At 63.5% G+C, this 56,279-nt stretch carries 54 protein-coding genes, 1 tRNA gene, 1 other RNA gene and 1 riboswitch (2 of these 57 running past the window's edge); of the genes, 25 read left to right on the top strand and 31 right to left on the bottom strand.

Annotation, left to right across the window (positions count from 1 at the left end; all coding sequences use genetic code 11):
• Positions 1–1,070 carry the 5' portion of a TonB-dependent receptor domain-containing protein gene (locus LDZ23_RS02930; RefSeq protein ID WP_244807762.1) on the bottom strand. Its footprint begins 811 nt before the window's first position, so 1,070 of the gene's 1,881 nt are visible here — the first part of the coding sequence; its start codon is at positions 1,068–1,070; its stop codon lies off the left edge, out of view.
• 81 nt (positions 1,071–1,151) lie between these two features.
• Positions 1,152–1,449, bottom strand: a riboswitch (cobalamin riboswitch).
• A gap of 267 nt (positions 1,450–1,716) precedes the next feature.
• Here LDZ23_RS02930 and LDZ23_RS02925 point away from each other — a divergent pair.
• The 5 genes from LDZ23_RS02925 to LDZ23_RS02905 all read left to right on the top strand — a co-directional run bounded on the left by LDZ23_RS02925 (position 1,717) and on the right by LDZ23_RS02905 (position 4,019).
• Positions 1,717–2,085 (top strand): ATPase, encoded by a 369-nt coding sequence (locus tag LDZ23_RS02925; protein ID WP_244807761.1) that lies wholly within the window; start codon positions 1,717–1,719, stop codon positions 2,083–2,085.
• A complete protein-coding gene (locus tag LDZ23_RS02920; protein ID WP_008351102.1) occupies positions 2,082–2,396 on the top strand; it encodes a cell division protein ZapA in 315 nt (104 codons plus the stop codon). Before LDZ23_RS02925 ends, LDZ23_RS02920 begins: the two co-directional genes overlap by 4 nt.
• Before the next feature lie 105 nt (positions 2,397–2,501).
• Positions 2,502–2,683, top strand: a non-coding RNA gene (ssrS, locus tag LDZ23_RS02915) — 6S RNA.
• A 79-nt stretch (positions 2,684–2,762) separates the two neighbouring features.
• The gene (locus LDZ23_RS02910) at positions 2,763–3,221 is read left to right on the top strand and encodes an EVE domain-containing protein (protein ID WP_008351103.1); all 459 of its coding nucleotides are present in this window, start codon (positions 2,763–2,765) and stop codon (positions 3,219–3,221) included.
• A gap of 69 nt (positions 3,222–3,290) precedes the next feature.
• Positions 3,291–4,019: an SIMPL domain-containing protein gene (locus tag LDZ23_RS02905; RefSeq protein ID WP_008351105.1), complete on the top strand. Its 729-nt coding sequence runs from the start codon at positions 3,291–3,293 to the stop codon at positions 4,017–4,019.
• Between the two features lie 52 nt (positions 4,020–4,071).
• Here LDZ23_RS02905 and lgt read toward each other — a convergent pair whose 3' ends face one another.
• On the bottom strand, positions 4,072–4,974 hold the full coding sequence (lgt, locus tag LDZ23_RS02900; protein ID WP_008351107.1) for a prolipoprotein diacylglyceryl transferase: 903 nt from the start codon (positions 4,972–4,974) through the stop codon (positions 4,072–4,074).
• Positions 4,975–5,012: 38 nt separating this feature from the next.
• Positions 5,013–5,930: a LysR family transcriptional regulator gene (locus LDZ23_RS02895; protein ID WP_244807760.1), complete on the bottom strand. Its 918-nt coding sequence runs from the start codon at positions 5,928–5,930 to the stop codon at positions 5,013–5,015.
• A 107-nt stretch (positions 5,931–6,037) separates the two neighbouring features.
• Here LDZ23_RS02895 and ilvD point away from each other — a divergent pair, with 107 nt between their 5' ends.
• Entirely contained in the window at positions 6,038–7,711 is a 1,674-nt protein-coding gene (gene ilvD / locus LDZ23_RS02890) for a dihydroxy-acid dehydratase (RefSeq protein WP_008351111.1), read from the top strand.
• A 19-nt stretch (positions 7,712–7,730) separates the two neighbouring features.
• Here ilvD and LDZ23_RS02885 read toward each other — a convergent pair whose 3' ends face one another.
• From LDZ23_RS02885 to LDZ23_RS02870, 4 genes are all read right to left on the bottom strand, one after another.
• A complete protein-coding gene (locus tag LDZ23_RS02885) occupies positions 7,731–11,678 on the bottom strand; it encodes an autotransporter outer membrane beta-barrel domain-containing protein (RefSeq protein ID WP_244807759.1) in 3,948 nt (1,315 codons plus the stop codon).
• A 280-nt stretch (positions 11,679–11,958) separates the two neighbouring features.
• Positions 11,959–12,297 carry a DUF2486 family protein gene (locus tag LDZ23_RS02880; RefSeq protein ID WP_008351113.1) on the bottom strand — a complete coding sequence of 113 codons (339 nt, stop codon included), beginning with the start codon at positions 12,295–12,297 and terminating at the stop codon, positions 11,959–11,961.
• 59 nt (positions 12,298–12,356) lie between these two features.
• On the bottom strand, positions 12,357–12,773 hold the full coding sequence (locus LDZ23_RS02875; RefSeq protein ID WP_008351114.1) for a DNA polymerase III subunit chi: 417 nt from the start codon (positions 12,771–12,773) through the stop codon (positions 12,357–12,359).
• The gene (locus LDZ23_RS02870; RefSeq protein ID WP_034472942.1) at positions 12,770–14,302 is read right to left on the bottom strand and encodes a leucyl aminopeptidase; all 1,533 of its coding nucleotides are present in this window, start codon (positions 14,300–14,302) and stop codon (positions 12,770–12,772) included. Before LDZ23_RS02870 ends, LDZ23_RS02875 begins: the two co-directional genes overlap by 4 nt.
• A gap of 168 nt (positions 14,303–14,470) precedes the next feature.
• Between LDZ23_RS02870 and lptF the strand changes: the two genes are divergently transcribed.
• The 3 genes from lptF to LDZ23_RS02855 are packed head-to-tail and all read left to right on the top strand — an operon-like array spanning position 14,471 to position 17,123.
• Positions 14,471–15,568 (top strand): LPS export ABC transporter permease LptF, encoded by a 1,098-nt coding sequence (gene lptF / locus LDZ23_RS02865; RefSeq protein WP_008351116.1) that lies wholly within the window; start codon positions 14,471–14,473, stop codon positions 15,566–15,568.
• A 4-nt stretch (positions 15,569–15,572) separates the two neighbouring features.
• Positions 15,573–16,721: an LPS export ABC transporter permease LptG gene (gene lptG / locus LDZ23_RS02860; RefSeq protein WP_008351117.1), complete on the top strand. Its 1,149-nt coding sequence runs from the start codon at positions 15,573–15,575 to the stop codon at positions 16,719–16,721.
• A gap of 27 nt (positions 16,722–16,748) precedes the next feature.
• Positions 16,749–17,123, top strand: a complete 375-nt coding sequence (locus LDZ23_RS02855; RefSeq protein ID WP_244807758.1) for a sirohydrochlorin chelatase — start codon at positions 16,749–16,751, stop codon at positions 17,121–17,123.
• Between the two features lie 257 nt (positions 17,124–17,380).
• Here LDZ23_RS02855 and cobA read toward each other — a convergent pair whose 3' ends face one another.
• The 6 genes from cobA to LDZ23_RS02825 form a co-directional block, all read right to left on the bottom strand.
• On the bottom strand, positions 17,381–18,139 hold the full coding sequence (cobA, locus tag LDZ23_RS02850; RefSeq protein ID WP_008351119.1) for a uroporphyrinogen-III C-methyltransferase: 759 nt from the start codon (positions 18,137–18,139) through the stop codon (positions 17,381–17,383).
• A gap of 26 nt (positions 18,140–18,165) precedes the next feature.
• On the bottom strand, positions 18,166–19,479 hold the full coding sequence (locus tag LDZ23_RS02845; RefSeq protein ID WP_008351120.1) for a sulfate adenylyltransferase subunit CysN: 1,314 nt from the start codon (positions 19,477–19,479) through the stop codon (positions 18,166–18,168).
• Positions 19,480–19,506: 27 nt separating this feature from the next.
• Positions 19,507–20,469, bottom strand: a complete 963-nt coding sequence (cysD, locus tag LDZ23_RS02840) for a sulfate adenylyltransferase subunit CysD (RefSeq protein WP_008351121.1) — start codon at positions 20,467–20,469, stop codon at positions 19,507–19,509.
• A gap of 65 nt (positions 20,470–20,534) precedes the next feature.
• Positions 20,535–21,257 (bottom strand): phosphoadenylyl-sulfate reductase, encoded by a 723-nt coding sequence (locus LDZ23_RS02835; protein ID WP_244807757.1) that lies wholly within the window; start codon positions 21,255–21,257, stop codon positions 20,535–20,537.
• Between the two features lie 3 nt (positions 21,258–21,260).
• Positions 21,261–21,800, bottom strand: a complete 540-nt coding sequence (locus LDZ23_RS02830) for a DUF934 domain-containing protein (RefSeq protein WP_034472943.1) — start codon at positions 21,798–21,800, stop codon at positions 21,261–21,263.
• Between the two features lie 10 nt (positions 21,801–21,810).
• Entirely contained in the window at positions 21,811–23,487 is a 1,677-nt protein-coding gene (locus LDZ23_RS02825) for a nitrite/sulfite reductase (protein WP_034472944.1), read from the bottom strand.
• A 239-nt stretch (positions 23,488–23,726) separates the two neighbouring features.
• Between LDZ23_RS02825 and LDZ23_RS02820 the strand changes: the two genes are divergently transcribed.
• From LDZ23_RS02820 to LDZ23_RS02810, 3 genes are all read left to right on the top strand, one after another.
• On the top strand, positions 23,727–24,668 hold the full coding sequence (locus LDZ23_RS02820; protein WP_008351128.1) for a CysB family HTH-type transcriptional regulator: 942 nt from the start codon (positions 23,727–23,729) through the stop codon (positions 24,666–24,668).
• A gap of 52 nt (positions 24,669–24,720) precedes the next feature.
• Positions 24,721–25,881: an ABC transporter substrate-binding protein gene (locus LDZ23_RS02815; RefSeq protein ID WP_244807756.1), complete on the top strand. Its 1,161-nt coding sequence runs from the start codon at positions 24,721–24,723 to the stop codon at positions 25,879–25,881.
• Positions 25,882–25,996: 115 nt separating this feature from the next.
• Positions 25,997–26,081: transfer RNA gene (locus LDZ23_RS02810), tRNA-Leu, on the top strand.
• Positions 26,082–26,144: 63 nt separating this feature from the next.
• Here LDZ23_RS02810 and LDZ23_RS02805 read toward each other — a convergent pair.
• Together LDZ23_RS02805 and LDZ23_RS02800 are read right to left on the bottom strand one after the other, a co-directional pair.
• On the bottom strand, positions 26,145–26,366 hold the full coding sequence (locus tag LDZ23_RS02805) for a hypothetical protein (protein ID WP_152563226.1): 222 nt from the start codon (positions 26,364–26,366) through the stop codon (positions 26,145–26,147).
• A gap of 4 nt (positions 26,367–26,370) precedes the next feature.
• Complete coding sequence (locus tag LDZ23_RS02800) at positions 26,371–26,706, bottom strand: hypothetical protein (protein WP_244807755.1); 336 nt, start codon at positions 26,704–26,706, stop codon at positions 26,371–26,373.
• A gap of 331 nt (positions 26,707–27,037) precedes the next feature.
• Between LDZ23_RS02800 and LDZ23_RS02795 the strand changes: the two genes are divergently transcribed.
• The 4 genes from LDZ23_RS02795 (at position 27,038) to LDZ23_RS02780 (ending at position 30,959) form a co-directional block, all read left to right on the top strand.
• Entirely contained in the window at positions 27,038–28,555 is a 1,518-nt protein-coding gene (locus LDZ23_RS02795) for a hypothetical protein (RefSeq protein WP_244807754.1), read from the top strand.
• 108 nt (positions 28,556–28,663) lie between these two features.
• The gene (locus LDZ23_RS02790) at positions 28,664–29,761 is read left to right on the top strand and encodes a TIGR03118 family protein (RefSeq protein ID WP_033537122.1); all 1,098 of its coding nucleotides are present in this window, start codon (positions 28,664–28,666) and stop codon (positions 29,759–29,761) included.
• 185 nt (positions 29,762–29,946) lie between these two features.
• Entirely contained in the window at positions 29,947–30,660 is a 714-nt protein-coding gene (locus LDZ23_RS02785; RefSeq protein ID WP_244807753.1) for a pseudouridine synthase, read from the top strand.
• Positions 30,661–30,782: 122 nt separating this feature from the next.
• The gene (locus LDZ23_RS02780) at positions 30,783–30,959 is read left to right on the top strand and encodes a hypothetical protein (RefSeq protein WP_008351142.1); all 177 of its coding nucleotides are present in this window, start codon (positions 30,783–30,785) and stop codon (positions 30,957–30,959) included.
• On the opposite strand, the gene LDZ23_RS02775 is transcribed toward LDZ23_RS02780, so the two are convergent.
• Positions 30,956–31,969 (bottom strand): NAD-dependent epimerase/dehydratase family protein, encoded by a 1,014-nt coding sequence (locus tag LDZ23_RS02775; protein ID WP_244807752.1) that lies wholly within the window; start codon positions 31,967–31,969, stop codon positions 30,956–30,958. The two genes, LDZ23_RS02780 and LDZ23_RS02775, sit on opposite strands and share 4 nt — an antisense overlap.
• 86 nt (positions 31,970–32,055) lie before the next feature.
• Here LDZ23_RS02775 and LDZ23_RS02770 point away from each other — a divergent pair, with 86 nt between their 5' ends.
• The 3 genes from LDZ23_RS02770 (at position 32,056) to LDZ23_RS02760 (ending at position 34,966) form a co-directional block, all read left to right on the top strand.
• Positions 32,056–33,087 carry a CDP-6-deoxy-delta-3,4-glucoseen reductase gene (locus LDZ23_RS02770; protein WP_008351145.1) on the top strand — a complete coding sequence of 344 codons (1,032 nt, stop codon included), beginning with the start codon at positions 32,056–32,058 and terminating at the stop codon, positions 33,085–33,087.
• A gap of 275 nt (positions 33,088–33,362) precedes the next feature.
• Complete coding sequence (locus tag LDZ23_RS02765; protein WP_244807751.1) at positions 33,363–34,547, top strand: acetylornithine transaminase; 1,185 nt, start codon at positions 33,363–33,365, stop codon at positions 34,545–34,547.
• Positions 34,544–34,966, top strand: a complete 423-nt coding sequence (locus tag LDZ23_RS02760; RefSeq protein WP_244807750.1) for a GNAT family acetyltransferase — start codon at positions 34,544–34,546, stop codon at positions 34,964–34,966. The genes LDZ23_RS02765 and LDZ23_RS02760 overlap by 4 nt, the downstream gene beginning before the upstream one ends.
• Positions 34,967–35,027: 61 nt before the next feature.
• Here the strand turns inward: LDZ23_RS02760 and LDZ23_RS02755 are convergent, their stop codons facing one another.
• The 9 genes from LDZ23_RS02755 to LDZ23_RS02715 form a co-directional block, all read right to left on the bottom strand.
• Positions 35,028–35,324, bottom strand: a complete 297-nt coding sequence (locus tag LDZ23_RS02755; RefSeq protein ID WP_244807749.1) for a hypothetical protein — start codon at positions 35,322–35,324, stop codon at positions 35,028–35,030.
• A 693-nt stretch (positions 35,325–36,017) separates the two neighbouring features.
• Positions 36,018–36,689, bottom strand: coding sequence for a hypothetical protein (locus LDZ23_RS02750; RefSeq protein WP_244807748.1), 672 nt, complete (start codon positions 36,687–36,689; stop codon positions 36,018–36,020).
• Between the two features lie 160 nt (positions 36,690–36,849).
• A complete protein-coding gene (locus LDZ23_RS02745) occupies positions 36,850–37,554 on the bottom strand; it encodes an ABC transporter ATP-binding protein (protein ID WP_008351154.1) in 705 nt (234 codons plus the stop codon).
• Positions 37,555–37,572: 18 nt separating this feature from the next.
• Positions 37,573–38,349: an ABC transporter ATP-binding protein gene (locus LDZ23_RS02740; protein ID WP_008351156.1), complete on the bottom strand. Its 777-nt coding sequence runs from the start codon at positions 38,347–38,349 to the stop codon at positions 37,573–37,575.
• Between the two features lie 17 nt (positions 38,350–38,366).
• Positions 38,367–39,536 (bottom strand): ABC transporter permease subunit, encoded by a 1,170-nt coding sequence (locus tag LDZ23_RS02735; RefSeq protein WP_008351157.1) that lies wholly within the window; start codon positions 39,534–39,536, stop codon positions 38,367–38,369.
• Between the two features lie 24 nt (positions 39,537–39,560).
• Complete coding sequence (locus LDZ23_RS02730; RefSeq protein ID WP_008351160.1) at positions 39,561–40,511, bottom strand: branched-chain amino acid ABC transporter permease; 951 nt, start codon at positions 40,509–40,511, stop codon at positions 39,561–39,563.
• 212 nt (positions 40,512–40,723) lie between these two features.
• Positions 40,724–41,950, bottom strand: a complete 1,227-nt coding sequence (locus tag LDZ23_RS02725) for a branched-chain amino acid ABC transporter substrate-binding protein (RefSeq protein ID WP_008351162.1) — start codon at positions 41,948–41,950, stop codon at positions 40,724–40,726.
• A gap of 428 nt (positions 41,951–42,378) precedes the next feature.
• Complete coding sequence (ispH, locus tag LDZ23_RS02720; RefSeq protein WP_008351164.1) at positions 42,379–43,341, bottom strand: 4-hydroxy-3-methylbut-2-enyl diphosphate reductase; 963 nt, start codon at positions 43,339–43,341, stop codon at positions 42,379–42,381.
• Between the two features lie 2 nt (positions 43,342–43,343).
• Positions 43,344–43,799, bottom strand: coding sequence for an FKBP-type peptidyl-prolyl cis-trans isomerase (locus LDZ23_RS02715; RefSeq protein ID WP_008351167.1), 456 nt, complete (start codon positions 43,797–43,799; stop codon positions 43,344–43,346).
• A 204-nt stretch (positions 43,800–44,003) separates the two neighbouring features.
• Here LDZ23_RS02715 and radC point away from each other — a divergent pair, with 204 nt between their 5' ends.
• The 4 genes from radC to nadB all read left to right on the top strand — a co-directional run bounded on the left by radC (position 44,004) and on the right by nadB (position 47,170).
• Positions 44,004–44,753, top strand: a complete 750-nt coding sequence (gene radC, locus LDZ23_RS02710) for a RadC family protein (protein WP_081851872.1) — start codon at positions 44,004–44,006, stop codon at positions 44,751–44,753.
• A gap of 216 nt (positions 44,754–44,969) precedes the next feature.
• Positions 44,970–45,203 carry a 50S ribosomal protein L28 gene (gene rpmB / locus LDZ23_RS02705; RefSeq protein WP_008351171.1) on the top strand — a complete coding sequence of 78 codons (234 nt, stop codon included), beginning with the start codon at positions 44,970–44,972 and terminating at the stop codon, positions 45,201–45,203.
• Between the two features lie 11 nt (positions 45,204–45,214).
• Entirely contained in the window at positions 45,215–45,382 is a 168-nt protein-coding gene (gene rpmG / locus LDZ23_RS02700; protein ID WP_007180630.1) for a 50S ribosomal protein L33, read from the top strand.
• Positions 45,383–45,571: 189 nt separating this feature from the next.
• Entirely contained in the window at positions 45,572–47,170 is a 1,599-nt protein-coding gene (gene nadB, locus LDZ23_RS02695) for an L-aspartate oxidase (protein WP_244807747.1), read from the top strand.
• Here nadB and nadC read toward each other — a convergent pair.
• From nadC to purN, 6 genes are all read right to left on the bottom strand, one after another.
• A complete protein-coding gene (nadC, locus tag LDZ23_RS02690) occupies positions 47,167–48,039 on the bottom strand; it encodes a carboxylating nicotinate-nucleotide diphosphorylase (protein WP_244807746.1) in 873 nt (290 codons plus the stop codon). The two genes, nadB and nadC, sit on opposite strands and share 4 nt — an antisense overlap.
• Positions 48,039–49,166, bottom strand: a complete 1,128-nt coding sequence (gene nadA / locus LDZ23_RS02685; RefSeq protein WP_034472958.1) for a quinolinate synthase NadA — start codon at positions 49,164–49,166, stop codon at positions 48,039–48,041. Before nadA ends, nadC begins: the two co-directional genes overlap by 1 nt.
• 115 nt (positions 49,167–49,281) lie before the next feature.
• Positions 49,282–50,478, bottom strand: coding sequence for a DesA family fatty acid desaturase (locus tag LDZ23_RS02680; protein ID WP_008351187.1), 1,197 nt, complete (start codon positions 50,476–50,478; stop codon positions 49,282–49,284).
• 239 nt (positions 50,479–50,717) lie between these two features.
• A complete protein-coding gene (locus LDZ23_RS02675) occupies positions 50,718–52,082 on the bottom strand; it encodes a mechanosensitive ion channel family protein (RefSeq protein WP_175982812.1) in 1,365 nt (454 codons plus the stop codon).
• 3 nt (positions 52,083–52,085) lie between these two features.
• Complete coding sequence (locus LDZ23_RS02670) at positions 52,086–53,384, bottom strand: RsmB/NOP family class I SAM-dependent RNA methyltransferase (RefSeq protein ID WP_008351189.1); 1,299 nt, start codon at positions 53,382–53,384, stop codon at positions 52,086–52,088.
• Positions 53,381–54,031, bottom strand: coding sequence for a phosphoribosylglycinamide formyltransferase (gene purN, locus LDZ23_RS02665; RefSeq protein WP_244807745.1), 651 nt, complete (start codon positions 54,029–54,031; stop codon positions 53,381–53,383). Before purN ends, LDZ23_RS02670 begins: the two co-directional genes overlap by 4 nt.
• 150 nt (positions 54,032–54,181) lie before the next feature.
• Here purN and LDZ23_RS02660 point away from each other — a divergent pair, with 150 nt between their 5' ends.
• Entirely contained in the window at positions 54,182–55,177 is a 996-nt protein-coding gene (locus tag LDZ23_RS02660) for a bifunctional riboflavin kinase/FAD synthetase (protein WP_008351191.1), read from the top strand.
• 95 nt (positions 55,178–55,272) lie between these two features.
• On the top strand, positions 55,273–56,279 hold the beginning of the coding sequence (gene ileS, locus LDZ23_RS02655) for an isoleucine--tRNA ligase (protein WP_244807744.1). It continues 1,825 nt past the right edge of the window; only the first 1,007 of its 2,832 coding nucleotides appear in the window; its start codon is at positions 55,273–55,275; its stop codon lies off the right edge, out of view.

Here is a 56,279-nt window from a genome sequence, read left to right as displayed (position 1 = left end):
TGATCGAGATGCTCGTAGCCGAAGAGCAGCTTGTGCGCGTCGCTGATCCGCACGTCGTTCTGCCACGTATATTGCCGGTTCTCCGAATCGAAACGGCTCGTATAGACGCCGTTCTGCTCGATGTTCGCGCGGTCCTGTCCCTGCGCGATCGTGAAGTGCGTCGTCCAGTTATCCGTGACGCGGCCGTTCGCGAACACCGACGCCGAGCGCACGCGATCGTGCGTTTCGTTGATATCGGTCGGCTGGCCATAGGCATCGTCGAAACTGTTGATGCCGTTCGATTGCAGGAAGCGCACGCCCGCGTCCCACTTGTCGCTGAACTCGTGACGCAGCGTCGCCGCGACGCTCTCGTTCAGATAGCCGTTCGCGTTCGGATTGGCGCCGGGCGCGATTCCCGGATCGATCGACGAGAAGCCGTCGGTTTTCTCGCGCGAGACGTTCACGCTGAAGGTCGTGCGGCCGTCCTTGTCGAGCGCGCCGCTCACGCCCGCCGATTGCCGCTGCGTGTGATAGCTGCCGTACTCCGCCTCGAAGTTGAAGCGCGGCGGATGCGCCTCGCCTTCCTTCGTGAAGATCTGCACGACGCCGCCAATCGCATTCGATCCATAGAGCGCCGACACGTTGCCGTTCACGACCTCGACGCGCCCGATCTGGTCGAGCATCAATTGCGATAGCTGTGCCGCGCCGAGCGACGCCGATTCGACGCGCACGCCGTCGATCAGCACGAGCGATTGCGACGACGCCGCACCGCGTATGAAAAGCCCCGAGTTCGAGCCCGGTCCGCCGTTGCGCGTGATCTGCACGCCGGGCGCGAGCGCGACGAGTCCGAGCGCGTCGCTTGTGTTTGCATCGGCGATGTCCTGCTCGTCAAAAAGCGATGTCTGCGGAATCGATTCGGCAAGCGGCTGCGGCGCGCGCGTCGATGTGACGACGACGGGCGCAAGCGTTTGCGTGCTGTCTTCCGTCTGGGCCGCCTGTGCAGCGCCGGCGAACGGCAAGGCGCCGATGGCCGCAACGAGCGCGCCATGACGGGAGAGACCGCTTCTGAGCGCGGCCAGTGGCAATACCATGTGTGAAGTGTTCCGTTTCGCGTGAGCGCGACCCCGCTCCCCGCGAGGACGATGCGCGACGAACGCACCGCGCCATGCGCGCCGATGCGTCGGACTCCGGCCGGTATCCGGGCTGGCGATCAATCGTCTCGCCTTCCCGCGCATGGCGCGCAGTGGCATCGACACGTTTCTTGCAGTCGCGCGCGTGCGACGAATTTCGACACGCTCGCGCGGCAAAAACGCGCATGAGACGACTTGCAACTTGCGTTGCGGTCGCTTACCGTTGCGGGGGCAGCACAGGTTGGCTCGTCGTCGATTGCGGCGACTTCGCTCCCTGTTTCCCGTTTGACTGCATCCACGAGATCCGCGGATGCGAGCACCAAAAGTGCGGCAAGTGTAGGAGCGCGGTTCGGGGCCGTCAAGAAAACCGCGCGGGCAGACTGGCGCGGCGCATGACGAATCGAACGAGAAGCGAAAGAGAAGCGGCCGGCCTGTCATCACGAGCGTTGCGGGGCGCTCGCGTTTTCTGCACACGAATGCATCGCGACATGCGCTTGATTCGAAGGATTAAGCGCTAGATCGCGTGTTGTTACGTCTCGAAACGAGACATTTATCGGAAGCTCCGTTGAACCGCGCTAAAATGCGAGGTCTTTAGAGGACGCAGCACATGCTCAACGAACTCGAATCACTGTCAGGAAACATCGGCCGGCTGATCCAGATCAGCGAGCGCCACAAGCAGGCGCATCAAGCGCTGCAGGAACAACTCGAACAGCTGCGCGCCGACTATGCGAACGTGCAGGCCGAGCTCGCGCAAGTGCGCGAAGAGCGCGATACGCTGCAGTCCGAACGCGATTCGCTGTCCGCGAAAATCGACGACGCGCAAATCCGCCTGAACGCGATTCTCGAAAAGCTGCCGCGCGGCAAGTCCGCGCAACATGCCGAGTCCGACAATCAACTCGATCTCCTCGAAGCCGATTCCCAGGAAGCACATGAAACGGAATTGCACGGCGAGCATCATCAGGGAGAGAAGGCATGACGACCACGCAGATCGAAGTATCCATTCTCGGGCAGCCGTATCGTCTCGCGTGCTCGCCGGAAACCGAAGGCGCATTGCGTGAAGCCGTCGCGCGCGTCGACGCCGAAATGAACAAAGTGCGCAATGCAAGCAGCGTGCGCGGCACGGATCGCATCGCGGTGATGGCGGCGCTTTCGCTGGCGTCGGAATTGCTTAAGCTGCAGGACAGCGTGCGTCACGGCGAGGCCTTCCCCGCCGAAGAAATCCGCCGCACGATGCACTCGATGAACGAGCAATTGGGCGCGGTCATTGCGCAACACGAAGCGCAATAAGGCAGATGCGCGTCGAGTCAATCAGCGCGCAATGTCAATCGAAAAAAGAAACTGCCGAAGTAGCGTGAAGAGGCTGCAGAAGGCAAACGATTGGTGTAGAGTGACGTTTCCCTGCCTGGTACGCCAAGGTCATATATTCCTTGAACCAATGCTACATTGGCACGGTTGCGGAACCTTGCAGCACGGGCGCGCGCGTCGCTAGTCCGATGTACCCGAAGTGTTGCTTACCGCGACCAATCTTGAACCCAGGTTCAGGATGCCGGCCTAGCGGCTGTGGCGGGGACCTCATTCAAGAAACGGCATCGGTTTTTCCGATGCCGTTTTCGTTTGTCCCTGCCGTTCGCTCTTCGATTCATGCACACGACCATGCGCTACTGGCTGATGAAGTCCGAACCGGACGAAGCGAGCATCGATCATCTCGCGCACGCGCCGAAAAAAACCTTGCCGTGGACGGGCGTACGCAACTATCAGGCGCGCAACTTCATGCGCGATCAGATGCAGATCGGCGACGGCGTGCTCTTCTATCATTCGAGCTGCCCGGAGCCGGGCATCGCGGGCATCGCGAAAGTGTGCTCGACGGCGTATCCGGATCCCACGCAATTCGATCCGAAGAGCGATTACTACGATCCGAAATCGACGCAGGAAACGCCGCGCTGGATGCTCGTCGACGTGAAGTTCGTGAAGAAGACGCCGCTCATATCGCTCGCCGCGTTGCGCGAACATCCAGAGCTTGCCGACATGCAAGTGCTCGCGCGCGGCAACCGGCTCTCGATCACGCCCGTGACCGAAGCGCAATGGCGATTTATTACCGAGCACCTCGTCTAACAAGGAACTTACGACTTCACGAATGCGACTAAATCCCGTCGCACGTACGCGATGTCACGGAGTCCTTCGATGCTCAATAAGAAAACCGCCGCCGCCTTCGCCCTGCTCGCGATGTCCGGTGCCGCGCTTACGTTGTCTCAAACCGCCGCTGCGCAGACGGTGATAACGCAGCCACAGCCCTCGGGCGTGCTCTCGCTCTCCGCACAAGCGAGCGCGCAAGTGCCGCAGGATGTCGTCAACATCACGCTCTTCTACGAACAGGAAGCGGCCGATCCGTCGTCGCTCACCAGCACGCTCAATCAGCGCGCCGAGGCCGCGTTACGCGAAGCCAAAGGTGTCGACGGCGTGACCGCGAAGAGCGGCTCGTTCACCGTCTATCCGTCGACGGATCGCGACGGCAAGATTTCCGCGTGGCGCGGGCGCACGGAAGTCGTGCTCGAATCGCATGACTTCGCGGCGGCATCGAAGCTCGCGGGCAAGATGAGTTCGTCGATGCAAGTGGGTAGCGTCGCGTTCTCGCTGTCGCCCGAAGCGCAGCGCGCGGCCGAGCAAAAGCTCGTCTCGCAAGCCATCGATTCGTTCCGCAAGCAGGCGCAAAGCGCCGCGCAAGGCTTCGGCTACAGCAATTTCACGATTCGGGAAGTGAATGTCGGACGGAGCGGCGCGCAGCCGCGTCCCGTCATGATGATGCAATCGCGCGCGATGAGCGCCGATGCGAAGATGGCCCCGATCGCGATGGAAGCCGGCACGACCACGGTGACAGTCGACGTTTCCGGCTCCGTACAAATGGGACGCTAAACGTCGCTCACGCTGTTCACGCGGGGCGGCGTTCGACCGCCCCGCTCTTTCCTCAAGCCTTTGCGGATTCGGGCGGCAGGCGCAGATTGCGCTTGTAGGCCCACACCATCATTACCACGCCGGCGACGATCATCGGCAGCGAAAGCCATTGGCCCATCGAGAGATTGAGCGCGAGCAAGCCGAGATAATCGTCCGGCTCACGCGCGAATTCCACGGTGAAGCGCGCGAGTCCATAACCGATCAGGAACAGCGCCGAAATCGCGCCGACCGGACGCTGCTTGCGCGAGAACGTCCAGATCACGATGAACAGCACGAGCCCTTCCAGCGCGATTTCGTACAACTGCGACGGATGACGCGGCAGCATGTGGTAACGCTGAAAAATTTCCGTGAGGTGATACTGCGCGTCGAGCTGCGGATTCTTCGAGAGCCACACGGCGTCGTCGTTCGTCGAGTTCTGGAAGAGCATCGCCCACGGCGCGTTCGGGTCCGTCACGCGGCCCCACAGCTCGCCGTTGATGAAATTGCCGAGTCGCCCCGCCGCGAGACCGAGCGGCACCATCGGCGCGACGAAATCCGTCACCTGCAGCCACGTGCGCTTGCGGTGATACGCGAACAGCACCATCGCGAGCGTCACGCCGAGAAAGCCGCCGTGAAACGACATCCCGCCTTCCCATACCTTGAAGATATCGAGCGGATGCGCGGCGTAATAACTGGCCTTGTAAAACAGCACGTAGCCAATGCGCCCGCCCAGAATCGTGCCGAGCACGCCGTAGAACAGCATGTCGTCGATGTCCTTCACGGTCCAGCCTTGCGCGGCGACATAAGGCAGCCGCAGCCGCAACCGGCCGATGACGATGGCCGACACGAACGCCACCAGGTACATGAGGCCGTACCAGCGCACGGCGAGCGGTCCGAGATGAATCGCGATGGGATCGAAATTGGGATGTATGAGCATTCTGATGTGGGAATCTTTAAGCGGGCTACAGGGGCGAATCATACAGAACCGGCGCTTTCGGCCCTCGAACGGACGATTTCGATGAACCCGGCGAGCACCGGACTCACTTCCGCGATCCGCCATACCAGCCCCGTTTCCACGAAAGGACCGGGATCGAGAAGCGGACGATACACGACGCCCGTGCGCCTTAGATGACGCAGCGATTGCGGCACGAGCGCGACGCCCATGCCGGCGGACACGAGGCTCACGATGGTCTGCATCTGGATCGCCTCCTGGCCGATACGCGGCGTGAGCCCGGCCGCGCCATAGCAGCCCATGATGATGTCGTGCAAGCCGGGCGCGAGACGCCTCGGAAAGACGACGAGCGGCGCGGCGGCGAGATCGTGCAGGTCGACGGGTTCGTCTTCGCTCGAATTCAGCTCTTGCGCCTGCTTCTCGGACATCGCGATCATCAGCGGCTCGCGCGCGATCGGCACATACTCGAGCGACGACGCGTAACGCGGCGGCAGCGGCGGAATGACGAGGCCCGCATCGACGCGCCCGGCGACGAGTTCGTCGATCTGCACGTCGCTCGTCGCTTCGGTCAGTTGCAGACGCACGCCGGGATGACGCGCACCGAAATCGCGCAGCAGCGCCGGCAGAAGCCCGTAATCGGCGGTGGAGACGAACGCGAGCGACAGCACGCCCGCCTCGCCGCGCGCGAGCGATTGCGCGAGCGGACGCAGTGCATCGGCGGATGCGAGCAGGCGGCGCACTTCCGGCAACAGATCCTTGCCGACGGGCGTCAGCTCCACGGTCCGTTTCGTGCGCACGAAAAGCGCGACGCCGAGCGATTCTTCCAGCGCGCGGATCGCCTGCGAGAGCGGCGGCTGCGTCATCGCGAGGCGCGCGGCGGCACGGCCGAAGTGCATCTCTTCGGCGACCGTCACGAAATAACGCAGGAGCCGTAGTTCCATTGATATGTTTTGCGACCTAGTAAGCCCTGAATAATATATTGGACAGACACATAGCGCGGTTGCATTCTTGCTGCATCAAATCAAGAACATCCCCTCAGGAGCACACCATGGCCTTCAATCGCCGCTCGAAGCACATTACTCAGGGCGTCGCGCGCTCGCCCAATCGCTCGATGTATTACGCCCTCGGCTACAAGGAGGAGGACTTCGACAAGCCGATGATCGGCGTCGCCAATGGCCACTCGACGATCACGCCGTGCAACGCGGGCTTGCAGCGCCTCGCGGACGCCGCCGTCGAATCGATCAGGAAATCCGATGCGAATCCGCAGATTTTCGGCACGCCGACGATCTCCGACGGCATGTCGATGGGCACCGAAGGCATGAAGTACTCGCTCGTGTCGCGCGAGGTAATCGCGGACTGCGTCGAGACCGCCGTGCAAGGCCAGTGGATGGACGGCGTCGTCGTGATCGGCGGCTGCGACAAGAACATGCCGGGCGGCATGATCGGCATGGCGCGCATGAACGTGCCGTCGATCTATGTGTATGGCGGCACGATTCGCCCCGGCAACTGGAAGGGCAAGGATCTGACGATCGTGTCGTCTTTCGAGGCGGTCGGCGAGTTCACCGCGGGGCGCATGTCGGAGGAGGATTTCAAGGGCGTCGAGAAGAACGCGTGCCCGTCGACCGGCTCGTGCGGCGGCATGTACACGGCGAACACGATGAGCTCGTCGTTCGAGGCGCTCGGCATGTCGCTGATGTATTCGTCGACGATGGCGAATCCGGATCAGGAAAAGGTCGATTCCGCGGCCGAATCGGCGCGCGTACTCGTCGAAGCGGTGAAGAGGGATCTGAAGCCGCGCGACATCATCACGAAGAAGTCGATCGAGAACGCGGTGGCGCTCATCATGGCGACGGGCGGCTCGACGAACGCCGTGCTGCACTATCTCGCCATCGCGCACGCGGCGGACGTGGAATGGAGCATCGACGACTTCGAGCGCATGCGCAAGAAAGTGCCGGTCATCTGCGATCTGAAGCCTTCCGGTCAATATGTCGCGACAGACTTGCACAAAGCCGGCGGCATTCCGCAAGTGCTGAAGATCCTGCTCGACGCGGGTCTCTTGCACGGCGACTGCATCACGATCACCGGCCGCACGATGGCCGAAGAACTGAAGGACGTGCCGAGCAAGCCGCGCGCGGATCAAAAGGTCATCTTCCCGATCGAGCAGGCGCTTTACAAGGAAGGGCATCTCGCGATCCTGCGCGGGAATCTCGCGGAAGACGGCGCGGTCGCGAAGATCACGGGCCTGAAGAATCCGGTCATCACGGGTCCTGCGCGCGTGTTCGACGACGAGCAAAGCGCGATGGACGCCATTCTCAGCGACAAGATCAAAGCTGGCGACATTCTCGTGCTGCGCTATCTGGGGCCGGTCGGCGGTCCGGGCATGCCGGAGATGCTCGCGCCGACATCGGCGATCATCGGCAAGGGGCTGGGCGAATCCGTCGGCTTCATCACCGACGGGCGTTTCTCGGGCGGCACCTGGGGCATGGTGGTCGGCCACGTCGCGCCGGAAGCGTTCGCGGGCGGCACCATCGCGCTCGTGCAGGAAGGCGATTCGATCACCATCGACGCGCACAAGCTGCTTCTGCAACTGAACGTGGATGACGCCGAACTCGCGCGCCGCCGCGCCGCGTGGAAGCAGCCCGCGCCGAAGTACACGCGCGGCGTGCTGGCGAAATTCGCGGCGCTCGCGGGGCCGGCGAACAAGGGCGCGGTGACGGGTTGACGCGCAACCGGCGCGCGCGTCACCAGATGTAGCGCGCGCCGAGCAGCCCTTCGTAGCTCCGATAACCGCCGTCGCCTTGCTGATAGCCGAGATTGCCCCACACGCGCCACTGTTTCGCGATCTGGCCTTGCGCGCCGAGCTTGAACTCCATGCGATTTCTCGGGCCGTCCTGCGACACGCGCACGTCGTTGAACGAAACCGAGGAAAGCTGCGTGTCGTGCCACCAGTTGATTTCCGCGAACGGCAGCCATCCGGGCGACGCCGCCGAGCCTGGCGCGTGAAAGATCCGCACACCGACGCGCGTCGTGAATCCGCCGCCATCGTCGCTGTGAATCACCGTTCCGTTGTTCTCGACGTGATCGCCGGCGTGATAGTTCGTGTAGATCAACTGAAGCTGCGGCTCGACGAGCACCGGTCCCGTCGATGTCTGCCCGAGCGCGAAGGCCCAGCCGCCTTCGAGCGATCCCGCCCACACGCTGCTCGAATAATTCTCGCCCGGCAGATCCGCGCCCTTCACGGTGTTGTCGAAATGGGCGTACTGCAGCCAGGTGTCGACGTACGGGCCATCGGCTGACCAGGCATTGCCGCGCCACGTCGCGTAGACGCCCGCGCTCGCCCCGTTGACGTTGCCGCGCGCGGTCGCGGAACTGTTCTGCGCGGTCGCATCGGTGGTGGACGAGCCGTAGCCCGCCATCACGCCCGCCTGCCAGCGATGCCCGTCCGACACCCGATGCAGCAGGTCGATGCCCGCCTGCACGAGCGCGGTGTCCGTCGATTCGCCGATACACCCGCTGGCCGCGTCGCTGTCGGTATGCGCGCCTCTCGTGCGCGCCCAGGCCGTCGCGTTATCGGCGTCCGGCGGTAGCGCGGCGTAGGAATCGGCGAAGCCTGCGCGATCGTGCAGTGTCATCGTGAACATCGTTTCGGCCGAGCGCTGATTGCCGAGGTAAGCGCCCGGCTCCGGGCGCGGCGTCGGCGCCGAACGCAGATACCAGTCGCCATCGCCCGGCGTCGCCAGGCCGCCTTGCCGCAGACTGTATTCGTACTGACCCGCGACCACGCGGCCGTCAAGCGTGAACACGCCGTTCGATTGCCCGTCCACCTGGACGATCTCGATGCCGTTCGCCGTTTGCGCGCCCGCGCCGCCCGCATTTGCGATTGCGACCCGCGTCTGCCCCGCCGTGCCGCCGTGTACGACAAGTCTGTCGGTCGCCGATCCGTCGCCCGCGAGCACCGTGGAGAGCGCCATCCGGCCGTTGTTGCCGGTGTAATCGCCCGCGACGGTCAGCGTGCTCGCGGGCGCGGCGCTCGCCATGCGAATCTCGCCGTTGTTCGTGAGCGCGCCGCCGATGAGGAATTGTCCCGCCGGACCGCCCGCGAAACCCGGCGCGGCATCGGCTATGGCCAGCACGCCGTTGTTGAGCACCGCGCCGCCCACCGAGCCATAGCCGCCGAAGGTCGCGCTCGGAGCCACGCTTACCTGAGACGTATTCGCGAGCCGCGCGCCGTCGGTCAACACCAGCGCGCCGGCATCGACGCGCGTGGCGCCGCTGTAGGTTTGCGCGTTGGTCAACGTGACGACGCCGCTGCCTTGCTGAACGACATCGCCCGTGCCGCTGATCGTGTTGCGGAAGATCACGTTGTCGGCGCGGTCGAAGACGAGCGCGCCGTCATCGACGACGTTCCCGGCGACGCTGCCCGTCGTCCCGCCCGCGCCGAGCCGCAGCGCGCCCGAAGCAATCGTCGTCGTGCCGGTGAACGTGTTGTCGCCGCTCAGCGTCAGCGTGGCCGCGCCGCTCTTCGTCAAACTGCCTGCGCCGCCGATCGTGCCGCTGAACGTCGAATCGGCCGCGCTGTTCACGCTCAGCGCACCGCCGGCGAGCGTCACATTGCCCGCGCCGGCGAGATCGCTGACGTGCTGATCGAAGCCGCGCAGATCGAAGGTCGCGCCCGCCGCCACCGCGAGCTGCGAACTTCCCGCGATCACGTCGCGCGCGCCCGCGGCGAGCGTGCCGGCATCGATCAGCGTCGCGCCGGTATAGCCGTTCGCCGCCGACAGGATCAACGTGCCCGCGCCCTTCTTCGTCAACGTCCGGCCGTCCCAGCCGCTCGCGAACCGGCCAGTCTGGTCGTTGAGCGCGACATCGGCATTGAAGGTATCCGCCGCGCCTGCGAGCGTGAACGCGCCGTCGCCCTGTGCCGCGCCTGCGAGCCAGCGCAGGCCGAAGCCGACTTCGTAGTCGAGCCCGTTGTTGGTCTTCGCGCCGGCGAGCGTCAGATAATCGACGGGACTCGCCGTGCCGCCGAACCCGACGCTCGCGAAATCGCCTGCGATACCGCCGCTCGTATGGATGATGTCAAAGCGCGTGCTCGTGAGCGCGCTCGCGGAATCCGGCGCGCTCGCGCCGAAGCCGCTCACGTTCAGCGCGCCGCCGAGACTCGCGCTCGCCGCCGTGATGATCGGCTGGGCCTGTCCGATGGCGATCGTCAGCGCTGCGCCCGGCGCCTGGCTGAAGTTCGTCGCGACGTTCAGCGTCGAATCCGCGGCGATGGCGGTCGTCGTGCCCGGCTGCGTCGCATAGCTGCCCGCATTGAACGCGCCCGCCTGATTCAGCGCGAGCGTGCCCGCTTGCACGTTTACCGCGCCTTGCGACGATCCCGCTGCTGTCAGCGCGGCGGTGCCGCTGCCCGCCTGCACGAGCGTGCCCGTTCCCGTTATCGCGCCGTCGAACGAAAAGGCGTCGCTGCGATTGAACCGAAGCAGGCCGTCATTGACGACATTGCCCGTCACGATGCCGGCCGCGCCGCCCGTGCCGAGCGTGAGCGAGCCCGAAGACCTTACCGTCGTGCCGCCGCCGTTCTGAATGACCGCGCCGCCGAGCGTCAGCGCGCCTTCGACATCGAGCGCCGCTGAGGATGTCCCGCCCATCAGCACCGTGCCGTTGAGCGTCCAGTCGCTGCCCGCGCGGGGGTTCAGCCGGACGAAGCCATGTTCGGGACTTGCGAAGAAGTTCCCCGACTCCGTGTTGGTGCCCGTCAGGATGATCGAATTGTCTGTGCTCTGGCTGGTGATGGCGTTGCCATTGCCGCTTATCAGCCGCGAACCCGCGCCGAGCGTCACGACGTTGTTCGGGCCGAATAGCAGAATGGCCGTTTCCGACCCGCTGGCAATGACGCCGGCGTTATCGAGCGTGCTCCCGCTTTGGAGCCGCACGCCCGCCCCGATCGTGCTGCGGATCACGCCCGTGGCGCCATTGCGTACCTCCATGGGAAGGCCGCTTCTGCCGAGAATGCCTTCGTGATAGGCATCGATGAGTCCGTCATTGTGGATCACCGCCGTTCCGGCACTCACGAGGATCCCGCTGCCGTTATCCTGATCGCCCATACCCGAGCGGATGACCGCCCCGGCGTGATTGTTCACGGTCACGTTGCCCGTCGATCCGAGGAGAATGCCGTCCGTGCTGGCCGTCACCGCCGAGTTGGCGTTGAGCGTTCCGAAGTTGTCGACGGTCCCGCTCGCCGCGCCCAAGTAGGTAATTGCATGGCTGATACGCGCGCTGACATCGCCGCGATTGACGATATTGTTGGCTGCACCGTTGTTGTTGAAGAGGATGCCGTGCGTATGGCCCAGCGCCGCGCCGGACACCTGATTGACGAGCGATCCGGGCACGTCGAACACAACTGCCGCCGCGATGTTGTCCGTAGAACTGATGATCGAACCCGCGTTCGACATGGTTACGGGCGCAATGCCCTCGACGTTGATGGCGTTGCCCGATGAGGTCGTGATCGCGGTGCCGGGGTTGATCAGGTAGGACGTGTCGGTGGAAACCGTCTGCGTGGCCGAGCTTGGCCCGAGTGTCGTGACGGCGTGCGCCGACATCGCGAAAAGAAGGAGCACGGCGGCGGAATGAGGACGCCGTTCAGTAAAGAATGGCCGGTCCCGCCCGCGATATCGTTGTTTGCTCATGCGCTGGACGACTCCGTTCCACCGACGTCCCAAGGCGTGCATCACGACTGCGAGTCACGCGCTCATCGCTGTATCTGGTCGAAGCATTGGCAGTATAGGTAAACGCCCGTCGAATTCCGGCGTCATCCTCTTTGTAACGATATGCGTGGCAGGCGAACATGATCAGTTCGCCAAAAGAAATAGCGCAACAATCGAACGCGCGCGTTCGACTGGAGAAACAGGGTGTCGCCGGGATCAGGTTATCGCGTGCCGGGCGGAGATACCGTCGCCGCGATAGAACTCATTCGCCGCGCTGACGGCGCAACTCTTCCTCGACTGCATCGCGCACCCATTCGCTCATCCGGCCTTCGAGCGCCATCGCGACTTCGCGCGTGATCGCCGACACGAGTTGCGTCGAATGTTCGCGCAGCACTTCGCGGCAGCGTTCTTCGATGAGCGCGCGCGCATCGCCTGTCAGGAAGTTCGTGAAGCGGCCGCGCAGCCGCTCGGCGATCTGGTCCGCGTCGTATTCGATCGCGGCGTTGATCGACGGCGCGCGCGCGTATTCCGGCTTGCCGGGCACGACGACATCGGTCAGCGTCGGAATGGAGGAATCGAAGGATTCGGGCTTGTCGGTCATCTCGGGTGGTCTCCTTTGTCACTGCCAGGTAGCGCACGCAACGCGCGCTTTCTGTTCGCTCAACCGCCCTGATTGTGCGTCTCGATCGCATAGCCGCGATCGCGATAGAAGCGATAACGCTCGCGGCCCGCGGCGAGTTCGTCCCCCTCGCTGCCGACGATCTCGACGAGCCGCTCGAAGCGCGCGAACTGCGCGGACACCGGCGCGCCGAGATTCACCAGCACCTGATGATGCGGCGCTTCATCCAGATTCGACGTGAGCACGACAGGCGTGTCCAGCGCGAGCGCGCTCTTCGCCATGCAGTGCGGCACGAATTCGAGCGGCTGGAAGGTCCACAACTGCTCGTCGAACGCGGCGAGACGCTGCGGTTCGGCGAGCACGACGAGCGGCTTGCCGCTCGCATACACCTTGCGCGCGAGGCGGCAGGCGTAGGCGAGCGGATCGCCGACATTCGTATGGAAGTCGATGCGTGTCATGCGCCCGCGCGATCGATCAGGAACTGCGAAAGCAGCGGCACGGGACGGCCCGTCGCGCCCTTCGCCGCGCCGCTCTTCCACGCGGTTCCGGCGATATCGAGGTGCGCCCACGGATACGCCGTCGCGAAGCGCGACAGGAAGCACGCCGCCGTCACGCTGCCGGCCGGACGTCCGCCGATATTCGCGACATCCGCGAAATTCGACTTGAGCTGGTCCTGATACTCGTCGTCGAGCGGCAGGCGCCATGCCGGATCGGACGCTTCGCGCGATGCGTCGAGCAACTCGCCCGCGAGCGCGTCGTCCTTCGAGAAGAGACCGGTGTTGTGATGCCCGAGCGCGATGATGCACGCGCCCGTGAGCGTCGCGATATCGACCACGGCGGCGGGCTTGAAGCGCTCCGCGTAGGTCAAGGCGTCGCACAGGATCAGGCGGCCTTCGGCGTCGGTGTTGAGCACTTCGATGGTCGTGCCGTTCATCGCCGTGATGATGTCGCCCGGCTTCACCGCGTTGCCCGCGGGCATGTTCTCGCAAGTCGGGATCACGCCGATCACGTTGAGCTTCAGGCCCATTTCGGCGACCGCGCGCATCGTGCCGAACACGGAACCCGCGCCGCACATGTCGTATTTCATCTCGTCCATCGCCTCGCCCGGCTTGATCGAGATGCCGCCCGAGTCGAACGTGATGCCCTTGCCGACCAGCACGATCGGCGCGTTCTTGCCCTTCGTCTTGCTCGCTTCGACGCCCGCGCCCTGGTAATGCATGACGATGAACTGCGGCGGCTCGACCGAACCCTTCGCCACCGACAGGAACGAGCCCATGCCGAGCGCCTCGATCTGCTTCTGGCCGAGCACCTCGACCTTCAGCTTGAAGTCGCGGCCAAGCTTCTTCGCGGTCTGGCCGAGATAGGTCGGCGTGCAGACGTTCGGCGGCAGATTGCCGAGATCGCGCGTGAGATCCATGCCGTTCGCGATCGCGACGCCCTGCTTCACCGCGACCCTGGCGGCTTTCTCGTCCGCGGAATCGATGCTGAACACGATCTTCCTGAGCGAGCGCGCGCCGTTGTCGGGCTTGCTCTTCATCTGCGTGAATTTGTAGGTCAGCTCGCGCAGCGCGAGGATCGCGGCGCGCACGGCCCACACGCCGTCGCGCTCCTGGACCGGCAGTTGAGCGAGCGTGAAGGTCGCCTGGCCGATCTTCGAGCCGAGCAGCACGCGCCACGCGGCGCGCACGGCTTCGCCATAGGCTTTCTGATTGAAGGCGTCCTGCTTGCCGAGCCCGACGAGCAGCACGCGCGATGCGCCGATGCCGGTCACTTCGGGCACGAGCAGCGTCGTGCCGGCGCGGCCGCTCATGTCGCCGGCTTTCACGACGCGCGAAATGAGGCCCTTGGTGGCGACGTCCATGTCGCGCGCGGCGCCCGTGAGCGTCTGCGCTTCAAAGATGCCGAGCACGATGACATCCGACTTTCCGGTAAGGAAACCATTTGCCTCGCCTTTGCTCCAATCACAGGCTTTTATGCTAAAGTCCATCGCGCTTATCCTCGGATAAAATCTAGGCTGAAGGATGAAAGCCGCAATTATCCGCTATTTTTTCCGCGGCGGTCACAGGCGCAAAGCGAGGATGAGCACGATGCCCTTCCCCTTCGCCACAAGATGCGTGCATGATTCCGCATCCCCGCCGGCAAATCGCAAAATTCAATGATCTTCGAACGCTCCCTGCAGCGCGAACTCGCGTATACGGCCGGCGCCGTGTTCATGGTCCTGCTCACGATCATGCTCACGACGATGATGATCCGCATCGTCGGCTTCGCGGCGCAAGGTCAGATCGACCCGAAAGACGTCGTCGTGCTGATCGGGCTTACCGTCATCGGCTATCTCGCGGTCATGCTGATCGTGACGCTGTTCGTCTCCATCCTCTTCGTGCTCACGCGCTGGTATCGCGACTCGGAAATGGTCGTGTGGCTCGCGTCGGGCGTGAGTCAGACGCAGCTCATCAAGCCGATCGCCGTGTTCTCGACGCCGATCATCATCCTCATCATGTTCTTCGCTTTCGTCGGCTGGCCGTGGTCGAATCAGCAGAGCAAGCTCATCAAGCAGCGCTTTCAGCAGCGCGATGAAGTGTCGCTGCTCGCGCCGGGCCAGTTCCGCGAATCGCCGGCGAGCCATCGCGTGTTCTTCATCGAGAAGATGTCGCAGGATCAGGGGCACGTCGAGAACGTGTTCGTCACGAGCACGGAAGGCGGCAAGGTCAACGTGATCGTTTCGAAGAACGGGCACACCGAAACGCGTCCCGACGGCGACCGCTTCATCGTGCTCGACAACGGCCGCCGCTACGACGGCGAGCCCGGCCAGCCGAACTTCCGGATCATGGAATTCGAGCGCTATGGTGTGAAGATAATGAGCCGCCAGGTCGTCAACACGCCGACGACCACGGGCATCTACACGCCCGATCTGCTCGCGGATCCGACCAAGGAAAATCTCGCGGAGTTCGCGTGGCGCGCGGGCTTGCCGATCATCGCCATCAATCTGATGCTGCTCGCCATTCCGCTTTCGTATCAAAACCCGCGCCGCAGCCGCACGATCAATCTCGTGATGGCCGTGCTCATCTATCTCACGTATTCGAACCTGCTGAACGTCGTGCAGTCGTGGATCGAGCAAGGCAAGCTGTCGTTCGGCGTGGGACTCGTCGGGCTGCACCTCGTCGTGGGGGCGCTCGTCGCATTCATCTTTTGGCTGCGGATTCGCAACCGGCCGCTCTTCAGGCTCTCGTCGCTGACGGGTTCAAAGGGGGCCTGACATGTTGCGCATCTACGAACGATACTTCGCGCGCCAGATCTACCTCGCGTTCATCTTCATCCTGTTCGCGTTCTCGGGGCTGTTCTTCTTCTTCGACCTGATCAACGAGCTGAACACGGTCGGGCACGGCAAATACAACTTCATGCTCGCGGTGCTGCGCGTCGGGCTGCAGACGCCTTCGCGCTTCTACGAGATCATTCCCGTCGCCGCGCTCATCTCGGCCATTTACGTCTTCGCGCAGATGGCGGCAGCCTCGGAATTCACGATCTTCCGCGTGTCGGGGCTTTCGACCGGCGCGGCGCTGCGCTCGCTGATGAAGATCGGCATTCCGTTGGTGTTCATCACGTACCTCATCGGCGAAGTGATCGGGCCATACACGGACCAGTTGTCCGAGCGCGTGCGGCTTGAGGCGCTCGGATCGTCGGTGTCATCGAATTTTCAGTCGGGCGTGTGGGTCAAGGACACGTTGACGGCGAAAGAGAACGGCGAACAGGTCACGCGTTTCGTCAACGTCGGCACGCTGAACCCCGATACGACGATCGCCAACGTGCGAATCTACGAGTTCGATTCGAAGTTCCGCCTGACCAACGTACGCATCGCGAAGACGGGTGTGTACGCGCCGCCCGGCCACTGGAAGCTCACCGGCGTGACCGACACCCGCCTGAACGACGCGCCGCCGCAGGCCGTCAATCCCGGCGACACGTTGAATCCGGTGTATCGCGCGACGCAGACCACGCTGCCGGAGTACTCGTTGCGCTCCGAGCTGACGCCGCAGATTCTGTCGGTGCTGCTCGTGTCGCCGGACCGGATGTCGATGTTCAACCTCTTTCGCTATATCCAGCATCTGACGGAGAACCATCAGGACGCGCAGCGCTATCAGATCGCGTTCTGGCGCAAGATTCTTTATCCGTTCGCGGTGTTCGTGATGCTGATTCTGTCGCTGCCGTTCGCGTACCTGCATACGCGCGCGGGCGTGGTCGGCGTGAAGGTGTTCGGCGGCATCATGATCGGCATGAGCTTCCAGTTGTTCAACACGCTGTTCTCGCATATCGGCAATCTGAATACCTGGCCCGCGCCGCTCACGGCGGCCGCGCCCGCGCTCGCCTATCTGGCGGTCGGGTTGATCGGACTGAAGTGGGTCGAGCGGCACTGACGTTTCTTCTCTGACGGAGAACGCGCGATGAAGAAGCACGGCATCATCCTGTTCGGTCACGGCGCGCGCGATCCGCGCTGGGCCGAGCCATTCGAGCGGCTCGCGCAGAAGTTGCGTGGTTCGCGCGGCGATCAGCCGGTGGCGCTGGCGTTTCTCGAGTTGATGTCGCCGGATTTGCCGGCCGCAGTGGCGCGGCAAGCCGCCGATGGATGCGATGCCATTACGGTCGTGCCCGTGTTTTTTGGGCAGGGCGGGCATGTGCGTCGCGATTTGCCGGAGATCGTCGAGAAGTGCCGGAAGGCACATCCCGACGTTGCGATTTTCTGCGCGACGGCAGTCGGGGAAGATGACGCGGTGCTGGAAGCGGTCGCGGGGTATTGTTTGCGGCAGATGGGCGCGTAGTTCATCGCTGGCCGTTCGGCCGAATGGCACCCTCCGAATCGAGCGCCTCTACTTGGATTGACTTTTCCGTATATCCGATTGGGCCCCGTATGGATCTGCTCATTTCCAAATAGGCAATAGCCTCGCAGTACGCATTCCCGCGGCAGCAACTCGAAAAAGAAGAAAATCAAGCTCGTCGACTTTTGAATTCCGAGATCCAAAGCAAAAGGAGCGCACCGTCTCCGGTGCGCTCCTTACTTTGAGCCTGTCAAACGACATCAAGCCGCCGCCTGCATCCCCTTCAAATGCACCTTCGGCTTCACCGCCGACGCCCGTTCGCGAAACGCCTCACCGATCATCAGCAAGCTCGGCTGCGACGGATCCAGCCACTCCTGCGCCTCACCCAGCGCCATACGCGCGAGCGTCAACGTCAGCGTGCGTTCGCGCGGCGTGCTGCACGCCTCCACGATCGCCACCGGCGTCGAGCCGGGACGTCCCGCATCGATCAACTGCTGCGCGATGTCCGGCGCGCTGTCGCGGCCCATGTAGAACACGAGCGAATCGGCCTTCGCCTGCTCGCGAATCTCGTCGCTGTCCGCCGCACGCGAATGCGTCGCCAGTGCGACGCTGCGCGCCACACCGCGCAAGGTCAGCGAGCGCTTGAGCGTCGCCGCGCTCGCGAGCGCCGCCGTGATGCCCGGCACCACTTCGAACTCGATGCCCGCAACTTCGAGCGCGCGCATTTCCTCGTCGGCGCGGCCGAAGAGCATCGGATCGCCGCCCTTCAGACGCACCACGACACCGTGTTCCAGCGCAGCATCGACGATCTGCTTGTTGATGAAGTGCTGCGCCGTCGAACGCTGTCCGCAGCGCTTGCCGACAGCAATCTTCTTCGCGTTGGGCGCGTAGTCGAGCATCGCCGGTTCGACGAGCGCGTCGTGCAGCACGACGTCCGCCTGCTCGAGCAAGCGCATGCCGCGCACGGTGATGAGATCCGCCGCGCCCGGCCCCGCTCCGATCAGATAGACCTTACCCATTGCAATCATCCGTCGCTAAATGTCGATCAAGCCGCGATCGAACGAATCATGCCGGCGGCGACCGTGTGATGCGTCGCTTCATCGATCAGCACGAACGCGCCGGTGCCCTGATGCGTATCGTACTCGTCCGCGACGATCGGCTTCTGCAACGTGAGCGCCACGCGGCCGATGTCGTTCATCGCGAGCGTGCTGCGATCGACCGAATGCGACAGCGTATGCACGTCCAGCACCTGCTTCACCGCGCCGATGCGCGCGAACACCGTGTTCGTCGTCTGTTTCAGCAGATATTTGCGCTGCGGCGAAAGCGGCTCTTCGTCGAACCAGCAGAGGTCCGCTTCGAGCTTCTTCGCCGGCTCGACCTTCGCCGCGGCGGGCACGAAGGTATCGCCGCGCGACACGTCGACGTCTTCCGTCAGGCGAATCGTCACCGTCTGGCCAGCGAACGCGCGATCCACCGGCGCGACACCACCCGGCACTGGCGCGATGATCTCGGCAACCGTCGCTTCGCGGCCGGCGGGCAGCACGGTCAGCGCATCGCCGACGCGCACTTCGCCCGCTTCGACGCGGCCCATGTAGCCGCGGAAATCGTCGGCTTGCGAGCCGTCCTGACGCGCGACCCATTGCACCGGGAAACGCAGCGCCTGATCGTTCGGCTGCGCGACCGGCAGCGATTCCAGCAGATCGAGCAGCGGCTCGCCTGCGTACCACGGCATGCGCTCGCTCGCCGTCACGATGTTGTCGCCCTTCAGCGCCGACACCGGCACGAAGCGCACGTTCGACAGCCCGAGCTGACGCGCGAGCACGACGTACGCATCGCGAATCTCGTTGAAGCGCGCTTCGCTGTACTCGACCAGATCCATCTTGTTGATCGCGACGATCACGTGCTGCAGACCGAGCAGCTTGACGATCGCGCTGTGGCGCTTCGTCTGCGGCAGCAGTTGCGCGACGCCGTCCTCGAACGTGACGCGCGTTGCGTCGACGAGAATGATCGCCGCATGCGCCGTCGACGCGCCCGTCACCATGTTGCGCGTGTACTGCTCGTGGCCCGGCGTATCGGCGATGATGAACTTGCGCTTCGCCGTGGCGAAATAGCGATACGCGACGTCGATGGTAATGCCCTGCTCGCGCTCGGCTTCGAGGCCGTCCGTGAGCAGCGAGAGGTCGATTTCATCGCCGACCGTGCGCTTGTTCTTCGCGCGCGAAATCGCCGACAACTGATCCGACAAGACGGCCTTGCTGTCGTACAGCAGACGGCCGATCAGCGTGCTCTTGCCGTCGTCGACGGAACCCGCGGTGATGAAGCGCAACACGCCCAGATCTTCAGCTTGATAGATGCTCATGACTCGTTTCTTCCTGTGGCGTGATGCTTAGAAATAACCTTGCTTCTTGCGCTGTTCCATCGCGGCTTCGGAAGCCTGATCGTCCATGCGCGTCGCGCCGCGTTCCGTGATTTCCGTCACGGCCGTTTCCGCGATGATCTTCTCGACGTCATCGGCATCGCTCGCGACCGGGCACGTGCAACTGATATCGCCGACGGTGCGGAAACGCACTTGCGCGATCTCGGCGGTCTCGCCTTCGCGCACCGGCGTGAGCGGCGTTACCGGCACGAGCAGGCCGTTGCGGCGCACGATCTCGCGGTCATGCGCGTAGTAGATGTTCGGCAGTTCGAGCTTTTCGCGCGCGATGTACTGCCACACGTCGAGCTCGGTCCAGTTCGAGATCGGGAACACGCGCAGATGCTCGCCGTTGTGCAGACGCGCGTTGTAGATGCTCCACAGTTCCGGACGCTGCGCCTTCGGATCCCACTGGCCGAATTCATCGCGGAACGAGAAGATGCGCTCTTTCGCGCGCGCCTTTTCTTCGTCGCGGCGCGCGCCGCCGATCATCGCCGTGTAGCCGTATTGCTCGATGGTTTCGAGCAGCGTCACCGCTTGCGCGGCATTGCGCGAATCCGTCTCGCGACGCAGACGCACCGTGCCCTTCTTGATCGAATCCTCGACATGACCGACGACGAGCTCCGCGCCGATCTCGGCCGCGCGGCGATCGCGGAAATCGATCACTTCCTGGAAGTTGTGACCCGTGTCGATGTGAACCAGCGGGAACGGCAGCGTCGTCTTGCGGCCCCCGCCGAGGCCGAACGCCTTGAGCGCGAGCGCCAGCACGACGACCGAATCCTTGCCGCCCGAGAACAGGAGCGCGGGCTTGCTGCATTCCGCGACCAGTTCGCGAATGATGTGGATCGACTCGGCTTCGAGCCAATCCAGGTGATCCATGCGAGTCGCCTTGTTGACGACCGGTGCGGTGACGTTAGAGTCGAGCGTCGTGCTCATGTTCGTCGATCCTTTTTCTAGCGGCGCTTCTATGAGCGCCGCGTTCAGTGACAGGGGGTAGTGCCTTAGATCGCGGAGCTTGGTGCTGCTTCGACGATCTTGATGTTCGTGATGTGCAAGCCGCATTCCTTCGTATCGCGCGATTCCCACCACCAGCGTCCGGCGCGGCTGTCTTCGCCGGGGCGCACCGCGCGCGTACAAGGCTCGCAGCCGATGCTCGGATAGCCGCGCGCGTGCAGCGGATTCACGGGCACATCGAAGGCTTTCAGGTAATCCCACACATCGGTTTCGGTCCAGTCCGCGAGCGGATTGAACTTGGCGATGTTGCGCGGCTCGTCGCGCTCTTCCTCGTGCAGCTCGGCGCGCGTCACCGATTGTTCGCGGCGCTGTCCCGTCACCCACGCGGAGACATCGGACAGCGCGCGATTGAGCGGCTCGACCTTGCGGATATGGCAGCAGCTCTTGCGCAAATCAATGCTTTCGTAGAACGCGTTCAGACCGTGATCGCGCACGTAGGCATCGACCGCGTCCTGTTGCGGATGAAACTGCTCGATGTCGTAGCCGTAGCGCGCTTTCACGGTATCGAGCATGCCGAGCGTTTCCGCGTGCAAACGGCCCGTATTCAACGAGAAGATGCCGATCTTCACATCGCGCGAAAGGATGGCGTGCGTCAGCACCATGTCTTCGGCGGCGAGACTGCTGGCTAGCTTGACGTTCTGGTGGCGCGCCGCGATCGAATCGAGCAGCGCATCCAGGCGTTCAACCTTGGCTTGCAATTCAGGCGTCATACATCAGGCTCCAAGCGCTGCGACGAGCGCCGCGCGACGACGGAACAGCGGTTCCGGATTGTCGGTCGCGCCCTGATACAGATTCGTGAACTCGGTGAACGCGTTGAGCGCGTCGTTGATGTCCTTGTCCGCGCGCACGGCGAACGCATCGAAGCCGCAGCGCGCGTGGAATGCAACCTGATCGCGCAGCACGTCGCCGATTGCGCGCAGTTCGCCCGTCCACTGATAGCGCTCGCGCAGCAAGCGGCCGATAGAAAAGCCGCGGCCATCGCGGAACACCGGGAAATCGACGGCGATCACGGAAATCTGCGCGAAATCCGCGACGATGTCGGCGGGTTCGTCGTCCGGCGCGAGCCACACGCCGATGTCTTCTTTCGCGCGCGACGCGACGATCGCCGGCTTGTGCTCTTTCCACAGCGCAAACGGCACGATGATCTTGCCGGCCGGCAGCGCATCGACGGCGGGCAACGTACCGTCTTCGGCGGCGCGCACAACGGTGAAACTGTCTTCGACGACCGCGCGGTTCTTGATAATCAACGTCATTTGCAGATCCTTAAGCGTGAGCCTGGCGCGATGCGTACACGCGCTCCTTGAACGGCGCCATGCCGATGCGGCCGAACGTCTCGATGAAGCGCTCGCCTTCGATGCGGTTGTCGACGAAAGTGTCGATCACTTGCGCGATCACGTCGGGCATCTCTTCGGCCGAGAACGACGGGCCGATCACCTTGCCGAGATGCGCGCCGGTCGCGCCCGAGCTTTGCTCGCCGCCGAGCGTCACCTGATACCACTCCGAGCCGTCCTTATCGACGCCCAGAATGCCGATATTGCCGACGTGGTGATGACCGCACGCGTTGATGCAGCCCGAGATGTTCAGCGAAAGGTCGCCGAGGTCGTGCACGTAGTCGAGATCGTTGAAACGGTCCTGAATGGCGAGCGCGATCGGGATCGACTTGGCATTCGCGAGCGAGCAGAAATCGCCGCCCGGGCACGCGATGATGTCCGTCAACAGGCCGATATTCGCCGTCGCGAAACCGAGCGCCTTCGCGCGTTCCCACACCGTGTGCAGATCGCGCTTCTTCACGTTCGCGAGAATCAGGTTCTGCTCGTGCGACACGCGGATTTCGCCGAACGAGAATTCATCGGCGAGCGCGGCGACGTCGTCCATCTGCTGATCGGTGGCGTCGCCCGGCGCGATGTGGCGCTGCTTGAGCGAGAGCGTCACGGCGGCGTAGCCCGGCACCTTGTGCGGACGCACGTTGCGCTCGACCCAGCGCGCGAACGGCTTGCTGTCGATCAGATGCTTTTCATAGGAAGCGTCGGTGTCCGCGAGCTTCTCGTAGACGGGCGGCGCGAAGAACTTCGACACGCGATCGACTTCTTCCTGCGTGAGCGTCGACGGGCCGTCCTTCAAGTGTTGCCACTCTTCCTCGACCTGCTTGCTGAACTTCTCCGGCGACAGCGCCTTAACGAGAATCTTGATACGCGCCTTGTACATGTTGTCGCGACGGCCGTAGCGGTTGTACACGCGCAGCACGGCTTCGCAATAAGTAAGCAAGTGTTGCCACGGCAGATCGCGCTTGATGATCGCGCCGACGATCGGCGTGCGGCCGAGGCCGCCGCCCGCGAGAATGTCCATCACGACTTCGCCTTGCGCGTTCTTCTTCAGATACACGCCGAGATCGTGGACTTGCACGGCCGCGCGGTCTTCCGCCGAGCCGTTCACCGCGATCTTGAATTTGCGCGGCAGCCACGCGAATTCCGGATGGAACGTCGACCATTGACGCAGAACTTCCGCCCACGGACGCGGATCGACCTGCTCGTCGGGCGCGACGCCCGCGAACTGATCGGCGGTGATGTTGCGGATGCAGTTGCCCGACGTCTGGATCGCGTGCATTTGCACCGACGCGAGCTTGCGCAGGATTTCCGGCGTCTCTTCGAGCTCGACCCAGTTGAACTGGATGTTGGTCCGCGTCGAGAAGTGACCGTAGCCGCGATCGTGCTCGCGCGCGATGGTGGCCAGCATGCGGAGCTGGTCGCTGCGCAGGTTGCCGTACGGGATCGCGATGCGGTGCATGTACGCGTGGCGCTGCATGTACAGGCCGTTCTGCAAACGCAGCGGACGGAATTCTTCTTCGCTCAATTCGCCCGACAAACGTCGGCGGACCTGGTCGGCGTACTGCGCGACACGTTCGTCGACGATACGTTGGTCGATCTGATCGTATTGGTACATTCGGGGGCCCCAAGTTCTTGTGTAAAGCGCAGCGTCCTAGGTTACGCGGCGCGTCTCGTCCATCGAATATCCATTGAGTCGCTATTGCCCGAGCCGTTCAGACTGAACGCTCATTTGCTTATGACAGATGGAGATATGGATATTGGAAAAATTGGACTGATAGTAAAGAACCTGCTATATATTGCAAACGACTGAAAAATTACTTTGATATGCCCGGTAGTAATAAACAAAGGCTATAAATGAATCTGCATCAGTTTCGCTTCGTGCGCGAGGCCGTCCGGCAGAACTTCAACCTGACGGAAGCCGCCAAGGCGCTGTATACGTCGCAGCCGGGCGTCTCGAAAGCGATCATCGAATTGGAAGACGAATTGGGCGTCGAAATCTTCACGCGGCACGGGAAACGCGTGAGGTCGCTCACCGAGCCGGGGCGCATCATTCTCGCGTCGGTCGAGAAAATCTTGCAGGAAGTGGAAAGCCTGAAGCGCGTCGGTAAGGATTACGCCGCGCAGGATCAGGGCAATCTCGTCATCGCCGCCACGCATACGCAGGCGCGTTATTCGCTGCCGTCCGCCATCGCAGAATTCAAGAAGCGCTTCCCGAAGGTCCACCTTTCGATTCTGCAAGGCAGTCCGACGCAAGTCGCCGAAATGGTCATCCACGATCAGGCCGATATCGCCATCGCGACGGAAGCGATCGCCAACTATAAGGAACTGGTGTCGCTGCCCTGCTTCCAGTGGCAGCATCTGGCCGTCATGCTGCCGGATCATCCGCTGTTGGAGCGCAAGACGCTGACGCTCGACGATCTCGCGCAATTCCCGATCATCACTTACGAGGCGTCGTTCGCCGGGCGCACGAAGATCAATCAGGCGTTCGCGCTGCGCAATCTGACACCGGACATCGTGCTCGAAGCCATCGATGCCGACGTCATCAAGACTTACGTCGAACTGGGGCTCGGCGTCGGGATTCTGGCGGATATCGCGTTCAATCCGGAGCGCGATCGGCATTTGCGCGCGATGCCGGTCGGACATCTCTTCGGCACGAACGTCACGCGGCTCGCGCTCAAACAGGGCGCGTACCTGCGCAGCTATGTGTATACGCTCGTCGAACTGCTGTCGCCGTCGCTGAATCGCAAGCTGATCGAACAGGCGCTGTCCGGCGAGCACGAGAGTTACGAGCTTTGAATATCGGCGGCGCCCGCCGCCTAGAAAATCCTGCCCTTTTGGAGACCATCCGATGACGTTGTCGAAGTTCACGCGCCGGCTCGCTGCCGGCGTCGCCTTGTCCGTAGTTGCCGCCGCCGCGCACGCCCAGTTGAAGGTCGGCATCGATCTGTCGAGCACCGGTCCGGCCGCCGCCATCGGCATCACCAGCAAGAACGCGATGCTCATGTGGCCGAAAACCATCGCCGGGCAGAGCGCGGAGTACATCATCCTCGACGACGGCTCGGATCCGGGCGCGGCCGTGCGCAACATCCGCAAGCTCATCAGCGAAGATCACGTCGATGTGATCGTCGGGCCGAACATCACGCCGGCGGCGCTCGCCGCGCTCGATCCCGTCGCCGAATCCGAAACGCCGATGATCACGCTGATCGGCTCGGCATCGGTCGTGGAGCCGCAGGAAGGCAAGAAAGTGTGGGCGTTCAAGATGGCGCAGACCGATCGCGCGATGGCCGACGTCATGACGCGCTACATGGCCAATCACGGCGTGAAGACGGTGGGTTTCATCGGCTTCGCGGACAGCTACGGCGATAGCTGGCACAACGAGTTCACCAAGTTCGCCGATCTTCGGCATATCAAGATTGTCGCGAGCGAGCGTTTCAATCGCACCGATGCGAGCGTCACCGGCCAGATTCTCAAGCTGATGGCCGCGAAGCCCGACGCGGTGCTGATCGCGGGCGCGGGCACGCCGACGGTGTTGCCGCAGCGCACGCTCGTCGAGCGCGGCTACAAGGGCGCGATCTATCAGACGCACGGCATCGCGACGCCCGAGTTCATCAAGCTCGGCGGCAAGGACGTCGAGGGCACCCTGTTCCCGACGCAGCCGGTCGTCGTCGCGCGGACGCTGCCGGCGGATCATCCGTCGAAGAAGGCTGCGCTGGCGTTCGCGAATGCGTATGAGGAGAAGTACGGCAAGGGCACCGTGACGCAGTTCGCGGGCGATGCGGCGGGCGTGTATCCGCGTCTTCAGGACGCCGTGGCGCGCGCGCTGAAGACGGCCAAGCCGGGCACGAAGGAGTTTCGCGTGGCGCTGCGCTCGGAACTCGAGCATGCGCACGAACTGGTCGTGCCGAACGGCGTCGTCAATACGAGCGCGACGGATCACGTCGGTCTGGATCAGCGCGCGAGCGTAATGGGCGTCATCAAGAACGGCGCATTTACGTATCTCGCGCAGTAATGTCCTTTGTTCTGAAAACGCTACTGTCGATGCTTGCCGGCGACGGCGTTTTCGGTCATAATCGCCGACTCGATTGGCTCGTTGGTTCGCTCTGTTCCGCTACGAGTCGATTCAGGCCCAGGTGGTGAAATTGGTAGACGCAGGGGACTCAAAATCCCCCGCCGCAAGGCGTGCCGGTTCGATTCCGGCCCTGGGCACCAGGATTGTTGAAAAAGCCGCTCCGTTGTGAGCGGCTTTTTTGCGTTTGGGGCACGGCTTCGGCGTCATTTCGGCATCTCGCCGGGTTTCGCGGCAATCTGCGTTTGAACGTTGCCTGAACCGCGCCCGACTTCGACGCGCGGCTCATCGCCCGCAGTCTTCCGATAAATCCAGCCCACGACGGGCGGAACGACGAACCTGGCGATCGCGTAAGCCAACACGACAGGCCAATACTCTCGAAAGAAACCCAGCACGAAGTTCAACATTTTTCCACCCACGCCTTCCATTCATTCACCGCGATCGAAAATACATAGTAGACCAGAGCATCCCGAAGAGGATGCATAGGCAGAATCGCCGAACTTCCTCACTGAACGAAGCGACGAGCAAGTATATCCAGAGAAGCATCCCGATTAGAGAGGCGAAAATTCCCAGATTCGCGACAAGAAACGCCTGAGCGATTCGTCGCTCGGAGAACCATCGAGAATAGGCGCCGCGGCGAAGCTCACCCGGCAGCACCGTCAAAGCAAGATTCAGACTGACGCTCGACGCGACGAGCGAAATCGGAAAGAAGTCATCCCTGCCCGGCTGCTTCAGCGCCACCCTCAAGATGTATTCGATCGCGCCCATGAATAGCGGCAGTCCGACGATCAGTTGCCGCGCCGTCGCGTCGAAGCCCCTTCGATTGCATTGTCATCGTCCTTATGTGCGTGATGACACGCAATTTCGCCGATGACGCGAGCGCGCGTAAGTCGTCCGTCCGGCTATGTGCGCTCTCGCGTAGACGCGCACTGCCGCGTCAGCAAAAAATGGCCTCCATCGGCATCGGGAACCCCGGCGCGCGGAGCATCGCGGGGATGCTCGCACGCGCAGCGCCCGCATTTCGGGTTGCTTAGGACCCTCTCGATGTCGTGACCCGCTCGCGCGACGCGCCGAGCCATAACTCGAAGAAAGGTACGACATGAATCGACCTGATCACTCGCTGTCTCTCGACTCCGTCATCTGCAAGCGCTGCAACACCGTTTCCCCTGCCTCGGAAGACACCTGCCCCGCGTGCGGCGCCGATCGTCAGGGCGCGATTTTCACGAGCCGCGCGGCCGAAGCCGCCGCGGCCGCCGCGGCGCCGGTGCCCGCGCCGCTCGACATTCTCGACTGGGACGATAGCCACTGGCTGCAGCGCCTCGTGCGCCGCAGGATGCTGACGTCCTATCCGAACTTCGTCGAGCCCGATGCGCAGGATCAGCGCAAGCCCGCCCGCACCGGCATGGCGATGCTGGTCGGCGGGGTGGTCGCCAGCATCGCGGTCGGCGGATACTTTTACGCGCGTCTGGACGACAACGCGCCGTCGCCGAGCGCGGAGCCCGGTATCAGCGCGGCGGGATCGATTCGCGACGGCGCCTCCGGCGCGCTCAAAGCCGATGCCGCGCGGCACGCATCGTTGGCGCGCTCCAAAGCGGATACGCCGAGTGCGCAGCCTGTCCCGTCAGCGACGACGACAACGACGATCGCGAAGAAGCCCGCGCCGATAGCGGAAACCGCGTCTGTCGCGCCGCGCGTCACGGCATCGAGCATGTTGCCGACGACGCCGCACGTTGCGGCGAACGCGGCTCCGGCGAGCAACGCGTCGCCAGCCATGTTCGCAACTGCGAAGCCGGTGACGCCCGTTCCCACGACGAACGCAGCCGCAGCGACAGCCGCATCGGTCGCTGCCGTCGCGCCGCCGACCAAGCCGACGACGCCGGTCGTCGCATCGCTGCAGATGCCTGAACCGCGCGTGGTCGCGACGATCGCCGCAGCGGCGCCGGTGCCGCCGAAACCGGTGACGCAAGCGCCCGCGCCCGTCGCCCGCGCGATCGAGCAGCCTCGAAATACCGCGCCCGTCGCCCGACAATCCGAACAGCCGCGCAGCACCGCGACGGTCGCCTCGATCGACAAACCGCCCACGCCCGCCACGCCCGCCGTTCAGCCTGCGCCGGAGCCGCTTCCCGCAGCCGTCGCGCGGAGCATCGCGGCGGCTCAGCAAGCGCTCGCCGGGCGCGACCTCGCGGCGGCGCGCCGTCACATGCGCAGCCTCTCGGCGAGCGAGCCGCGCAGTCCGGAAATCCAGCAGCTCGCGGCCGAATTGTCGCGTCAGGAACGTGCGCGCGACGGCGCGATAGCGAACGCGCGCGCCTGCGCCGCCAACATGGAAGCGGCGTGCGCGTTGCGCAACGCACGCCGCGCGGTCGCGCTCGACCCGCGCAACGGCCAGGCGCAGGCGACGCTGCGCCGCGCGCTCGCTGTGCAGAACGAGAGCAACACCGAGTACTTCCGCCAGGCGAGCGGCATCCCGAAGCCGGTCGTCCCGACGATGACCTACGACGGCCGTTGGAACGCGCACGCCCATCATTCGGGGATACCGGATGACGACGATTCGCGCTTCACGCTCTTCGGCCTGGGCGTGCCGGCCGTATCGAAGGGACGCGGCGACGCGCATTGATGTACTGACGCGCCATTCAGCATGATGCAAACGGAATAAGCCGCAACGCACATCCGTTTAAAGGTGACGAACGAGCTGCCGGCGAACCGCGCCGAAGGAGTCACCATCATGCAAACCGGATTGTTGCGCCGTCTGGTGGTTTGCGCCGCCGCGGTCGTCTCGCTCGCGGGCATCGCCTCATGCGGCGGCGGCTCGGACGACAACATGCCGACGGCGACACGTTTCAAGATGTCGATCGTCGTCTCCGATGGCGCCGTGTCCGCGCCTCACACCGACCCGAATCTGAAGAACGGCTGGGGCGTGGCGTTCAACCCGAACGGCTTCGTTTGGGTCGCCGACAACGGCACGCAGACGGCCACGCTCTACGACGGCAACGGCGTCGTTCAGTCGCTGGTCGTATCGATCCCTCCGAGCGCGTCCGGGCCCGCCAAACCGACAGGAATCGTCTTCAACAAGGGACCGGATCTCACGCTCTCGCGCAACGGCAAGTCGGGCGTCGCCGCGTTCGTCTTCGCGGGAGAAGGCGGCTCGATTACCGCGTGGGCACCCGCCGTCGACATGACGCACGCGTTCACCGCCGTCGATTCGAGCGCGTCGGGCGCGATCTACAAGGGACTCGCGATCGCCACGACGTCGACGGGCGCGCATCGCCTTTACGCGACCGATTTCCATAACAACAAGGTCGACGTCTTCGACGGCACGTTCACGAAGATCGCCGTGCCCGGCGGCTTCAGGGACGCGCAGATTCCGGCGGGTTTCGCGCCCTTCGGCATTCAGACGATCGGCTCGAAGATTGTCGTCACCTACGCGAAGCAGGACGGCGACGCCGAGGACGACGTGCCCGGCGCGGGCCTGGGCTTCGTCGACGTGTTCGACATCGACGGCAATCTGACGCAGCGCTTCGCGGCGAACGGGCCGCTCAACGCTCCGTGGGGCATCGCGCAGGCGCCCGGAAACTTCGGCACGTTCAGCAACGATATCCTCATCGGCAATTTCGGCGACGGCACCATCAACGCGTTCGATCCGAATACCGGCGCGTTCGTCGGCGCGCTCACGGATACCGGCGGCGCGCCGCTCGTGCAGCACGGTCTGTGGGGCATCGCGTTCGGCAACAACCTGAACGCGCAGCCGTCGAACACGCTGTTTTTCGCCGCCGGGCCGAACGACGAAGCCAACGGCGTGTATGGCCGCATCGACATGCAATGACGCGCACGCGACGATTCCCTGGGCGATGACGCTGGCCGCGGACGCATGGCCGTCCGAAAGCGCATCGCCACGCTCGGCGCCGCCCGCGGTTCGGGCGGCGCTTTTTTTGGCGATGCGAAGCGCGCCGGCGCGCGCGGACCGAAAGCGCGGCTTGCTAGAATGCGCGCTTCAACTCCGCTCATCCGATGGACCTCGAAACCCTCCTCTTCTCCCAAGGCTTCGGGTCGCGCCGCCAGTGCCGCGGCATCGTGGCCGAAGGCCGCCTGCGCATCGCGGGCATCGTGCGCGACGATCCGCACGCCCATCTCCCCGTCACGCCCGGTCTCGAATTCCAAGTCGACGATCATCTCTGGACGTATCGCGAGAAGGCGTACATCGCGCTCAACAAGCCCGCGGGCTACGAATGCTCGCGCGATCCGCAGCATCATCTGAGCGTGTTTCATCTGCTGCCGCCGCAACTCGCCGAGCGCGGCGTGCAGGCCGTCGGCCGGCTCGACCAGGACACGACCGGCCTGCTGCTGCTTTCCGACGACGGCGCGTTCGTGCACGCGTTCACGTCGCCCAAGCGCAAGGTGCCGAAGGTCTATCTCGCGACCGTGCGTCATCCGCTCGACGGTCTGCAACTCGCGAAGTTGCGCGAAGGCGTGCTGCTGCACGGCGAGCCGAAACCCAGCGCCGCGCTCGCCGCCAAACAACGCGGCGAACGGCTGCTCGAACTCACCGTGCTCGAAGGCAAATACCATCAGGTCAAGCGCATGGTCGCGGCCGCGGGCAACCGCGTGGAGAAGCTGCATCGCGAGCGGGTCGGCGGTTATGCGTTGCCCGACACGCTCGTCGAAGGCGCATGGCGCTGGCTCGAAGACGCCGATCTCGCCGCGTTGCGAAACACTTCGCATTGAGCACGCAAATCGGTGAATCCCCTCACCGGCGGACGCTGCGATGCAGCATGCCTTCCACGTTTCGTACTCTTATACTGGTCTAACGGATACCAAAATGATTACGAAAAAAGCAGGAGGGCATCATGGTCTCCCAATCGGCCGTTGCGCTGGTAGCGTTCGTCGCGCTGTGCGCAGTCCTCATCGGGGTGCTGGGCTTCGTCATGCACATGCGCCACAAGTATTCGCCGAATCTCATCGGCGCATTGATCGGCGCGTTGATGTGCTTCGTTCTGCTCGAAACGATTCCGGCGCTGATCTAACGCCGCGCGTTCTGCTTTAGGAACGCGTCGACCGTCGGATGGCGCAGCACGTAGCCCAGTTCGCGCTTCAGGCGCGTGTTGGCGAGCCGCCGCGATTCGCGCATGAACGAAAGCGTGACCGGCTCCAGGCGCGTTTGCGCTTCGCTGCGCGAAATGCGCGGCACGCGCGTCAGGCCGTAGGCATCGGCCACGCGGTCGAAGTAATCCGCCATGCGCAAATCCGTGTCGTCCGACGCGTTCACGACGCGCTGCGCACGCCCGCGCGCGAGCGCACGCACGAGAATGGCCGCGAGATCGTCGGCGTGAATGTGGTTCGTGTAGACGTCGTCCGGTTCGGCGAGCGCGGGCATGCCCTTTTCGATGCGCGCGATCGGCAGGCGGTTGGCCGCGTAAATGCCCGGAATCCGCACGACCGACACCCGCCAGCCGCTTTTCACGCCCGCCGCGCGCAACTGCCGCTCCGCCGACACGCGCCGCCGCGCGCGTTCGTTCGCAGGCCGCGCAGGCCGCGTTTCGTCGATCCACGCGCCGGCGCAATCGCCATAAACGCCGGTCGTGCTCGCATAGACGAAACGCGTGCGCTGCCCGTCCCGGCGCTTCGCGGCCGCACGAAGACCGTCGGGTACAATGAAAGATGTTTTTCCGGCGCGATCCGCATGCAGCCAATGGCTTGCGGCGGCGCGCGCCACCGAGCGGCGCGGTCTGCGCAGCGCGGCGATCAGCGCGCGCGTGCGGCGGTCCGAATCGCCGTCGCGCTGAGGCGGCGCGAGATGCAGCACGTCGCGTGCGAGGCCGGCGAGCCTTGCGAGGCTGCGGCGCACATCGAGATCGCCGGAAATGGGCGTCGCGCCGGCCGCGCGCAATTCGCCGGCGCGTTCGGGATGATGCGTGAGCGCGACGACGCGGGGCGCGGCGGCGCGCGCATGCAGAAGCGGCAACGCGCGCATGCCGACATCGCCGCATCCGACGATCAGGACGCGCGCGCGGCGAAGGTTTCGAGTGGCGATCATCGGAGCATTTTATCCGTCGCCTTAAACCCGCGTGCGGCGTCCGAAAAGACTCACGAGACAACTCCACACATCGCAGAAATCGATCTATGGCTTTCAACGTAACGCTCCGGCAAAGCGGCCGGCAGTTTCAAGTAGAACCCGACGAACCGGTGCTGACCGCCGCGCTGCGCCAGGGCATCGGCCTGCCGTACGGCTGCAAGAACGGTGCGTGCGGTTCGTGCAAGGGCGCCGTCGTGAGCGGCGAGGTCGAGCAGGCGCCGCATTCGTCGTCGGCACTGTCGAACGACGAAAAGACGCGCGGCATGGCCCTCTTCTGTTGCGCGACCGCGCAGACGGATTTGACCATCGACGTGCGCGAAGTCGCGGGCGTCGGCGACGTCCAGGTGAAAAAGCTGCCGTGCCGCGTGAACGCGCTCGAACGCAAAGCCGACGACGTCATCGAACTGAAGCTGCAACTGCCCGCGAACGAACGCCTGCAGTATTACGCGGGCCAGTACATCGAATTCATCCTGAAGGACGGCAAGCGCCGCAGCTATTCGATGGCGAGCCCGCCGCATCACGAAGGGCCGCTCGAACTGCACATTCGCCACATGCCGGGCGGCACGTTCACGGATCACGTCTTCGGCGCGATGAAAGAGCGCGACATCTTGCGCTTCGAAGGCCCGCTCGGCACGTTCTTCCTGCGTGACGAGTCCGACAAGCCGATCGTTCTGCTCGCTTCGGGCACGGGTTTCGCGCCGATCAAGGCGATCATCGAACATGCGGTCTTCAAGAATCTGAATCGCCCGATGACGCTTTATTGGGGCGGCCGCCGCAAGAAGGATCTCTACATGATGTCGCTCGCCGAACAGTGGGCGCGCGAGGTTCCGAATTTCAAGTTCGTGCCGGTGCTCTCCGAACCCGACGCCGGCGACGCCTGGACGGGCCGCACGGGCTTCGTTCATCGGGCTGTCATCGAAGATCTGCCAGACTTGAGCGGCTATCAGGTGTACGCGTGCGGCGCGCCCGTGATGGTGGAATCGGCGCAGCGCGACTTCACGCAGCATCATCGGCTGCCGGAGGACGAGTTCTACGCGGATTCGTTCACGAGCGCGGCAGATCTCGCGCATCCCGTGTGAGCTTGCACACAACGTGCACGCGGACAAAAAATCCGCGTCCACGGTTTACAGGCGGCAACCGCTTAACGTATCCTTCGCGAATGCTCAAAACGCTGAACGCACTTCGACGTCGCCGCTCGCCGCTTCCCTAGGGATGCCGCTGGCTCGTCACGCACTGCGCTCACGGTTCGGTCTTGTCGAAGCGTACGAAATGAAGCCACGGAAATCCGTGGCTTTTGTTTTTTCCGCATCGTTTTCCTCTTTTTCTCGCACTAGCCTTCGTGGAGCCCGCTGTCATGAATTTCAATGAGTACCCCGTTGATTCGCTGATGTACATCACGAACCGTCCCGAGATCGTGTTCACGCATGGCAAGGGTTCCTGGCTCTACGACAACACGGGCAAGCGCTATCTCGACTTCATCCAGGGCTGGGCGGTGAACTCGCTCGGCCACTGCAACGAAGGCATGATCGAGGCGATGGAAAAGCAGGCGCGCACGCTGATCAACCCGTCGCCCGCGTTCTACAACGCGCCGATGGCGCAGCTCGCCGGCCTGCTCACCGCGAACAGTTGCTTCGACAAGGTGTTCTTCGCCAACAGCGGCGCGGAAGCGAACGAAGGCGCGATCAAGCTCGCGCGCAAGTGGGGCAAGAAGTTCAAGAACGGCGCGTACGAGATCATCACGTTCGACCACAGCTTCCACGGCCGCACGATCGCGACGATGTCCGCGAGCGGCAAGGCCGGCTGGGACACGATCTACGCGCCGCAAGTGCCGGGCTTTCCGAAGGCCGATCTGAACGATATCGCGTCGGTCGAGAAGCTCATCAACGAGAAGACCGTGGGCGTGATGCTCGAGCCGATTCAGGGCGAAGGCGGCGTGATTCCCGCGACGCGCGCATTCATGCAGCAACTGCGCGAATTGACGAAGAAGCACAACATCCTGCTCATCGTCGATGAAGTGCAAAGCGGATGCGGCCGCGCGGGAACGCTGTTCGCGTACGAGCTGTCGGGCGTCGAGCCGGACATCATGACGCTCGGCAAGGGCATCGGCGGCGGCGTGCCGCTCGCGGCGCTCCTGTCGAAGGCGGACGTCGCGTGCTTCGATGCGGGCGATCAGGGCGGCACCTACAACGGCAATCCGCTGATGACGGCGGTCGGCTACTCGGTGATTTCGCAACTCGTCGCGCCGGGCTTTCTCGAAGGCGTGCGCGAGCGCGGCGAGTATCTGAAGCAGGAACTGCTGAAGCTGTCGGACGAGCGCGGCTTCAAGGGCGAGCGCGGCGAAGGTTTGCTGCGCGCGTTGCTGCTCGACAGCGACAAGGGTCCGCAAATCGTCGAGAAGGCGCGTCTGATGCAGCCCGACGGCCTCCTCCTCAACGCGGCGCGCCCGAATTTGCTGCGCTTCATGCCCGCGCTCAACGTGACGAAGGACGAGATCGACCAGATGATGACGATGCTGCGTTCGGTGCTCGATTCGCTGTGATCATCCGCACTTTCGATGCAGGCGATCGCGACGCCGTGATCGCCCTGTGGCGCGATGTGTTTCCGGAGTACGCGGACGCATCTCGGCCGCAGCGCGATCCGGCGCTGTCGATCGAGAACAAGATGCGCACGCAACCGGAGCTGTTCTTCGTCGGCTCGATGGATGGCGAAGTGATCGGCACGGTGATGACCGGTTACGACGGGCATCGCGGCTGGGTGTATTCGCTTGCTGTCACGCCTGCGCTGCGCGGCCGTGGATACGGCAGTGCGTTGATGAAGCACGCGGAAGCGGCGTTGACGAAGCTCGGCTGCCCGAAGGTGAATCTGCAGATTTTGTCGTTCAAGACGGAGCTGCGCGGGTTCTATGAAAGGCTCGGGTATCGGATGGATGAAGTGGTGAGTTTGGGGAAGCGGCTTTGACGCGCGAACTCAGGCTGAACGCTTCGACAAGGCCGCTATCTTTCTCAGATGTCGACCAGGTTCAACAAGAAAAGCAGATTTGAGGCATCTCGTCGACGGCCGCTGCGCGTCTTTGCTTTCTTTGCGGATTGCGCGCCGCATCTTCTACCGACGAGCCGCGCACCTTGAACGACGGATTGGGTTCGATCGAAATGTTGCGAAAGACCACGTCCGTTGTGCCGCTTTCTTCCCTGTATTTCAGCGTCAGGTCTACGTTGTAATCAGTGAGCCAAACGCCGTCGTACTCCACGACGAATCCGCTCTGCGTCGCTACTGAGCAGTGGGTTTCGACTGCGGAGCCGGTGAGCGAAGCAAACACGTCGAACGCCGGTTTTGTGTCCGACCCGGCACTGCATGCGCTTTTCGCCCTTTCGGGAAGGCTGAGGAACGGACATATCAAATTCCGCCCCTTTGACCAGGGTCTGTGGGGTCGCGCGGATCGCAGTGCTATCTTTGAGGTTCGCCATGCCGATCTGGCTATCGCCCCACAGTTCCTGAGAACGCAGGTCCGCCATTCGGTAGTAGGTCCGGAAATAGGCCCATGTAACCGCACTATCTCCAGCGGTCGTGACGCTTTGCTCCGAAACGACACCATTGTCGTGACGGTTCACAAGAGTTGACGTGAAGGGCACACGCTTCAGTGGTGAGCGTGAATCGACCCAATCTGCTTCGATGATCAGTCGCTTGTAGGGAAGAATCTGGCTGCCCTTAGCGGGAAGACCGCGTTGCACCACCTCGCCATAGCTTCGAAAAGTATTGGCGCAGCATCGCGCCCTGCGGCGAATCCGGGTCGATACCTGATGATGCAAGCCGCGAGTTGAAGTCCGCCAAGTCTCTCGTCTCGGCGGATACGGGTGCGATCGGTTGAGTCTGTCCTGTCGCCGTCGCTATCGAGAGGAAAGCGAAGGCAGCCAAGAGCCAACGTATGATTTTCAAGCGTTGCATATATTCTTATCTGATCTGAGAGGTTCGAATGTGAATGGCCGAGCGAAAGGCGATGCAAGGCTCGCGATCATTGCGAAGTTGAATTCGAATCCGTGTCAACTCTCGCGTCGGCACATTTGGCAGCGCGTGTCACAGCGACGGGTTCATCCATGTCATGGCCGTCGATAAGACGAACGGATATCCAGCACTGCCTGCCCTTCATCTCGAGAAACGCATCGTAGTCACGGCCCGCAACCGGACTGAAAGTCACACGCGGTGGAGTACACCACCAATGGGCGTTACCCGCACTGCCGCTCGTTCCCATGCTCAGGACAATCGGCTGGCCGCCCGCCACCACATACTCTCTGATGGAATCCTTGAACTCCAGGCCGTCGACTCGCATGAACTCGCGCGGGCTCGGCGGCATGCCGATAACCTCGCTCCGCGACGAATATTTCCAATTGGCAAAAAAACCGTCGTCACCGGCCACCCATTCAGCTCCCTCGACGGAACCGCCATAACAGGCGTGATTGGGAAGGTACGAGGCAGTGCGCGTTCCGTTGCCGGAGAGAAGTCTGATACGCGCAGAGACCGCGCTATCGTATTCCGGCGCCGCGACGGTCACGTTATGACTGGGCTGCGGAAACAATCCGCAGCCCGTCAGTGCCATCGTGGCTGCGATGAGGAGGTGGCCGCGCTTCGGCAGCTGGCTGAGACTGGAGGTGAACATCGCGCAAAATCCCCGATTCTTGATCGGCATCCTGAGCTTCGATAGTGGGAAGAATCTGAGAAAGCGGGCTAATGCGACAGATGACGAGAAAGCGAGAACAATTTGGCGAAGCACCCGTAATCCTGGAAAAGAAAAAAGCCGACTGTCTCGCGACAGTCGGCTCCCTTTCGAGCATCGGACGGTTAAGTCTTCACTCACCCAAATACGCCGCCCTGACCTTCGGATCATCGAGCATGACCTTCGCGTCGCCGGACATCGTCACCGTGCCTGAATCCATCACGTAACCGCGATTCGCCGCCTGCAGCGCGAGACGCGCGTTCTGCTCCACGAGCAGCACCGTCAGCCCTTCCTTCGAGATTTCCCGCACGACTTCGAAGATCTTCTCGACCATGATCGGCGAAAGACCCATCGACGGTTCGTCGAGCAGCAAGAGCTTCGGGCGCGACAGCAGCGCGCGGGCCATCGCGAGCATCTGCTGTTCGCCGCCGGACAGCGTGCCCGCGTACTGCGACGCACGTTCCTTCAGACGCGGAAAGAAGCCGAACATGCGCTCCGTGTCCTTCTGAATGCCGTCCGAATCGTTGCGCAGATACGCGCCCATCTGCATGTTCTCGAGAATCGACATGCGCGCGAAGATGCCGCGGCCTTCCGGCACCATCGCGAGGCCGCGCTTGAGCAGTTCGTGCGTCGGCACGCCCTTGATCGACTGGCCCATGTACTCGATATCGCCGCCCGAGTACGGCTTGAGGCCGGTGATGGCCTTCATCGTCGTCGTCTTGCCCGCGCCGTTCGCGCCGATCAGCGTAACCAGTTCGCCCTGCCCGACTTCGAGATCGACACCCTTCACCGCCTGGATGCCGCCGTAATTCACCTGCAGACCCTTGACCTTCAACATTGCGCTTGTGGTCGCCATTTAGTGCACCCCCGCACCCAGATATGCCTCGATCACCTTCGGGTCCTTCTGCACGTCCTGCGGCAGACCTTCGGCGATCACCTTGCCGTAATCGAGCACCGTCATGCGGTTGCACAATCCCATCACGAGTTTCACGTCGTGTTCGATCAGAAGAATCGTCTTGCCGTCCGCGCGGATCTTGTCGAGCAGACGCGTGAGCTCGACCTTCTCCGTCGCGTTCATGCCGGCGGCGGGTTCGTCGAGCGCGAGCAGCTTCGGATCGGTCGCCAACGCGCGCGCGATCTCCAGACGGCGCTGATGCCCGTACGACAGATTGCGCGACGTGTAATCCGCGTATTGCAGCACGCCGACGTATTCCAGCAGTTCGAGCGCGCGCTCCTTGATCTCGCGCTCTTCGCGGCGTTCGGCGGGCGTCTGGAACACCGCGCCGACCAGACCGTGCTTCGTGCGAACGTGACGTCCGACCATCACGTTCTCCAGCGCCGTCATGCCGCCGAAAAGACGAATGTTCTGGAACGTGCGCGCGATGCCCGCCTTCGCCACCTGATAAACCGCCGTCGGGGTGTACGCCTGGCCGTCGAGCTTGAACTCGCCCGAATCCGGCGTGTAGAGACCCGTGATCACGTTGAAGAACGTCGTCTTGCCTGCGCCGTTCGGGCCGATCAGACCGTAGATCTCGCCTTCCTTGATTTCGAGGCGTACGTCGGACAACGCCTGCAAGCCGCCGAAACGCTTGTTGACGCCCGTGACGGAAAGTCGTGTTTGCTTATCGCTCATCTTTCAATCCCCCGCCTTTAAGCACGCACCGGCTTCTTGCCGTTGCGCTTCGCGATCTTCGCGATCTTGTCTTCGTGTTTCGCGGCGGGCCACAGGCCTTCCGAGCGATACAGCATGATCAGCACCATCGCCAGACCGTACAGCAACTGGCGGATGACTTCGGTATCGACAAGCTGATGACCGAAGATGGCGTTCTGCAGCGGACCCATTGTCGTGCGCAGGAATTCGGGGAACACGGCGAGCAGCACCGCGCCGAGAATCACGCCCGGAATATGGCCCATGCCGCCCAGCACCACGCACGCCAGCACGACGATCGACTCCCAGAACGTGAACGATTCCGGCGACACGAAGCCCTGGAACGCACCGAACATCGCGCCCGACAGACCGCCGAACGACGCGCCCATCGCGAATGCGAGCAGCTTCACGTTGCGGGTGTTGATGCCCATCGCCTTCGCGGCGATTTCGTCTTCGCGGATAGCGGCCCACGCGCGGCCGATACGCGAATGCTGAAGGCGCGTACACACCCAGATCACGAACAGCGCGCACAGCACGAACAGGTAGTAGTACAGGTACACCGACGGGAATTTGAAGCCGAAGAACTCGTGCGTCTGCGCGAGGCTGTAGCCGCCGACGTGCACCGGATCGATGCCCGTGATGCCCTTCGGACCGTTCGTGATGTTGACCGGACGATCGAGGTTGTTCATGAAGATCCGGACGATTTCCCCGAAGCCCAATGTCACGATCGCGAGGTAGTCGCCGCGCAGACGCAGCGTCGGTGCGCCGAGCAGCACGCCGAAGGTCGCGGCGAGCGCCATCGCGATCGGCACGATGATGAGGAACGGCACATGCAATCCGTTCGGCGCGAGCGCCGCGATCCACTCGAATTGCGTCGACAGTTGCGGCGACGACAGCAACGCCGCCGTGTAAGCGCCGACCGCGTAGAACGCGATGTAGCCCAGGTCGAGCAGGCCGGCGAAGCCGACCACGACGTTGAGACCCAACGCGAGCATGACGTAGAGCATCGCGAAGTCGAGCACGCGGACCCAGTAGTTGCCGCCCGCTGCGCCGATGACCATCGGCGCGGCAATCACGAACACAGCGGTGAGAATGCCGATGACGAGCGTCTTCGTCATGTTCTTCTCGGGGATGAGCGTCGTGGACGGCTCAATCGGTTGAATCGAAGTCATTTTTTTGAGCTCCTCACACGTTCTTTAAGCGCGGTCCGCGACACGTTCGCCGAGCAGACCCGACGGACGGAACACGAGCACGATGATCAGCACGACGAAGGCGAAGACGTCCTGGTAGTTGGAACCGAAGACCCCGCCCGTCAGATTGCCGATGTAACCGGCGCCCAACTGTTCGATGAGACCGAGCAGCACGCCGCCCACCATCGCGCCGCCCAGGTTGCCGATGCCCCCCAGCACCGCCGCCGTGAACGCCTTCAGGCCGGGAATGAAGCCCATGTAGAAGTGCGCGTTGCCGTATTCCGACGCGATCATCACGCCCGCCAACGCAGCCAGCGCCGAGCCGATCATGAAGGTCGCGGAAATCACGAAGTTCGGGTTCACGCCCATCAGCGACGCGACGCCCGGGTTCTCGGCGATCGCGCGCATCGCGCGGCCGAGCTTGGTCTTGTGCACGAGGAGCAGCAGGCCGCCCATCACGAGGAACGCGACGACGATGATGACGATTTCGGTCATCGAGATCACCGCGCCCGGACGGGTTTCGTCGGCGGCGATCACGTTGATCGGATCGGTCGGCAGAAGCTGCGGGAAGGCGAGCGGATTGCGGCCCCAGATCATCATCGCGATGGTCTGCAAGAGGATCGAGACGCCGATCGCGGTAATCAGCGGCGCGAGACGCGGCGCCTTGCGCAGCGGCCGGTACGCGACGCGTTCGATGGTGTAACCGACGATCGCGCAGACGATCGCGGCGATAACGAGCGCGATCGTCAGCATGATCGGCCCGGGCAAGCCGGGCGCGTGATTCTGCATGACGCCGATGGCGGAGAGCGCGACCATCGCGCCGACCATCAGCACGTCGCCGTGCGCGAAGTTGATGATGCCGAGAATGCCGTACACCATCGTGTAACCCAACGCGATGATGGCGTAGACGCTGCCAAGCACCAGACCGTTGAGGATCTGCTGGATGAAAATATCCATTTAAAGCTCCTTAGCCCCGTGCGATTCGATAACGCCTTTATCACCGGCCGATAAACCGGTGTGAAGTGAAATCTGAAGCGGCACTGCGCGTACTTTTAAAAAACCGGTAAGGGTTGAGCGCCGATCGTCCGCCCGCGGCCGGATGAGGCTGCGAGCGGTTCACGGACGGATACGAAAACAGCGCCGCCGGATAGCTGGCGCCGCCAGACTGCCTACTGCTTGACGACGTCGAGTACGTCCTTCTTCTTGTCCTTGAAGTCGTACAGCGTGATGGTCCCCGCCTTCAGATCGCCCTTGTCGTCGAATGCGATATGCCCCGTCAGACCGTTGTAGTCGGTCGTGGCAATCGCAGCGAGCACCTTGGGCGCTTCGATGGAGTTCGCACGCTTCATTGCATCGACGATCACGTACATCGCGTCATACGTGAACGGCGCGTAAATCTGCACCGGCGTGTGAAAGCGCGCTTCGTACTTCTTCTCGAAGTCGGCTCCCTTGTCCATCTTCGAAAGCGCGAGCCCCGCCTCCGAGCAGACGATGTTCTGCACCGCGTCGCCCGCGAGCTCGGCCACCTTGTCGGTGCAGACGCCGTCGCCCGCCAGAATCTTCGCCTTGATGCCGAGCGCCGCCGCTTCCTTGGCGAACGGGCCGCCCGTCACGTCCATGCCGCCGTACATCACGACGTCCGGCTGGATGCGCTTGATCTTCGTGAGAATCGCTTTGAAGTTGCGCGCCTTCTCGGTCGTTGCTTCGCGCGCGGCGATCTTCACGCCGCCGGCCTGCGCGCTCTTCGTGAATTCGTCGGCGAGGCCGCGGCCGTAGGCACTCGCGTCGTCGACCACGACGATCTTCTTCGCGTGCAGCGTCTTCATCGCGTAGCCGGCGAGGACCGGGCCCTGCAACGCATCGGTCGCGACGACGCGAAACGTCGTCTTGTAGCCCTGCTTCGTGTACTCGGGATTCGTCGTCGACGGCGAAATCTGCGCGATGCCCGCATCGCTGTAGATCTTCGACGCCGGAATCGACACGCCCGAATTCATGTGGCCGATCACCGCAACCACGTGGTCATCGACGAGCTTCTGCGCGGCTTCGGTGCCGACGCGCGGATCGGCTGCATCGTCCTGGGCGTCGAGCTCGAGGCGGATGGAACGCCCGTCGATGGTCAAGCCTTGCGCGCTGATCTCCTCCAGTGCGAGACGCGCGCCGTTTTCGTTGTCCTTGCCGAGGTGAGCCTGCAGGCCCGTGAGGGGTGCCACATGACCGATCTTCACGACAGTTGCTTCGCTCGCGGGCGCTGGCGCCGGCGCGGACGCAACGGGCACGGCGGCGGAACTCGCTGCCGATGCCGCTGTGCTCGCCCCGCCTTCATCCTTCTTGCCGCATGCGGTTGCCATTGCAACCGCAGCCGCGATGGACACGGCGTGAGCAAACTTGAATCGCATCAAATAGGTCTCCTGCGCCTCTAAAAACTGTCGTCGTGAACCCTTCTGGCCTCAAGACGCGCGCATTGTAACGCTAAATATGAGACGAGCAATATTCTTGCGTGGCGGGGTTTTCCAGCATTGCAACCAGCATTTTCGAGCGATTTTCCGGCTAGAGCGCAACCGGGTTGCGATCCGCATTTGTGCAGCAGTTGCACCACAACGGGAACAGGTTTAATCGATCGGTTCCGACGGTTACGTTTGCTTATCCGATTTACGGGGAAACCCTGAAGGCTTTCGGCGAAATTGCTCGTCGCGGCGCGCGCCCCATATCGGTGCTTACGCTTGGTGTCATCTCTCGCGTGAGGGTTCCGTTTCGATGGCGCCCGATGGGTTTCAAGCGCGAAAAAAAAGCGCCCGCAGGCGCTTTTTTAGAGGAAGGCCGCTAGTTACTGCGGCAGCGACAGTCCGCGCGGCAGCGGAAACGAGATCGTCTCTTCGATGCCTTCGAGCGAGCGCACGTTGCGCACGCCGAGTTCACGCAGACGCGCGATCACGGCCTGAGCCAGCACTTCCGGCGCCGATGCGCCCGCCGTCACGCCGATGCGCTTCTTGCCTTCGACCCACCGCGGATCGATCTGCGTCGGCGAATCGACCATATAAGAAGGGATGCCGCGCTTCTCAGCGACTTCACGCAGACGGCTCGAATTCGAGCTGTTCGGGCTGCCGACGACGATCACGACGTCGCACTGCGGCGCGAGAAATTTCACCGCGTCCTGGCGATTTTGCGTCGCGTAGCAGATGTCCTGCTTCTTCGGCTCCTTGATCTCGGGATACTTGCTCTTGAGCGCGTCGATGATCGCGGAGGCATCGTCGACCGAAAGCGTCGTCTGCGTCACGTACGCGATGCGCTGCGGATCGGGCAGATCGAGCTTCAGCACGTCGTCGATATCCTCGACGAGATGCATGCCCTCGCCCGACTGGCCCATCGTGCCTTCGACTTCCGGATGACCCTTGTGGCCGATCATCACGATGTCGAAGCCTTCCTGACGCATCTTCGCGACTTCGATATGCACCTTGGTCACGAGCGGGCACGTTGCGTCGAACACGCGCAGGCCGCGCGCCTCCGCTTCGCTGCGCACCGCTTTCGAGACGCCGTGCGCGCTGAAGATCAGTGTCGCGCCTTCGGGCACGTCGGACAGCTCTTCGATGAAAATCGCGCCCTTCTTGCGCAGATCGGCGACGACATATGCGTTATGCACGATCTCATGGCGCACGTAGATGGGCGCGCCGAACAGTTTGATCGCACGCTCGACGATCTCGATCGCGCGATCGACGCCCGCGCAAAACCCGCGCGGCTGCGCGAGCAGGATTTCGACGTCGGTCTGAACTTCGTTGAGGCTTTCAATCATGGTTACAGAATCCCGATGATTTTCACTTCGAAGACGAGCGCCTGGCCCGCGAGCGGGTGATTGAAATCGAACAGTGCCGCCGTTTCGCCGACTTCCTTCAGCACGCCGGCGTAGCGCCCGCCGTTCGGCGCGTTGAATTCGACGAGATCGCCGGGAGAAAAATCCTCGCCGATCATGCTGTTTTCGCGCAGCGTCGCGAGCGACACCCACTGGACCAGTTCCGGATTGCGCGGCCCGAACGCCTGATCCGGCGTTAGCTGAAAGGTCGAATGGTGGCCGACCTTCAGTCCCAGCAAAATCTCTTCCAACGGTTCGGCGAGTTGCCCTGCGCCTAGCAGAAGCGTCGCGGGCTTGTCGGCGAACGTATTGACGATGTCAGCACCATCGGCAAGCGCGAGCCGGTAATGAAGCGTGACGTGCGAACCGGGTTTCACCTCGGAGATATCGATGATGCTCATGAGTATTGGATGTGGCCGTTCGTTTGAAGGCAGGGCGCAGGCCCCGCATGGGGCGGCTCTTCGGCGCGTGGCAGCGAACCGCACGGCGCCCGTGCGAACCGGACGCCAAAACCGCTATTGTAAGACAGAGTTGTGGCAGCACGCGTCACGCGGCTCAGTCCCGTGTGCGCTTGCCCGCACGCCACGCGGTCCGGGAGCACCGCGATGAGCGCCGATCTGCGGCTCGTGCCGCCGCTCGTCGCACCCGACGGCGACAGTTTGTCCGCGATCGCGCCTCTCCTGCCGATCCGCAAGTGGGCGCGCGCGGACCGGCCGCGCGAACGCCTGCTCGATATAGGCCCGGCGTCGCTGTCGGACGCGGAACTGTTCGCCTTGTTCCTGCGCACCGGCCTTCCGGGGGCCACGGCCGTCGATGTGGCGCGTCAGCTTCTGCTGCGTTTCGGGTCGCTGCGCGGCGTGCTGGACGCGTCGGCGGCGGAATTGCGCGAACTGCGCGGCATCGGGCCGGCGCGGGCGGCGACGCTCATCGCCGTATCGGAATTGTGCCGGCGCGCGCTCGCCGAGAAGGCGCGCGATCGCGAACTGCTGAACGCGCCGGGCGCGGTGGAAGACTATCTGCGGCTCTTGATCGGCACGCGGCCCTACGAGGTGTTCATCTCTCTGTATCTGGATGCGCGCCATCAGTTGCTGCATGTCGAGGAGTCGGCGCGCGGCTCGCTGACGCGCGTGGCCGTGTATCCGCGTGAGATCGTGCGGCGCGCGCTCACGCTGAACGCGGCGGGGCTCATCGTCGCGCATAATCATCCGTCGGGCGGCGTCGAGCCGAGCGCGAACGACCGGCGACTCACCAAGACGCTGCAGGACGCGCTGACGCTCATCGACGTGCGGCTGCTCGATCACATCGTCGTGGCGGCGAACGAGGTCTTCTCGTTCGCGCGGCATGGCTGGCTGTGACGGCATAAAACGTTTGATATTGCAGCGTTTTTCCTGTTAGAATCCTCGTTTGCTTTTCTCAACCCGCCTGTTCTGAACGAATGCGGCCCTCATTGGCATAACCGTGCTGCCAAGTCCCCGATCGGCAAATTGGGCGATAAGAGGCATCGAAGCTGAAAGCGAGTGCTTTCGATTCGAGCGTTCGTCTCGGACTCAACGTGTATTAGGAGTGTCACCATGGCACGCGTATGCCAAGTAACTGGGAAAGGCCCGATGTCGGGCAACAACGTTTCCCACGCAAACAACAAGACCAAGCGTCGCTTCCTGCCGAACCTGCAGAATCGCCGTTTCTTCGTTGAAAGTGAAAATCGCTGGGTGCGTCTGCGCGTTTCGAACGCCGGCCTGCGCCTGATCGACAAGAACGGTATTGACGCCGTGCTCGCAGACCTGCGCGCACGCGGTGAAATCTAAGGAGCACGCACATGGCCAAGGGCGCACGCGACAAGATCAAGCTGGAATCGACCGCAGGCACGGGTCACTTCTACACGACGACCAAGAACAAGCGCAACATGCCGGAAAAGATGCTGATCAAGAAATTTGATCCGGTCGTCCGCAAGCACGTTGAGTACAAGGAAACCAAGATCAAGTAAGCCGCTTGATTTTTGAGTAGCCTGCACGAAGACAGCAGAAAGCCCCGCACCTCGCGGGGCTTTTTGTTTTCCGGCGCCGCTTTAACACGCTTTGCACACGATCGTGCGGGGGTTTTCGCTGTCACGGACTGTTCATGCGCGTTATGCTTGACGGCTATCGACGAAGAACACGGACGGAGAACCGGCAGCATGAATTTCGATGTGGCGATCGTAGGAAGCGGCCTCGCGGGTCTGAGCGTCGCGCTCAATCTGGCCGAGACGCGGCGCGTCGCGATTCTCGCGAAGCGCGCGGCGAGCGTCGGCGCGAGCGATTGGGCGCAAGGCGGCATCGCGGCGGTGCTGGACTCCGCCGACAGCGTCGACAATCACGTCGACGATACGCTCGTCGCGGGCGGCGGACTGTGCGACGAAGCCGCGACGCGCTTCATCGTCGAAAACGGGCGCGCCGCGATCGAATGGCTCATCGACGAAGGCGTGCCCTTCACGCGCGATGTCTCCGCCGAACTCGGCTTCCATCTGACGCGCGAAGGCGGTCACAGTCATCGCCGCATCATCCACGCCGCCGACGCGACCGGCCACGCGGTGGTCACGACGCTTTCCGAACGCGTGCGCAACCATCCGAACATCACCGTCCTCGAAGATCACTACGCGATCGACCTGATCACGTCCGACCGTCTCGGGCTGCCCGGCCATCGCTGTCACGGCCTTTACGCGCTCGATCTGAACTCGGGCCGCACCGTGACGATCCAGGCGCCGCACACCGTTCTCGCGACAGGCGGCGCGGGCAAGGTCTATCTCTATACGACCAATCCCGACACCGCGACCGGCGACGGCATCGCAATGGCGTGGCGCGCGGGCTGCCGCGTCGCGAACATGGAGTTCATCCAGTTCCATCCGACGTGCCTCTTCCATCCGTATGCGAAGTCGTTTCTGATCTCCGAAGCGGTGCGCGGCGAAGGCGGCGTGCTGCGTCTGCCGGACGGCACGCGCTTCATGCCCGCGCACGACGAGCGCGCCGAGCTCGCGCCGCGCGATATCGTCGCGCGCGCGATCGACTTCGAGATCAAGAAGCGTGGCATCGATTGCGTGTATCTCGACATCAGCCACCAGCCGCGCGCGTTTCTCGAAGCGCACTTTCCGACGATCCTCGCGCGCTGCGCCGAATTCGGCATCGATATCGCGAAGGAGCCGATTCCCGTCGTGCCCGCCGCCCATTACACCTGCGGCGGCGTCGTCACGGACCTCGCGGGGCGCACGGATCGTCCGGGGCTGTATGCGGTCGGCGAGACGTCGTACACGGGTCTGCACGGCGCGAACCGGCTCGCGAGCAATTCCCTGCTGGAATGCCTCGTGATCGGGCGCGCGGCGGCGCAGGCGATCGAAGCGGACGGCTTCTCGAATGGTTGTCACGCCCAACTGCCCGACTGGGACGAAAGCCGCGTGTCCGATCCGGACGAGGAAGTCGTCGTCGCGCACAATTGGGACGAGCTGCGCCGCCTGATGTGGAATTACGTCGGCATCGTGCGCACGGACAAGCGCCTTGCGCGCGCGCAACATCGCATCGCGCTGCTGCGCGACGAGATTCACGAGTACTACGCCAACTTCAAGGTGAGCCGCGATCTGCTGGAACTGCGCAATCTCGTCGATGTGGCGTCGCTGATCGTCGAAAGCGCGTGCTCGCGCCGCGAGAGCCGCGGCCTGCACTACAGCCGCGACTGGCCCGCGACCTTGCCGAAAGCGCTGCCGACGGTGCTGATGCCGCCGGCCGCGCGCCGCACGAGCCTTTAGAGCAGACGCATCGAGAAATCGGCCGCGCGCACGTCTTTTGTGAGCGCGCCGATGGAAATGCGATCGACGCCCGTGTCCGCGATCGCGCGCACCGTGTCGAAGTTCACGCCACCCGACACTTCGAGCAACGCGCGCCCGGCCGTGATGCGCACCGCGTCGCGCATCATGTCGAGCGTGAAGTTGTCGAGCAGGATCGATTCGGCCCGATGTGCGAGCGCCGTCTCGAGTTGCTCCAGCGTTTCGACCTCGATCTGGATCGGCACGCCCGCCTTCAGCGCGAGCGCCGCATCCATCGCCGCGCCGACGCCGCCCGCCGCTGCGATATGGTTTTCCTTGATGAGAATGCCGTCGTAGAGCGCGAGGCGCTGATTCGCGCCGCCGCCGACGCGCACCGCGTATTTCTGCGCGAGCCGCAAGCCCGGCAGCGTCTTGCGAGTGTCCAGAATCCGTGCGCGCGCGCCTTCGATCGCGTCGACATAGCGGCGCGTGGCGGTCGCGACGCCCGACAGCAATTGCAGGAAGTTGAGGCCGTTGCGCTCCGCCGTCAGAAGCGAGCGCGCCGGGCCGTGCAGCAGTACGACCGTGGAGTTGGCCGCCATGCGATCGCCTTCGCGATACTGCCATTCGACTTCGATCGTCGGATCGACGCGGCGCATGACTTCGTCGAACCAGGGCGCGCCGCACAGCACCGCTTCCTCGCGCACGATGATGCGCGCGGTGCGGCGGGCGTCGGCGGGCACGAGGCGCCCGGTGTGATCGCCCGTGCCGACGTCTTCTTCGAGCGCATCGACGACATTGCGTGCGAGCGCATCGTCGAATGCTTCGCCGTATTGCTTGCGGACTTCCTCGAAAATCGCCGGATACGTCATCACGCGGCTCCCACGTTCGAAAACAGCGTTCCGTCCTTGGCGAGATCGCCGCTCGCCTGCACGCGTTTCTTGTGACGCGCCGCGAAGTCGAGCATGCGATCGATCGGCACGCGCGCGCGCTGCCCGATGGCCGGATCGACGTGAATCTCGTTGTGACCGCGTTCGAGCACGTCGGCGAGATTGGCGAGACCGTTCATCGCCATCCACGGACAGTGCGCGCAGCTCTTGCAGGTCGCGCTGTTCCCGGCGGTCGGCGCTTCGATGAAAATCTTGCCGGGCGCGGCGAGCCGCATCTTGTGCAGGATGCCGAGGTCCGTCGCGACGATGAAGCGCTTCGCGTCCAGCTTCACCGCGGCGTCGATGAGTTGCGTGGTCGAGCCGACGACATCCGCGAGCGCGACGACGCCTTCCGGCGATTCCGGGTGCACGAGGATTTTCGCGTCGGGATATTCGTTGCGCAGCAGGTCGAGCTCGATGCCCTTGAACTCGTCGTGGACGAGACACGAACCTTGCCACAGCAGCATGTCCGCGCCGGTCTTCTTCTGGATGTAGCTGCCGAGGTGACGATCCGGCGCCCACAGGATTTTTTCGCCGCGCGCGTGTAGATCGGCGACGATTTCAAGCCCGATCGACGATGTGACCATCCAGTCCGCGCGCGCCTTCACGGCCGCGCTCGTGTTCGCGTACACGACGACCGTGCGGTCCGGATGCGCGTCGCAGAATGCTGAGAATTCGTCGGCCGGGCAGCCGAGGTCGAGCGAGCAGGTCGCGTCGAGGTCGGGCATCAGCACGCGTTTGTCCGGACTCAGAATCTTGGCCGTCTCGCCCATGAAGCGCACGCCCGCGACGACCAGCGTTTTCGCAGCATGATCGCGGCCGAAACGCGCCATTTCGAGCGAATCGGCAACGCAGCCGCCAGTTTCGTCGGCGAGTTCCTGGAGCTCAGCGTCGACATAATAGTGCGCGACGAGCACGGCTTCTTCGCGCTTGAGCAACGCGCGAATGCGCTCCTTCAACTCGCGCTTCCGTTCGGCCGACGGTGCGTCCGGCACGCGCGCCCACGCTTCGCCCACTCCACACGTCAGGCCTTGCGGCCGGTCGTACTCGACGCTCCTGATCGCTTCCATGTCCCTGTCCCCTGCTCCGTGCCAACAACGTAACGCAAGAATCGGCTGCACAAAAACAAAGACCCCGCCAGAGCGGGGTCTTGTGACGTCCTTAAATTTTAACGGATATCGCGCGTCAGGCGTAGCGGCGCAGACGCAACGCGAAGTCCTGCAGCGCCTTGATGCCGCTTTCTTCCGCGCGATGGCACCAGTCCTGCAATTGCGTGACGAGTTGCTCGCGCGATGCGTTGGAGCGATCCCACATTGCCGACAGATCCTTGCGCAGCTCGATGAACGTGCGCAGCTTCTGATTATCCGAAGTCAGCTCCGGCAGTTGCTTCAACTGCGGCTCGTTCAGGCCGTCTTCTTCCTTGTGGAACCACTTGCGCGCGCCGCGCATCAACTGATACTTCTCGCGCGCGCCGGCCTCCTTCAGCTTCGCCAGTTCCTGCGCGTAGGCGTGCTTGAGCGCCTTGCCGTAGCGCGCCATCACTTCGTAGCGGTTGGCGAGCACGGCCTGCAGCGTGTCCTGATCGACGACGGCCTTGCTGGCGGCGAGCTTCGGCGTCGGCGCGACCTTCTTGACCTTCGCGAGGCCGACCATCGACATCATGCGGATGTACAGCCAGCCGATGTCGAACTCGTACCACTTGCTCGACAGCTTCGCGGACGTCGCGAACGTGTGATGGTTGTTATGCAGTTCTTCGCCGCCGATCAGAATGCCGAGCGGGAAGATGTTCGTCGATGCATCCGACGAATTGAAGTTGCGGTAGCCCCACCAGTGCGCGAGACCGTTGACGACGCCCGCCGCCCAGAACGGGATCCAGATCATCTGCACGGCCCAGACCGACAGACCGACGATGCCGAACAGCGCCACGTCGATGACCATCATGATGCTGATGCCCAGGATCGGATAACGCGTGTAGACGTTGCGTTCCATCCAGTCGTTCGGCGTGCCGTGACTGAACTTGCGCATGGTTTCTTCGTTTTTCGCTTCCGCGCGATAAAGCTCCGCGCCTTCGAGCAGCACCTTCCAGATGCCGCGCGTCTGCGGGCTGTGCGGATCTTCTTCGGTTTCGCACTTCGCGTGGTGCTTGCGGTGGATCGCCGCCCACTGGCCGGTCAACATGCCGGTGGTCATCCACAGCCAGAAACGGAAGAAGTGGCTCGCGACCGGATGCAGATCCAGCGCGCGATGCGCCTGGCAACGGTGCAGGTAAATCGTGACGCCGGCGATCGTGACGTGAGTCATCGCAAGCGTGAACAGCAGAATCTGCCACCAGGAGAAGTCCAGCAATCCGTTGGCGAGAAATTCAAGGGAAGAATTCAGCAAGGCAGTTACCTGTGTAGCTGTGAAATTCGGGAAAAATGGCCGGTCGAACAGACTTCGAACAACGCGTTGGGCACATGAAAGGAACGTGCGCAAGTTCGATCGCATTCTACTGCATGCGTTCCAAGTCTTTGTCCTAAAGGTGAAATTTTTTGAATCGTACCAAAACGAGGAAAAACTCACGCCCCGAATTGGTGTTGATTCCGACGCCAAATCGAAAGATTGGTTCTGACGATCAGCGATCAGGCGGCAGGCGCAGCGCTTTCACCGCCGCTTCCGGCATTAAGTACCGATTCGCCGCCCGGGCGGGGCACGCCGTCGATAATCCTTATCTCGCGCTGAGCGTACGGGATTTCAATGCCATGCTCACAGAATAACCGCCAAACCGCCCGATTTACGTGCGACTTTACGCCGCCTGTACCTTTGGCGGCCTCTTCGATCCAGAAGCTCAGTTCGAGGTTGATTCCGTCCGCGCCGAAGCTCGCGAGCAGCGCCGCGGGCGCCGGGTCCTGCAACACGCGCTCGACGCCCTGCGTTGCTTCGACGAGCAACTGCATCGCGCGTTCGACGTCGCAGCGATAGCTCACCTGCACCGCGATCTTCGCGTTGCCGCGCGTGAGAAACGACGAATGGTTCTGCACCACGTCGGTGATGAGCTTTTCGTTCGGAATCAGCGTTTCGATGCCGTCGAGGCCGCGCACCACCGTGTATCGGGTGCGAATCTGCGTGACCGTGCCCTGATTTCCGCTGACATTGATCATGTCACCGAGCCGCAAGGAGCGGTCCAGCAGAATGATGAAGCCCGATACGTAATTGCTCGCGATCTTCTGCAAGCCGAAGCCCAGCCCGACGCCGAGCGCGCCGCCGAACACGCCGAGCACCGTGATGTCGATGCCGACGATCGACAAGCTCACCAGAATGGCGGCGAGGATCATCAGCGCCCGGCCGACGCGCGCGAGCACCACTTTGAGATTCGCGTCGAGCGAGCGGGCGCGCATCAGGCGGTCGTCGAGCAGCGCGCCCGCCCACATCGCGACGATCAGCGTCACGCACACCCACAGCACGCCCGAGGCGAGCGAGAGCAGCGTCATGTGCGCGTTCGCGAAGTTGAAGCGCACGCTCGCCATCCAGTGGACGACGTCGTCCTGGATGCCCATGACGGTGAGCACCATCGTCACCCAGACGATCACGGTGACGAGTTTCTCGAACAGATACAGCAGCGCGTTCGCCTCGTGCTCCGTCTGGCCGCGGCTGAACACGCGCCGCGCGACGTAGAGCATCGTGTAGATGACGGTGATGCCGCACAGCGGCACGAGCGCGAGCCGCAACAGCGACGTATGGATGAACGGCGCGAGCACGACCTGCGCGATCGACACGAAAACCGTGCCGAGCAACGGAAACAGCGCCTTGTTGAGACTTTCCGCGCCGAAGCGCACGGCTTCGAAACGCGACTGGCGGCGCGCATCGAGCTTCTTGCGAAGCAGACGCGCGCACCACCACGCCACTACGAGCAGGCCGACGAGCGCGGCCACCTGCCAGATCACTTCCGGCTCGCCGAAATCGCGGAAGAGCCGCGCGGAGAGTTCGTTCAGGAAGTGGTTCTGCATTGCTTAAGCGGTTTCTTCGGCCGCTTTGGGCGCTTTTGCGGCGTCCGGCACGCGCTCCAGCACCGCCGCGAAGAAGCCGTCGGTGCCGTGCTTGTGCGGCCACAGCGACAGGAATTCGCCCGTATCGAGATCGATGCGCTGTTCCGCCAGCACGTCGCGCGCGGGCACGACGCGGAAGTTCGGATGCGTCTCGAGGAACTGCTTCACGACGTCTTCGTTCTCCGCTTCGAGCATCGAGCAGGTCGCATAGACGAGACGGCCGCCGGTCTTCACGAGGCGCGCGGCGCTCGACAGGATCGAGAGCTGCTTGGGCGTGAGTTCCGCGACGGTCGCGGGCGACTGGCGCCACTTCAGATCCGGATTGCGACGCAGCGTGCCGAGGCCCGAGCACGGCGCATCGACGAGCACGCGGTCGATCTTGCCCGCGAGACGCTTGATCTTCGCGTCGTGCTCGCTGTCGATCAGCACCGGATTCACGTTCGACAGACCGCTGCGCGCAAGCCGCGGCTTGAGCTTCGCGAGCCGGCGATCGGACACGTCGAAGGCGTAGAGACGGCCGGTCGAGCGCATCATCGCGCCGAGGGCGAGCGTCTTGCCGCCCGCGCCCGCGCAGAAATCGACGATCATTTCGCCGCGGCGCGGGGCCATCAGCGAGCAGAGCAACTGGCTACCCTCGTCCTGCACTTCGATCCAGCCTTCCTGGAACGGCGCGAGACGCGTGAGCGCCGGCTTGCCGTCCACGCGGATGCCGAACGGCGCGAACGGCATTTCGCCGGCGTCGATGCCCGCTTCGGTCAGCGCCTTCAGCACGACCTTGCGATCCGCCTTGATCGGATTCGAGCGCAGATCGAGCGGCGCGGGATAGTTCAGCGCGGCGGCGAGCTGCGCGAGTTCCTCCGGCTCGAAGCGCTTGCCCATCGCGTCGTAGATCCACTGCGGCAGGTTGGTCCGCACGCGCACCGGCAAGCTCGCCGGATCGATCTTCGAGACTTGCGAGAGCCATTGATACTCATCGGCCGAGACGAACGGCTTCAGCGCGGAGAGCCCGGCCGTCTGCATCAGCCCGAGCAGCGCCAGACGGCGCGCCTGGTTGCCGCTGCCGCTTTCCGCGAGATGCGAAAACTCCATCTTCCGGCGCAGCACCGCGAAAACCGCCTCGGCGATCACGCCGCGCTCGCCGTGCCCGAGCTTCGGATGCGCGCGGAAAAAGCGGCTCGTCGCGGCATCGGCGGGGCCGGAAAAGCGGAGCACGTCCGCAAGCAGCGTTTCGGTTTGTCCGATCAGAAATCCATGCAGCCTCATACGCCCTCCCCGGCAATGTCGGCAAAGAGCCATTGCGGCTCAGACGGCGTGAGCGCGACGCGCTCCCCTTCGATAGAAAGACGCCCTTCGATAAACCAGCGCACCGCGCGCGGATAGATGTCGTGCTCGACCTTGAGCACGCGCGCGGCGAGCGCGGCGGCATCGTCGCCGGCGACGACCGGCACCGCGCCTTGCGCGACGATCGGCCCGTGATCGAGCGTCGGCGTCACGAAATGCACGCTTGCGCCGTGCACGCGCACGCCTGCGTCGAGCGCCTGCTGATGCGTACGCAAGCCCGGAAAACACGGCAGCAGCGACGGATGAATGTTGAGCATGCGCCCGGCATATTTCCCGACGAAGGCGTCGGTCAGCACGCGCATGAAGCCGGCCAATACGACGAGATCGGGCTCGAAGCGATCGATTTCACGCGCGAGCGCGGCATCGAACGATTCGCGACCGTCGAACTGACGATGATCCACCACGTTCGTTTCGATGCCGTTCGCGGCCGCGAAGCCTAGCCCGGCGGCATCGGGCCGGTTGGAAATGACCGCGCAGACGCGAGCCGGCCAGCCTTCGCGCGCGCATGCACGCACGACGGCCTCCATGTTGCTCCCGCGTCCGGAGATCAGAATGACGATTTTTTTCATCCGCGGATTTTATCATTCGAAGGGTGCGAGAATCGTGCCAAACGGGTTCGGTCAGGCATCGCGCCGGGGCGCTCGCGCCCGTCCCTCCTTGCGAGCGTTTATAATCTAACGCTTTGCAGCATCAGCCCCTCCCACCGACCATCGCCTATCGTGAGAGTCTTTCGCGGCCTCCCCAATGCCGAAAGCCGGGCGCCCTGCGCACTGACCATCGGCAATTTCGACGGTGTCCATCGCGGCCACCAGGCGCTGCTCGCGCACGTGCGGGCAGCCGCCGACGCGCGCGGCCTGCCGGTCTGCGTGATGACTTTCGAGCCGCATCCGCGCGAGTTCTTCAATCCGGCGGGCGCGCCGCCGCGCATCGCGATGCTGCGCGACAAGCTCGAAGCGCTGCGCACCAACGGCGTCGATCGCGTGGTGGTCGAGCATTTCAACAAGACGTTCGCGGGACAATCGCCGGATACGTTCGTGAAGAACGTCATCGTCGATGGCCTGCACGCGCGCTGGGTCATGGTCGGCGACGACTTCTGCTACGGCGCGAAACGCGCGGGCAATTTCGAGTCGTTGAAAGCCGCCGGCGAGAAATACGGCTTCGAAGTCGAGCAGATGGCAACAGTCGCGCATCCGAACGGCACGCGCATATCGTCGTCGTCGGTGCGGGCGTCGCTCGTCGCGGGCGATCTCGACGCGGCGCAAGTCGCGCTCGGGCGCCCGTATGTCATCAGCGGTCACGTCGTGCACGGCGCGAAGCTCGGACGCGATCTCGGCTTTCCCACGCTGAATCTGCCGATCGCGCACAAACGGCCGGCGCTCGCGGGCATCTTCGTCGTGCGCGTGCACGGCCTCGCCGATGAACCGCTGCCCGCCGTCGCGAGCCTCGGCCTGCGCCCGACCGTCGACGATTCCGGCCGCGTGCTGCTCGAAGTGTTCGTGCTCGACTGGCACGGCGACGCCTACGGCAAGCTCGTGCGCGTCGAATTCCTGAAGAAGCTGCGCGACGAGGAGAAGTACGTCGACCTCGAAACGCTCGGCCGCGCCATCGCGAAAGACGTCGACAACGCGCGCGCGTACTTCGGCCTGCCGCCCGCGAGCAACGCCGGCAGCCGCGCGACGGGCTTCGCCATCTCGGCGACCGACCGAATTAGGTGAGCGTGCGGCGCGTTCTTGTGCCGTCCGCTGCCCCGCTTCCGAATCACCGCGCGCTAAAAGACGAGCGCCGTCTCACCGAATTCACTGAGTCACCCATGAGCGACAAGAAAGAAAAAGCCTCCTCGAAGTATCCCGTCAACCTGCTCGACACGCCCTTCCCGATGCGCGGCGACCTGCCCAAGCGCGAACCCGCGTGGGTCAAGGAGTGGCAGGACAACAAGATCTACGAGAAGATCCGCGCGGCGTCGAAGGGCCGCAAGAAGTTCATCCTGCACGACGGCCCGCCGTATGCGAACGGCGACATCCACCTCGGTCACGCCGTCAACAAGATCCTGAAGGACATGATCGTCAAGGCGCGCAATCTCGCGGGCTTCGACGCGGTCTACGTGCCGGGCTGGGACTGCCACGGCATGCCGATCGAAATCCAGATCGAAAAGCAGTTCGGCAAGACGCTGCCCGCCATCGAAGTGATGCGGAAGGCGCGCGCGTATGCGGGCGAGCAGATCGAAAAACAGAAGGTCGGCTTCCGGCGCCTGGGCGTGCTCGGCGACTGGGACAATCCGTACAAGACGATGAACTTCGCCAACGAAGCGGGCGAGATCCGCGCGCTCGGCAAGATCATGGAGAAGGGCTTCGTGTTCCGCGGCCTGAAGCCGGTAAACTGGTGCTTCGACTGCGGCTCGGCGCTGGCCGAAGCGGAAGTCGAATACAAGGACAAGACCGATCCGACCATCGACGTCATGTTCGCGTTCGCCGAACCGGAGAAGACCGCGCAGGCGTTCGGCCTGCCCGCGCTGCCGAAGACGGAAGGCGGCATCGTCATCTGGACGACGACGCCCTGGACCATTCCCGCGAACCAGGCGCTGAACGTGCATCCGGAGATCGTCTACGCGCTCGTCGATACGCCGCGCGGTCTCCTGATCCTCGCGCAGGAGCGCGTCGAAGCGTGCCTGCAGAACTACGGCCTGACGGGCGAAGTCATCGCGACGACGACCGGCGAAAAGCTCGCGAACCTGCGCTTCCACCATCCGCTCGCGGCAGCGCATCCGGGCTACAAGCGCACGGCGCCGGTCTATCTCGGCGATTACGTGACGACGGAAAG

The organism is Caballeronia zhejiangensis (genome assembly GCF_022879815.1).
GTDB classification, from domain to species: Bacteria; Pseudomonadota; Gammaproteobacteria; order Burkholderiales; family Burkholderiaceae; genus Caballeronia; species Caballeronia zhejiangensis.
The sequence above is the reverse complement of the archived record's forward strand: the minus strand, read 5'-3'. Positions and strand labels throughout refer to the sequence as shown.

Excerpts from the sequence above, each read along its gene's own strand:
- LDZ23_RS02925 (WP_244807761.1), top strand. The coding sequence starts at position 1,717 with ATGCTCAACGAACTCGAATCACTGTCAGGAAACATCGGCCGGCTGATC.
- LDZ23_RS02920 (WP_008351102.1), top strand. The coding sequence starts at position 2,082 with ATGACGACCACGCAGATCGAAGTATCCATTCTCGGGCAGCCGTATCGT.
- LDZ23_RS02910 (WP_008351103.1), top strand. The coding sequence starts at position 2,763 with ATGCGCTACTGGCTGATGAAGTCCGAACCGGACGAAGCGAGCATCGAT.
- LDZ23_RS02905 (WP_008351105.1), top strand. The coding sequence starts at position 3,291 with ATGCTCAATAAGAAAACCGCCGCCGCCTTCGCCCTGCTCGCGATGTCC.
- lgt (WP_008351107.1), bottom strand. The coding sequence starts at position 4,974 with ATGCTCATACATCCCAATTTCGATCCCATCGCGATTCATCTCGGACCG.
- LDZ23_RS02895 (WP_244807760.1), bottom strand. The coding sequence starts at position 5,930 with ATGGAACTACGGCTCCTGCGTTATTTCGTGACGGTCGCCGAAGAGATG.
- ilvD (WP_008351111.1), top strand. The coding sequence starts at position 6,038 with ATGGCCTTCAATCGCCGCTCGAAGCACATTACTCAGGGCGTCGCGCGC.
- LDZ23_RS02885 (WP_244807759.1), bottom strand. The coding sequence starts at position 11,678 with ATGAGCAAACAACGATATCGCGGGCGGGACCGGCCATTCTTTACTGAA.
- LDZ23_RS02880 (WP_008351113.1), bottom strand. The coding sequence starts at position 12,297 with ATGACCGACAAGCCCGAATCCTTCGATTCCTCCATTCCGACGCTGACC.
- LDZ23_RS02875 (WP_008351114.1), bottom strand. The coding sequence starts at position 12,773 with ATGACACGCATCGACTTCCATACGAATGTCGGCGATCCGCTCGCCTAC.
- LDZ23_RS02870 (WP_034472942.1), bottom strand. The coding sequence starts at position 14,302 with ATGGACTTTAGCATAAAAGCCTGTGATTGGAGCAAAGGCGAGGCAAAT.
- lptF (WP_008351116.1), top strand. The coding sequence starts at position 14,471 with ATGATCTTCGAACGCTCCCTGCAGCGCGAACTCGCGTATACGGCCGGC.
- LDZ23_RS02855 (WP_244807758.1), top strand. The coding sequence starts at position 16,749 with ATGAAGAAGCACGGCATCATCCTGTTCGGTCACGGCGCGCGCGATCCG.
- cobA (WP_008351119.1), bottom strand. The coding sequence starts at position 18,139 with ATGGGTAAGGTCTATCTGATCGGAGCGGGGCCGGGCGCGGCGGATCTC.
- LDZ23_RS02845 (WP_008351120.1), bottom strand. The coding sequence starts at position 19,479 with ATGAGCATCTATCAAGCTGAAGATCTGGGCGTGTTGCGCTTCATCACC.
- cysD (WP_008351121.1), bottom strand. The coding sequence starts at position 20,469 with ATGAGCACGACGCTCGACTCTAACGTCACCGCACCGGTCGTCAACAAG.
- LDZ23_RS02835 (WP_244807757.1), bottom strand. The coding sequence starts at position 21,257 with ATGACGCCTGAATTGCAAGCCAAGGTTGAACGCCTGGATGCGCTGCTC.
- LDZ23_RS02830 (WP_034472943.1), bottom strand. The coding sequence starts at position 21,800 with ATGACGTTGATTATCAAGAACCGCGCGGTCGTCGAAGACAGTTTCACC.
- LDZ23_RS02825 (WP_034472944.1), bottom strand. The coding sequence starts at position 23,487 with ATGTACCAATACGATCAGATCGACCAACGTATCGTCGACGAACGTGTC.
- LDZ23_RS02820 (WP_008351128.1), top strand. The coding sequence starts at position 23,727 with ATGAATCTGCATCAGTTTCGCTTCGTGCGCGAGGCCGTCCGGCAGAAC.
- LDZ23_RS02815 (WP_244807756.1), top strand. The coding sequence starts at position 24,721 with ATGACGTTGTCGAAGTTCACGCGCCGGCTCGCTGCCGGCGTCGCCTTG.
- LDZ23_RS02805 (WP_152563226.1), bottom strand. The coding sequence starts at position 26,366 with ATGGAAGGCGTGGGTGGAAAAATGTTGAACTTCGTGCTGGGTTTCTTT.
- LDZ23_RS02800 (WP_244807755.1), bottom strand. The coding sequence starts at position 26,706 with ATGGGCGCGATCGAATACATCTTGAGGGTGGCGCTGAAGCAGCCGGGC.
- LDZ23_RS02795 (WP_244807754.1), top strand. The coding sequence starts at position 27,038 with ATGAATCGACCTGATCACTCGCTGTCTCTCGACTCCGTCATCTGCAAG.
- LDZ23_RS02790 (WP_033537122.1), top strand. The coding sequence starts at position 28,664 with ATGCAAACCGGATTGTTGCGCCGTCTGGTGGTTTGCGCCGCCGCGGTC.
- LDZ23_RS02785 (WP_244807753.1), top strand. The coding sequence starts at position 29,947 with ATGGACCTCGAAACCCTCCTCTTCTCCCAAGGCTTCGGGTCGCGCCGC.
- LDZ23_RS02780 (WP_008351142.1), top strand. The coding sequence starts at position 30,783 with ATGGTCTCCCAATCGGCCGTTGCGCTGGTAGCGTTCGTCGCGCTGTGC.
- LDZ23_RS02775 (WP_244807752.1), bottom strand. The coding sequence starts at position 31,969 with ATGATCGCCACTCGAAACCTTCGCCGCGCGCGCGTCCTGATCGTCGGA.
- LDZ23_RS02770 (WP_008351145.1), top strand. The coding sequence starts at position 32,056 with ATGGCTTTCAACGTAACGCTCCGGCAAAGCGGCCGGCAGTTTCAAGTA.
- LDZ23_RS02765 (WP_244807751.1), top strand. The coding sequence starts at position 33,363 with ATGAATTTCAATGAGTACCCCGTTGATTCGCTGATGTACATCACGAAC.
- LDZ23_RS02750 (WP_244807748.1), bottom strand. The coding sequence starts at position 36,689 with ATGCCGATCAAGAATCGGGGATTTTGCGCGATGTTCACCTCCAGTCTC.
- LDZ23_RS02745 (WP_008351154.1), bottom strand. The coding sequence starts at position 37,554 with ATGTTGAAGGTCAAGGGTCTGCAGGTGAATTACGGCGGCATCCAGGCG.
- LDZ23_RS02740 (WP_008351156.1), bottom strand. The coding sequence starts at position 38,349 with ATGAGCGATAAGCAAACACGACTTTCCGTCACGGGCGTCAACAAGCGT.
- LDZ23_RS02735 (WP_008351157.1), bottom strand. The coding sequence starts at position 39,536 with ATGACTTCGATTCAACCGATTGAGCCGTCCACGACGCTCATCCCCGAG.
- LDZ23_RS02730 (WP_008351160.1), bottom strand. The coding sequence starts at position 40,511 with ATGGATATTTTCATCCAGCAGATCCTCAACGGTCTGGTGCTTGGCAGC.
- LDZ23_RS02725 (WP_008351162.1), bottom strand. The coding sequence starts at position 41,950 with ATGCGATTCAAGTTTGCTCACGCCGTGTCCATCGCGGCTGCGGTTGCA.
- ispH (WP_008351164.1), bottom strand. The coding sequence starts at position 43,341 with ATGATTGAAAGCCTCAACGAAGTTCAGACCGACGTCGAAATCCTGCTC.
- LDZ23_RS02715 (WP_008351167.1), bottom strand. The coding sequence starts at position 43,799 with ATGAGCATCATCGATATCTCCGAGGTGAAACCCGGTTCGCACGTCACG.
- radC (WP_081851872.1), top strand. The coding sequence starts at position 44,004 with ATGAGCGCCGATCTGCGGCTCGTGCCGCCGCTCGTCGCACCCGACGGC.
- rpmB (WP_008351171.1), top strand. The coding sequence starts at position 44,970 with ATGGCACGCGTATGCCAAGTAACTGGGAAAGGCCCGATGTCGGGCAAC.
- rpmG (WP_007180630.1), top strand. The coding sequence starts at position 45,215 with ATGGCCAAGGGCGCACGCGACAAGATCAAGCTGGAATCGACCGCAGGC.
- nadB (WP_244807747.1), top strand. The coding sequence starts at position 45,572 with ATGAATTTCGATGTGGCGATCGTAGGAAGCGGCCTCGCGGGTCTGAGC.
- nadC (WP_244807746.1), bottom strand. The coding sequence starts at position 48,039 with ATGACGTATCCGGCGATTTTCGAGGAAGTCCGCAAGCAATACGGCGAA.
- nadA (WP_034472958.1), bottom strand. The coding sequence starts at position 49,166 with ATGGAAGCGATCAGGAGCGTCGAGTACGACCGGCCGCAAGGCCTGACG.
- LDZ23_RS02675 (WP_175982812.1), bottom strand. The coding sequence starts at position 52,082 with ATGCAGAACCACTTCCTGAACGAACTCTCCGCGCGGCTCTTCCGCGAT.
- LDZ23_RS02670 (WP_008351189.1), bottom strand. The coding sequence starts at position 53,384 with ATGAGGCTGCATGGATTTCTGATCGGACAAACCGAAACGCTGCTTGCG.
- purN (WP_244807745.1), bottom strand. The coding sequence starts at position 54,031 with ATGAAAAAAATCGTCATTCTGATCTCCGGACGCGGGAGCAACATGGAG.